The following is a 57,671-nucleotide window of genomic DNA, read 5'->3' on the forward strand; positions in this document are numbered from 1 at the left end:
CTGTGTTAAGAGAGAAAGTCAGCGAGCTTTAAGAAAAGTCCTTTTAAAGGATTTTTCTTTTTTTTTATTATTTTCTATAAAGAATAATTCTGAAAAGGGTGACAAGATCGATAATATTAGCTATAATTGTCCCTAATTATCTAGATTATAATTATTCATACAACAAACTTATTATGTAGGAGGATTTGTGATGAGCAACCAACAACTAGACGAGCTGCGTGGTCAGCTTGAAGAGGTAAACTTACAGCTTTTGAATTTAATCAATAAACGCGGTGAACTGGTAAAGGATATTGGCCAGATCAAAGAAAAGCAGGGCATGAACCGCTTTGATCCAGTGAGAGAACGTGTCATGTTTGACCAGATCACAGAAAAAAATGATGGACCATTTGAAGATTCAACGGTCGTACACCTTTTCAAAGAAATCTTTAAAGCTGGACTTGAGCTCCAGGAAGATGACCATAGAAAAGCCCTTCTAGTTTCACGTAAGAAAAAGCCTGAAGATACAATCATTGATATTAAAGGTGAAAAATTCGGTGACGGGAACCCTCACTTCGTGATGGGGCCATGTGCAGTAGAAAGTTATGAACAAGTTTCTACAGTTGCTGAAGCTGTTAAGAAGCAAGGGCTTAAATTATTACGTGGAGGAGCTTTCAAACCTCGTACATCTCCATATGATTTCCAGGGGCTGGGAATTGAAGGTTTGCAAATCCTTAAAGAAGCTGCAGATGAACATGATCTAGCGGTTGTAAGTGAAATTGTCAATCCTGCTGATATTGAAAAAGCAGTGGATTACCTCGACGTCATTCAAATTGGCGCACGAAATATGCAAAACTTCGAACTGTTGAAAGCGGCAGGTTCCGTTAATAAGCCAGTCCTTCTAAAACGCGGTCTTTCAGCTACAATTTCTGAATTCATTAATGCCGCAGAATACATTATTTCTCGCGGGAATGGAAACATAATTCTATGTGAGCGTGGGATTAGGACTTACGAAAAAGCAACGCGTAATACATTAGATATCTCAGCAGTACCAATCTTGAAACAAGAAACACACTTACCGGTTCTAGTGGATGTAACACACTCTACGGGCCGAAGAGACCTGCTGCTTCCTACAGCGAAAGCGGCATTGGCTGTAGGTGCAGATGGGGTAATGGCTGAAGTTCACCCTGACCCTGCGGTAGCTCTTTCTGACTCTGCACAGCAAATGGATATTCCAACCTTTGAAAATTTCATGAAAGAACTTACAAAATAAAGGGGAATAATAAGTCAGGCTGCTTTTTTTCAGCCTGACTTATTTTTTTGTTGAATGAAAATCCGTTATAATAGGGAAGGTATGTATAAGGATAAGAAAATAGTCGAACATTGCGGAACATAGGCAACTGTCGTATGATTATTTTATTAATAAGTCGTTGACGTGTTCGACGAAGGAGGATTCAGTATGAATGTAACTATTTATGATGTAGCAAGAGAGGCCAATGTATCAATGGCTACGGTTTCCCGTGTAGTTAACGGAAACCCAAACGTAAAGCCGGCCACCCGAAAGAAAGTGCATGAAGCTATTGAACGTCTCGGGTATCGTCCAAACGCCGTTGCCCGTGGACTTGCCAGTAAGAAAACAACTACGGTTGGAGTTATAATCCCTGATATCTCAAGTATATTTTTTGCGGAACTTGCAAGAGGAATTGAAGATATTGCGACAATGTATAATTATAATATTATTTTAAGCAACTCCGATCAAAATAAAGATAAAGAACTTCACTTAATTAATACCATGCTTGGAAAACAGGTAGACGGCCTTGTCTTCATGGGTGGTAAAATTACAGAAGATCACATCCGCGAATTTAAAAACTCCCCGGTGCCTGTAGCGCTCGCAGCAACAGTGGATGAATCAGGTGAGACTCCATCTGTGAATATTAATTATGAAGAGGCTGCTTTTGAGGCTACAGAACTTCTATTATCCCATAACAATAAGAAAGTAGCCTTTGTCTCAGGGCCTGAGAATACAGAAATCAATGAGCAGAAGCTTGTTGGGTATAAACGTGCATTGAAAGAAAACAATGTGGATATAAATGAAGATTTAATAACGGCAGGAGATTACTCTTATGATTCAGGACTGGAAGCTTTTACACAGCTTTGGAGTGCTTCGGAGAAGCCTGACGCTATCTTTGTTTCTTCTGATGAAATGGCTCTAGGAGTTATTCATGGAGCAATGGATAAAGGTTTATCTGTACCGGAGGATGTTGAAATATTTGGTTTTGATAATACACGACTCGCTACAATGGTTCGTCCAACACTTTCAACAGTCGTTCAGCCAATGTATGATATCGGGGCTGTAGCCATGAGACTACTGACGAAATTTATGAACAAAGAAGAGGTTGAAGAACAAAATGTAACTTTACCTCACAGAATTATCGAAAGAAACTCAACACAAAGAAAATAATGCCGATATAAATACCGATACAGTATTTTTATCGGGGAGAGAGATGAATGAGTAAACGGGATTTATTGACCCCTCTGGGCATTACTCTTGGTTTTTTTATGGTGGTATTTGGCATCATGACAAATGCAGGAGCAGGCGGGGCAGAAGCCTTTTTAGACGGTTCTTCGGTCATTATTGTGATAGGGGGGCTGTTTGCTGCTTTACTGGTGAACTTTAACTTTAGTGAAATGAAGCTGACCGTTAAAGTTGTGAAAGAGGCTTTTAAAAAAAGCGACACAGATCTAAAGCAGCTCATTCAATTATTTGTAGGTCTCTCTGAGAGAGCGCGTAGAGAAGGTCTGCTTGCACTTGAGGCGGAACTGGAGGAAGTAGAAGATCCTTTTATAAAGAAAGGAATCCTTCTATCCGTTGACGGCATAGAGCCGGAAGCGATTCAAGATATTATGAACGCTGAAATTACAGCTATTGAAGAACGTCATTACAGGGGGCGTGCCATCATTGAAAAAGCTGGGGAGTATGCCCCTGCGTGGGGAATGATAGGGACGCTTATTGGATTGGTCCTTATGTTGGAGTCTTTAACTGATCCTGAAACACTGGGACCTAAAATGGCGGTTGCTTTGCTCACCACTTTATACGGAACGCTGCTCGCCAACTTAGTATTTCTTCCAATGGCCGGCAAACTTGTGAATAAAACGGACAAGGAAATTTTTTCAAAGCAAATTATTATTGAAGGTGTAATCGGAGTACAATCCGGACAAAATCCTAAGGTTTTAGAAGAAAAGCTAAGTGCCTTTCTTTCAGAAGAAGACAAGCGAATTCCTGAAAAAGCACAAAAACCCGAAGCGATTGAGGATGCGGCAAATGAAGCGCAGGGATAAAACCTTAAAGAAGACTTCGGGAATCCCTAAATGGATGTCCACATACGCGGATATGGTTACATTGATTTTAGTTTTCTTTGTTTTGCTTTTTTCTATGTCTCAAATAAATATGGTTAAGTTTGATGCCGTAGCCGAATCCTTTAGGAATCGAATGATTTTCGATTTCTATCCATCTCCTTTAGAAGAAGCCAATCCTACCGAGAAAGCATCCATAGAAGAGAATGGGGAATCCAGCAACGAATTCGAAGAGCCTGTAGAAGCTCATAAACTAGAAAGTGAAAATGTGGTAAGCCAGCCTGATAATCTGGATGAAATTATTAAGGAAGTCGAAAGATTTCTTGAGACTAATGATTTACAGGATATTATTTCAGCAGAGAGAACAGATCGTGGAGTCGTACTTGTGCTCCAGGAACAGTTGTTATTTAAAACCGGAGAAGCCGATATACTTAAAAGTGGAGAACCTTTCTTGCAAAAAATCGGGGAACTGCTTGAGCAGATACCCAATTATGTAAAAGTAGAAGGACATACGGACAATCGGCCGATTTCGACTTATCAATACCCTTCAAATTGGGAACTTTCGGGCGCAAGAGCCGGAAGTGTCATACGGTTTGTAACCTCGAAAAATGAAAATATTAATCCTGCACGATTATCAGCTGTCGGCTACGCAGATACCAGGCCGAGCGCTCCTAATAATTCTGAAGAGAATTGGGAAAAAAACCGCCGGGTCGAGATTATCATTTTATCTTCCGATTATACTCCTTGACTGCGACCACTCAGTTGGGTTTATTTTCAGTAATTTGTAGTAAGCCAAAAAAACGAGGCACCTCTAACGGTGCCTCGTTTTTTTGATTATATGGAAGAATTGTATTTCTTTTGATTATGGATGAATTGCATGCAGCTGGTTAAAACTTTATTATTTTTTTCAGTAATCTCTGCTTTTCGTGGAATCGGCTTATAGGAGTGCTCTCCATCTTCCCATTGGGATGGAAGGTCGACTGGTGAGGACTTTTGCCAATGTGAAACCCAATCGGCAGGCAGCGGTCCTGAAAATGGCTCTCCAGTACTCATCACTTTCCAAAGTTGAGACCATGCTCTTGGTACGACTCTCCAAATATCATAGCCGCCTCCTCCAAGGGCAACCCACTTCCCATCACAATATTTATGAGCGAGTTCGTGAGCAATCATTGGAATTCTTTCATAGATTTTCATTGTTGAACATAAGTGAGTAAGCGGATCTAAATAATGGGCATCGGCACCGTTTTGGGTAATAATAATGTCAGGCTGGAAATATTCTACAATTTCATTGAAAGCGTATTCATATACCTCTAAAAAGGATTCATCTTCCGTAAAAGCGTCGATTGGCAAATTAAAAGAATAGCCGTAGCCTTTCTTTAAGCCCCGCTCATTGACATTCCCTGTGCCGGGAAAAAGGTATCTTCCTGTTTCATGGATGGAGAAGGTGCAAACATTTGGGTCATCATAAAAAGCCCATTGAACACCATCACCATGGTGGGCGTCTGTATCCACATAAAGTACTTTGTAGTCCGTATGTTTTCGTATATATTTAATCCCGACTGCTCCATCATTATAGACACAGAAGCCAGAGGCTTTTCTTTCAAATCCGTGGTGCAGCCCGCCGCCCAGGTTGAGAGCGTGCTTTGTTTTCCCTTGGATAACGGCATCAATGGCACTTAAAGTACTCCCAACTAGCAGGGATGAAGCATCGTGCATCCCTTCAAACATCGGTGTGTCTTCCGTTCCGATTCCATATTCAAATCCTTGTTCTTCACTTAACAGCCCTTCGCTTGCACGTTTAACTGCTTCCACATAAGCAGAGCTGTGAAAAAGCTTCAGGTCATCCTCAGAGGCCATTCGCGGAGCGATTATCTGATCTTCTCGCAATGCCTTTTCCTTTTCAAGCAAATCCTTTGTCATCGTTACTCTAAGCTGGTTAAATGGATGATCATCTTTAAATTTATAAGAGATAAATTCATCCGCAAATACAAATTGGGAGTCACATCTCATGAGGAAGCCCCCGGACTCTTTGGCCACAGCACTTCATAGTCGGCTGCTTTTAAATCTTCTATGGTCGGTAATGGATTCATCGTTTGAATCCGTACCACAATAATCTTGTAATGAGGATCAGCTTGATAAGGATAAATAAGAACAGAGCTAATATTTACTTTTCTTTTTCCAAAAATCTGCATGACCTGGGGAAGCATTCCAGGCTTGTTTGGTACTTTAATCTCTATTTGAGAACTCTGCACATGAGTACCAGTTAATTGAATAAGCGTGTAAAGCATGTCTTTTTCAGTAACTATACCTACTAGTTTTTCATTCATTACTACAGGAACACAGGCAATTTCCTGTTCATAAAAAATGGAAGCGATTTCTTCTACGAAATCAAGCGGGTGGACAGTTGTAACGGGTGTCGTCATGATGGATTCAAGAGGATTAGACAGCTGTTCAGCTTCTTCCTCAGTATTGTTATCCAAAATGGAGGGACTCGCATCCCGAACATCACGATCAGAAACGATACCTACGACGGAGTAATGCTGATCGACGATGGGGATATGGCGAATATGATGCTGGTTTAATAAGTTTATTGCTTTAGCAATAGAATCTGAAGGTGTTAACGTAATTACTTCTCGTTTCATCACTTCTTCAACAAGCATTTTAAACTTCTCCCCTTGCTTTTCTATATTTGTTTCTCGTTAGAAAGCGAAGCTGGTCAAATTGTTCAATTGATTCTTCAGGTACGTTTTTTCCTATGCGTACCATGAGACAGTTGGCAGGGTGGGAGATAATTTCTGGATCATCGGTAGGTGCGGGCTTTAATCCGCCTGCTCCCATCATTTTTTCCATGACCTTTCTGTAATCCCATATGCTTAAGCGTGTACCTTTTAAATCCCAGTGCCAGTAATACTCTGTGGAAATAATAATATAGTTTTCCATGTATTCATCCTGCATGGATAATTTCAAAAGTCTTGAGCCTACCCGGTAACCTCTGAACTCGGGAGCTACTTCTATAGCGCCGAGTTCAATCAAGTCTTCCATATTCCCTTCAGACCAGCGTTCCATAGGGTCAGGATGAAGGTAGGTAACATAACCAATAATCATGTTATCGTGAATCGCTGCATTAATTCGTCCTTCTTCAAAATCAGCAATACTTTTTAGGGCCTCAAATTGTTTGGCAGGCGGTCGAAAAGCGTTCAAATCTTCGTGAAAAGAATATTGACTTAGCTCTTCGGAAGTAAGGGGGCCCTGGATAGTCATAACTCCATCGTTTATTTCAAAAGTTTGCTCATAAAATGTTTTAACATGTTCCATAGCGTCACCACCTATCAAAAAGGATCTTTTTTACTACCTACATTATACATGAGTCGAGAGAAATTTAAATTATCAAACAAAAATAACTTCCAGCACTAGTAAATTGCTGGAAGTTATCTTGAGATTACTCATTTTCGTTTGATACTACTGAGGTATCTTCTTCTACAGAGGTTTCTTCCCCGGATTCAGAATTGTCTTCAGTTGCATCTTCTGATGTTTCTTCTGAGTCATTAGAGCTGTTGTTATCTTCAGTATCGGAACTGCTGCCTCTGTTATCTGAGCTGCTGTTAGCTTCTGAACTGGTATTGCTGGTAACGGGCTCAGGGTTTCCTACTTGCACAGTTGAAGAAAGGTCTGATGATTGACCGAAGTAATCGACTGCACGAACAGCATAAACTCCGTTTCCTTCAAGGCTGTAGCTTGTTCCACGTGTGCTCCCGATTTGGGAGAAGGAGCCGTTGTTGCTGGAGGCGCGATAAATACGGTATCCTACTACGTCACCACTTGATGATCGTGACCAGGAAAGCTCAGATGAACCAGCAGAGACATTTCCGGGTGCTGAAGGATTGGCATTATCGTTGTCAACTCTATCTCCTCCGTTCGAATCAGAGGAAGAAATACTTACATTTGTCCAGCTATCCGGAATTAAGTGTTTAAGAACTTCCGAAGAATCATAGTTATTCTCCTCAATAAATTCACGGGTGAGGGTCACTCCTCCGCCTTCATTAATAATAAATTCATTAGGGGTACTGTTTCCAGCAGGGTATATGTCTCCTTTGATTTTTACAAAATCTCCATCTCCGTCTCTTAAGCTGTCATCTTTCTTCGTCGGTGCATATTTAGAGATATAAAGATCACTTCGGGACAGTCCAGCTGATGAACATAGGTCTGTAGATAGTAATCCAGACGTTGCACAGTAGGATTTTGATTCGATTCCTCCGGGACGCTCAAAACCGCTGTCTGGTGCCATTAGCTCTGGCCTAATTTCAGTCACCGCATTAACCACCTGTGCCCAAAGTCCTGTATTTCTCTGGCTGTAGCCGTTGCGATTCAAATATTCCTTATAGTCGTAGCCCATCCACATACTCATCGTGACATTAGGATTTGTTGCTATGAACCATGCGTCTCTATAATCTTGTGAAGTACCTGTTTTACCTGCCCAGTCGACTCCAGAATGAGTCAGCTGATTTTTTAGGCCGGCTGCTGTACCGGAACTGAGTACATCTCTCATCATATCGATCATTAGATAGGTGGCCTGTGGACTGAATACATCTGTTTCTTCAGATTCATGTTCATAAATGACTTCGCCATCTTTTGTTTCAATTTTTTCTATCATATAAGAATCTACAAATTTACCCTGATTACCGAAGGTTGCGTAGGCATTTGTAATTTCTTCATTCCTTACGGCCACTGACCCTAATGCAAGAGAAGGGTACTGAGAGGCTCCTTCAGAGATTGTGGAGAAATTCATTTTCGCCAAATACTCTCCAGGATTTTTATCGAGAAATGAAACATACGATTTAACAGCAGGGATGTTTAGTGACCGCTTTAAAGCATCTCTGGCTGAAACCAATCCTCTATATCCTCCGCCATAATTCCCTACATCTGTGTTAGTCCCTGGATATTGGTACGGTACGTCAGCAAACACAGTTCCTGGGTGGATTTCACCCATATCGATTCCTGGACCGTAAGCAGTCAAAGGCTTCATCGTGCTTCCCGGTGATCGAGGACGAGTCATATGGTTAACTTGACTATTTGCATGATTACGACCACCGATAAATCCGAGAATCTTACCTGTTGAGTTCTCAATCAGCGTGCTGCCTACTTCGGCCTGAATTTCTATAGTTTCTGATTCACCGTCTTCTCCGTCAGTAGTCACCGTGCGATTCGAATCATAGTTCGTATAATTGTCTTTCACTTCCTGCATCACTTCGTAGATCTCTTTATCAATGGTTGTATGAATCTTATAACCGCCTGAACTTAATTCACGTTCAGCAAGTGATTTATATTCAGCTGCAAGCTCCTCATCTCCATTGATATCTTTCATGGAAACTCCGTCCTGCTCAGCTAGATATTCTGTCATTTTTTCAATAGATCTCTTGTTCGCTTCGTTAACGAGGAAAGGATACTTTTCCCGGGCTCTTGAAGAAGGCTCGCGAAGGTTTTCCTTTAAATCAAATTCTAATGCTTCATCATAATCTTCTTTTGAGATGTATCCTGTGTGATACATCCGGCTGAGAACTTCCTGCATCCTTCTGATTCCATGCTGAAGGTCTTCATCAGATTTCACTTCACCGTTGTTATAGAAGGGTGTATAGCTGAATGGATTTTGAGGGATCCCCGCTATAAATGCGGCTTGTGGTATGGATAATTCATCAGGAGCGACCCCAAATATACCCTCTGCCGCTGTTTTTACACCTGCTATGTTATCTCCATTTGCGTTTCTTCCAAATGGAACAATATTTAAGTATGCTTCCAGGATATCTTCTTTTTCAAAAAATTTCTCCATTCGCATAGCGATAAGTATTTCTTTTGCTTTACGTTCAAAAGATACTTCATTTGTTAAGATTTGATTTTTAACAACCTGCTGGGTGAGAGTACTACCGCCGGTTTGAACGGCAGCGTTTGTTGCCTCCTGAAACAAAGCTCTAAGTACGGCTTTAGGGACAACTCCTTCATGGTCTTCAAAATACTGATCTTCTGTAGCAATAATCGCATGTTTCAAGCTGTCCTCAACATCCTCTAAAGGAATTGCATCCCGGTAAAGATCTGTCCTGACATTCCCAAGTACTTCTTCTTTGGAAAAGTACATTTGCGAGGTTTCTTCATAGTTGTAAATATCTGCTTGGATTTCTTCTGGACTCTGGGCAGGCTGGTCTTTAACAAGGAAGGCAAAAAATCCCGCACCAACTCCTCCTGCAAAGAATAAACCTACAACGCCCAGTAAAATAAAGAAGAGGATGACATTCCAGACGACATCATATCCAATACTAAAATTCTTCTGGATTGTGCCGCGCTGCCATGAAGACTTCGTATTCCCCCATAGTGCTTTCATTCTTTCTCTTGGAGGCTGGGAATTGTTAAAAAAAGATTTTGTTCCTTTCATTGAACTACCCCAAAGGGATTTCGTTTTCTCTTTCAAGGACTTTACTTTCTGTAAAAAAGAGTCCCAGTTTATTTTATTTCGATTACTATTAGACATAAAAAGACCCCCTAAATTCCAAATAATATTATAACATATGAGGCAAATAACAGACATATATCGATAAAAAATGCAGTTGATTTTCGAAGTGATTTATGCTATAAATTGGATTACAGTTAAATGAGCGAGCTATGAACGATTGAAGTAGAGAATTATTCCCTGTATTCAGAGAGCTAACGGCAGGTGAAAGTTAGCACAAAATAATTTTCGAAGTACGATCGGGAGCATCTTCTGGTGTAAATCAGAAGACGGTGAAGAGCCGTTATTTTGAAAGAGTGGCACATATAATGTGCAATTAGGGTGGTACCGCGAAAAGACCTCGTCCCTTAACAGGGAGGAGGTCTTTTTTTTTGATCATAAAAAGGAGTGAACGAAGGATGGAAATACTACAGGATCTAGAAAAACGAGGACTTATTAACCAGATAACAGATGAAGAAGGACTAAGAAAGCATTTAGATGAGAATCAGGTAACACTTTACTGCGGGTTTGATCCGACAGGAAACAGTTTGCACATTGGACACCTCCTGCCAATTTTAATGCTTAAAAGGTTTCAATTAGCCGGACACCGTCCGATTGCTTTAGTTGGAGGCGGGACTGGAATGATCGGGGATCCGAGTGGACGATCTGCCGAAAGACAGCTTAATTCAGCTGAAGTCGTGTTAGGTTACAGTGACAGCATAAAAAAACAGCTGGCTAAGCTTCTGGATTTTGATCAAGGTGAAAATGCAGCAGTCGCTCGTAATAACCATGAATGGCTTTCAGAAATGACGATCATCGATTTTCTTCGTGACACCGGCAAGCACTTTGGAATAAACTATATGCTCGCTAAGGATTCCGTAGAGTCACGGATCGAAAGTGGTATAAGCTTTACTGAATTTTCCTACATGATTCTGCAGTCTCTGGACTTTAAAAAGCTAAACGATAAAGAAAAATGTACCTTACAAATTGGAGGAAGCGATCAGTGGGGGAATATTACAGCAGGGCTGGAATTAATCCGTCGTTCAGCTGCTGGTGATAAAGAAGTGGAAGCATACGGACTGACGATGCCTTTAATTACTAAGTCAGATGGTTCAAAATTCGGAAAAACAGCGGGCGGTGCTATCTGGCTTGATCCAGAACAGACCTCCCCTTATGAGTTTTACCAGTTCTGGATTAACACAGATGACCGTGATGTCATCAAGTTCTTAAGATATTTCACCTTCCTTTCCCATGAAGAAATTACCGGACTGGAGAAAGAAGTACAAGCCCAGCCGGAAAAAAGAGCGGCTCAAAAGCGTCTGGCTGAAGAAATGACAACGCTTGTTCATGATGAAGAGGCACTTCAACAGGCTCAGCGCATAACAAAGGCCCTGTTTAGCGGTGATATTAAAGATTTGACGGGTGAAGAGATCGAACAAGGTTTTAAAGATGTGCCCGCATATGAAACCGCAGAAAAAGAGGCAGCTCTAATTGAACTGCTCGTTCAGGCAGGGATCTCATCTTCCAAACGTCAGGCAAGAGAAGATGTAAAAAACGGAGCGGTTTACATTAATGGTGAGCGAAATCAAGACATTCAGCATACGATGACAGCTGAAGATCGAATAGAAGACAAGTTTACAATTATACGCAGAGGAAAGAAGAAATACTTCCTTATTCGCTACAAAGGCTAAGAAGAGAACCGTGGATTTCCACGGTTCTCTTTAATTTTTAAAAAATTGGGCTGGAATTACTTTTAGAGTCCGTAGGAGCAGTTGTTTTTTATGTGAGACTCCCTTAACGGGGGAAGAGCTCCGTGTAGTTTGGTATAGAATCTGGCCTGGGGAAAGACTCGCTTTCCATGGGCAAACGGTGAGCTTCTTCAAGCTAAAGCCTTCCGGGATCTCAATCTTGTTCTGTGCTCCCATAAGGCTTCTGTGATTCTCAAAAGATGAGAATTTTGTTCCGTATGCCTGAAATAAAAGGATCGGGCCAGGGGAAACAACTCGCTTTCCATGGGCGAACGCTGAGCTTCCTCAGGCTAAAGCCTTCCGGGATCTCACCCTGTCCTATCCTCCCATAGGAGTCTCGCCGTTTCCCCTGGCCCTTTGCGTTTATTAGGAGTAACGGAACCCTTACGTATGATTCCAAATGTAGAAGAGATTCCTACAAACATAGCGTTCCGTATTCACTATAAAAGTTAAAGAGGCTGGGAAATGGCGAGACTCCTGCAGGGAAATAGAGCCATGGTGAGATCCGCGAGTGCAACAAGCTAGCTCACCGGATCCCCGCGGAAAGCGAGTGATTTCCCAGCCTCGTTTCTCTAACTACAGTAAACGGAACCGTCTTTTTCCCCTTCTCAGAAAAGATCCGCGAGTGGAACGAGCTAGCTCTTTGGCTTTCCGTAGAAAATAAGTAATTTCTCACCCCTTCCTTCAGAAACGGACCAGCTTTATCTCTTCTTAAAAGGGATAAGAAACGTTTGGAAACGATTAACACTTATATTTGTGAGTAGAAATGCCAAAATATAAACGCTCCACTTAAAATTTGTGAGGAGGATTTTTCATGAGAAATAGAAATATTCAGTGGCTTCCCATTGTTGCTTCCATCGGAATTGGTGCAGCAACTTACAGTATGATGACAGGACAGGCGAATCAACTGCCGCAAATGCTTCAAAGCGCAGCTAGATTTGCCGGCGGGATGCAGCAAAACTCACAATAAGGAAGAGCAAAAGGAAAACCTTCGAAGAAAATCTTCGGAGGTTTTTTTAATTTCAGAAAATATGTTGATGAAAGCGTTTTTATATGCTACCGTACAGACATACAATTCACATATAAAATTTAAATTCACATATGTGAATAAAAAGGAGGTATATATGGCGATCGTTAAATCGGCTGATCGAGTGATGAGCATTTTTGAATTATTGAAGGATTATCCGACAGGTCTAACTCCAAAGGATATAGCAGAGAAGCTGTCAATGCCTCAAAGCAGTACGTTTCACTTAGTTCAGACACTGTGTGCGCGGCATTACCTTTCAGTAACAGAGAGAAAGACTTATAAGCTGGGACCAAAGCTCATCCAGGTAGGTACAAAAGCGCTGGAGATCATGGATGTAAATGTAGAGGCGCAGCCTTATTTGAGAACTCTGATGGAGAAGACGGAAGAGACAGTTTTTATGGCGGTTATGATCGAGCGGGAGATGGTCTATGCAGCCAAGGTGGACAACTATCGATCGGTTCGCACAGGTGCTCAGATTGGGATGAGAAAACCTCTGTATTGCACTGGACTTGGAAAAGCTTTTCTAGCATTTCTTCCTGAAGAAGTTTCAAATGAAGTGCTTAAAGACCTGGAATTGGTGGAGGTTACGAAAAATACAATTACTGATCCGGAGCTTCTTAAACAGCAGCTCGTTCAATTTAGGCGAAAGGGTTTTGCGATTGATGATGAAGAGAATGAAACTGGGCTGTACTGTCTGGCTGCTCCCATTTACAATGCGGCCGGAGAAATGATTGCTGCTGTAAGTGTTGCCGGTCCTAAAAGAAGAATGATGGTCCGTCGCGAAAAATTAATTGAAGAGCTTTTATTAACAGCACGGAAAATATCCGAACAAAATGGCTATTAACAAATTGGTTTAGAAAAGAAATAAAAGCGGGCATTTATGCCCGCTGCAGAGGAGAGAATAAGATGTCTAGTACTGCTGGATTAATATTACTTGCTGTATTTGGTGTAGGGCTGCTGCTATTTCTTGTGATTAGAACGAAGCTTCAGGCTTTTATTGCTCTGATCCTTGTCAGTTATATCGTAGGTCTTTTATCAGGTATGAGCCCTTCTGATGTACTTACTGCCGTGTCTGAAGGAATGGGAGGGACAGTAGCCGAAGTAGCGATCATTATCGGAATTGGGGCGATGTTTGGTGAAATTCTGAAGGCCTCCGGGGGAGCCGAACGTCTTGCACTCACTCTTATGAACAAGTTTGGAGAAGAACGAGTAAACTGGGCACTCGTGTTAACTGGTTTTATTATTTCAATTCCAGTTTTTCTGGATGTTGCTTTTGTCATCCTCGTTCCGATTCTATACAGCCTGGCACAAAAAACAGGGAAATCCTTACTCTATTATGGAATTCCTTTGCTAGCAGGTCTTGCGGTCACTCATAGTTTTATACCGCCTACGCCAGGACCAATTGCGGTGGCTTCACTGCTAAACGCTAATATCGGCTGGGTGATTTTATTTGGATTTATTGCTGGTACTCCTGCTGCTATTCTTGCAGGGCCTGTATTTGGTACATATATTGCTAAAAAAATTCATGTGAATGTGCCAAAAGAGATGCTGGAAAATATGGCGGAGGATGCCAGAGGGAAAACATACGACAAGGATCTGCCAAGCTTTGGATTGATTGGATCTCTTATATTGTTACCTTTAGTTCTTATCCTTTTAAATACGTTTGGAAGTCTGTTGCTGGATGAAGGAAGTCTAGGTCTTTCTGTTGTCACATTTATTGGAGATCCAGGAGTAGCATTAACTATTACAGCGCTGCTCACTTTTTATTTACTGGGAATTCGACGTGGTCATACTAAGGAAGAAATTCAACAGATCGCAACGAAAGCATTGGAGCCTGCAGGTATCATTATTTTAATTACAGGAGCAGGTGGTGTATTTGGACAAGTACTTGTTGAAACTGGTATAGGAGATATTCTTGCTAATACGATGAGTGACCTTAATATGCCCGTAATTGTATTTGCCTTTCTCGTGGCTTCTGCTGTCCGGATAGCCCAAGGTTCAGCAACAGTGGCTATGGTAACGGCAGCAAGCTTAATCACCCCAATTATAGATACACTAGGTATCGAGGGGCCAATGCTTGCATTACTCGTAATTACAATTGCATCAGGTGCGACAATTGCTTCACACGTTAACGATTCCGGTTTCTGGATGGTTAACAGGTTCTTTGGTTTAACGGAAAAGGATACGCTTAAGTCCTGGACAGTTATGGAAACAATTATAGCTTTTGTAGGTTTTGGAATGACCCTTATTGTCAGTCTTTTTATTTAGAAGGACAGAAGCCCTTTTAATGTACCGGTCATATAGTTGTATTCCCCAAAAAGAAAAACCTCGCTGTTTTTATAAACAGCGAGGTTTTTAATGAAAGACTACTATTAACGAGAGTAGAATTCTACGATAAGAGCTTCGTTAATTTCAGCTGGAAGCTCGGAACGCTCAGGAAGACGGGAAAATGTTCCCTGACGTTTTTCTTCATCAAAAGTAACATATTCAGGAACAAAGTTGTTTACTTCAACTGCTTCCTGTACAATGTCTAAGTTTTGAGATTTTTCACGAAGGGCGATAACCTGACCAGGCTTCACACGGTAAGACGGGATGTCTACGCGTCCGCCATCTACAGTTACGTGGCCGTGGTTTACTAGCTGACGTGCTTGAGCACGAGTGCGAGCAAGACCTAAGCGGTAAACAAGGTTGTCCAAGCGGGACTCAAGAAGAATCATGAAGTTCTCACCATGGATACCTCTCATATTACCTGCTTCTTCGAATAGGCGACGGAATTGACGCTCTGTCAATCCGTACATGAAACGAAGCTTCTGCTTCTCCTGAAGCTGAAGACCGTACTCAGAAAGTTTTCTACGTTGGTTTGGACCGTGTTGTCCGGGAGCGTAAGGGCGCTTGTCAAGCTCCTTACCAGTTCCGCTTAAAGAAATGCCATAACGACGTGATTTTTTCCAGGTTGGACCTGTATAACGTGCCATAGGTATTTCCTCCTTTTATTTTATTTTGCATAAAATAAAAACAGTGTGTTCCAAATAACGCTGCACATTTTATTTTCATGCACCATCGCTCCAGCAGCAGAGAGTTACACGATGCACCTCTTAAATGAGGAATAAAATGAAACAGTCGCCGGATTCACATAGGCTGCCGTTTATTTTACACAAAGGCTATTATATATGTTTTATCAGTTGAAAGTCAACCTTTATTCGTATTTGCATGAGAAGAAATTTTAAAAGTGCAGGTTTAAAATTTCTTCAGAAAAGAAGGTTTAATAGAAAAAAGCTTTCAGAAAAAATTCTGAAAGCTTTTTCCTATTCTATAAATGTTTTTCTAAAGTTTTTACAAACTCTGTTAAATATTTTTCGTCTGTTTCGTCAAAACGGCCGACTGAAGGACTGTCGATATCGAGGACTCCAAATATCTCCCCATCTTTTAAAATGGGTACAACTACTTCTGACTGACTGGCCGCATCACAAGCGATGTGGCCGGGGAATTGATTTACATCATCCACACGCTGTGTTTTCTGTTCAGAGACCGCCGTGCCGCATACTCCCTTGCCTGAAGGGATTCTTACACAAGCTGGTAATCCTTGAAATGGTCCGAGGACTAGTTCATTTTCTCTCCAAATGTAAAAGCCTACCCAGTTTGTGTCTTCGAGAAATTGATTTAATAGGGCGGAAGCATTTGATAGATTAGCGATGGCATCTGGCTCATCTGTTAATAGGGCATCCAGTTGTTTAATGAGCAGCTGATACTGTTCTTCTTTTGTACCTTTATATTGAGTAGCTTGAAACATAATATTTCCTCCTCTTATGGTTGTTTCGACATGCGTCTGCTGAACATGTCGGTTATTGATGTACGATTCCTAAAGGATTATGAGCGAAAACCTCGAAAACTCTATAGTAGGGAGGAATCCAATATGAACCGCGAAATGAATACAAGACAAAAAGTGTTAGATGTTTCCTGTCGCTTGTTTTACAGCAATGGTTTTAATGGGACTTCTGTTCGGGACATCGCTAAAATGGCGAATGTTAATGTCTCCTTGATTCATTATTACTTCAAAAGTAAGCAAGGCTTATTCGAGTCACTGGCTATCCATTATTTTGAACCTTACCTTGAAATGATTGAGCAGGAAGCAGACAAGGGCCATGTAACCGATCTGCTGCCATTAATTAAAGGAATTTTACATTATAAACAGATCAATTATCAACTGTCTTGTTTAGTTTATCGTGAACTTTCTTTAAATACGGTGTTTGCCAAAGAGATGCTGGTAACCTATCTTGCAAAAGAAAACCATCTTCTTGCACAACTGCTTTTTCAGAAAAACCATAAAAGAGACCTTACCTATAGAGAAAATCTTTACCTGCTTCAATTTAAAGGATTAATCAATGTCCCATACATGATGCCTCAGGAACTTGAGGCACATATGACGGAAGAATCGATACAGCATTTCGTGAACATGTATGCTGAATTAATGATCAAAAAACAACCGAAAAGCAGAGAAAAAGCTATCCTTTCATGATCGATTGCTTCAGTTTATCATATCCCTGTTTGATACCATTTGGATGATGGGCATCAGAACCGTAAATTAGGCTGATGCCTTTTTCGTATGCCTCTAAAGCGAGGTTTTCAGGAGGATATGATTCCCGGCAATGTTCTTTTACAAGGCCGGCTCCATTGTAATCCAGCTGAAGCTTCTCTTCATAAACAGTATTGAGAAATGATTTGGCATACTGGTTCCATTTATCCGGTGAAGGAAACAGGTAATGAAATTTTCTAATCAGAGTCATGTGACCTATTCTCTGAGGTTTATAACGGCCTAAATCTGCTCGGACAGAGTCTGTTAAAAGGGAATAGTAAAGTCTATATAACTGATCGATCGATCCTGCCGCCTTACAAGCGTCTGAGAAAACCTCTGGGCTGTAATCAATACAAAACCACTGCTTTCCTAATGGAAGGAAATGGACGGACAATATGCTGTCATCCAGTCGGCTGCCATACTCATTTAAAAAGTTTTCCGTTTCTTTTTCGTATCCTTTAATGAAATCAACCTCAAAACCAAGTTTGATTTCAATCTGGGAGGAATATGATTTTTTCAGGGCTTCGATTTCTTTAATATAACTCTCTACCAATTGACGGTCCATGGCGCTGTCTTTAGCCGGCACAGGATCAGTAAAGTTTTCGGGAAGAGGTGCATGCTCGGCAAATGTTAAAGACTCATAATCGGCTTTAATGGCTTCTTCAATATATTTTTCAAACGGAGCTTTTGAACCATGGGGACAATAGGGCGTATGGACATGTCCATCCAGCATGCTAAATCCTCCTTCTTCGATTGAAATTATTGTAAATCTATTAATTAATTTGAAATAATTTAGCAAAATTAACTCTTCTCATGGTATCATAATAGACAACAAAAATTAATTTTTTAACGACAGAGAATCGTTGCTGAGGATTTGTAAGGAGGCTATCTATGAGGTACGTTATCGGGGGAATATTAGTGCTGATAGCGCTAATAATTGCAGGATTAATTTGGCGCAAGAGAGTGTATGATGAAGTTGATCGTTTAGAAGGCTGGAAAATGGACATCATGCATAGGAATGTTTCGGACGAGCTGTCCAGGGTCAAAGCCCTTAACCTCTCCGGCGAAACTCAGGAAAGGTTTGAAGCCTGGAGGGAGCGCTGGGACAAAATTCTTACAAAGGAACTTCCTAATTTGGAAGAGGACTTATTTGAAGCAGAAGAAGCAGCGGACCGTTATAAACTGAATAAAGTGAAAAAAGTGCTAAACCTCTCTGAACAAAAGCTGCAGGCGATAGAAGAAGATATTGCAGCCATGTTTAAAGAGTTGGAAGATCTTCTGGATTCAGAGAAGAACAGCCGACTTGAAATCGAGGTTTTACAGCCGGAAATAAAGGAATTAAAAAAATCGCTTATACATAGCCGTCACCAATTTGGAAAAGCTGCCAAAGTTTTTGAAGACAGAGCGGAAGAGCTTGAATTAGGGCTCAAGCATTATGAGGAGCTTGTGGTCCAAGGTAATTATATGGAAGCGAACAATCTCGTGCAGTTGATAAGGGAGCAGCTTGAAGCTCTTTCAGTAGAGCTTGCGGTTTTTCCAGACCTTTTAAGGAAAACCCAAAAGGAGCTGCCTGAACAGTTAAGAGAGCTTTCTAACGGCATTGAAGAGATGGAAGAGGACGGTTATCGTGTGAGGCATTTAGGACTGGAGCCGGAAATTGATAACTATCGTGAGCTCCTTAAGGGGCATACTGCTCGTCTTGAGAAAGGGCAGAGCGAGGATGTTCAGTCACTGATTGATGAAGTAGAACCCAGGATCCAAGAAATATACCAGGAACTGGAAAAAGAAGCGTTGGCTCACAGCTATGTTGACCAGCATCATCCATCTCTTCAGCTTCAGCTGGAGGAGCTTGAAGAACTTGTTCTTGAGACAAAGTACGATATCGAGGAATTGCGTATTGCTTATCAGATGGAAGAGGAAGATATGGAATCCTATCATGGCATTGAACAGCTTATGTCTCAATTAAAGAAAAAGTATCTCACCTTTGATAAAAAGCGTTCAGATGAAGAAACTGCTTATTCGGAGATCAGAGGTGAATTAGATGTTATTAAAGAGCAAGTAGAAGAGCTTAAGGAGAAACATCAGATCTTCAGTGAGAGAGTTCAAGCCCTGCGCAGGGATGAACTTGATGCAAAACAACAGCTTTCCGAAATGGAACAACTGGTGAATGACACGGACCGTCGCTTGAAGAGAAGCAACCTTCCAGGAATTCCAGCACAGTTTTTTGAAGGGATGCAGCGGGCTAGTGAGCATATTGATGAAGTTTTTCTAACCCTGGAGAAGCAGCCGCTTAACATGGTGAATGTTCATCAAAAGCTTGAAGAAGCAATGAAGCATGCTGAATTAGTGAACAGCCAGGCTAAAGCATTACTTCATCAGGCTTATATGTCAGAGAAAGTGATTCAGTACACAAACCGTTACCGCAGCCAGTACCCTTTAATAGCGGCAAAGCTGCTTGAAGCGGAGAATGATTTTAGAGCATATCGTTATGAAGAAGCACTTGAGAAAGCTGCTGCGGCTCTTGAAGAAGTGGAACCAGGCGGTTTATCGAAGCTTGAAGAAAAAGAAGAAGTTCCTATTTAATGAGTATGAAACATTTCTTTACTCCTTGTTGATCACTTTCCGCAGGACGTCAGTATTGACGAAAAAGTGGGAGAATGATATAAGAAAGTGTAGATTAGTTCGGATTAAGTAGAAGTTAAGAATTCGTTAATTATAAAGCTAGCCTCGATTAGGGGCTAGCTATTTTCATGTTCCTATGGTTTATTTTTATAGTAAGGAACAGGATAAAAGCAGACGGCATTTTTAAAAAGGGGAAAGTAATATGATTTATTTTGACAATAGTGCAACTACACAGCCACATCCTGAAGTCCTGCAGTCTTACCAGCAGGCGGCCACACGTTACTTTGCCAATCCATCTTCCGTGCACCAGCTTGGCCTTGAAGCTGAAAAGCTGATGGAAAAAACGAGAGAGTCTATTTCTGACAGGCTGGATGTTCTTCCGGAAGAAGTGGTTTATACTTCAGGTGGCACAGAAGCCAATAATATAGCTGTTAAAGGCACGGCTTTTCAATATAGAAATCGAGGAAAACATTTAATTACGACAAAAGTCGAACATCCTTCCGTAATGGAAGCATTCAAAGCACTTGAACAAATGGGGTTTGAGGTAACTTATGTGAAGGTGGATCACACAGGACGGGTAAATCCTGAGGAAATTAAGAAGGTGATTCGGAAAGACACTATATTAATTAGTGTAATGTCTGTTAACAATGAAATCGGCACAGTTCAGCCGATAGAAGAGATCGGAGAGATCGCCAGCCATTATCCGAAACTGCTATTTCATGTCGATCATGTCCAGGGAGTAGCTAAAATTCCTTTTTCCATCAGGGATTTTAAGGTAGACTTATGTACAATGTCCGGGCACAAAATCCATGGGCTTAAAGGGACAGGTCTTCTTTATGTAAGAAAAGGGATTCGTTTGTTTCCACTTTTTCACGGAGGAGGACATGAAGGTAATCTTCGCTCAGGTACAGAAAATTTACCTGGAATGGTGGCTTTTGCAAAGGCGTTGAGGCTCGTTCAGGAAGAGAAAAAAGATTCTCATCATCATCTGATGGGGATTCGAAATTATTTAAGGAAAGAGTTAAGCCATTTTGTAAAGGTTAATTCACCTGAAAATGGCAGTCCTCACATTTTAAATATTTCCATTCCCGGTTTAAAACCCGAGGTCGTCGTTCATGCTTTGGCAGAGCGAGACATTTATATTTCTACTAAATCCGCCTGCTCATCAAAAGAGCCTGATGTAAGTACAGTCCTTGCAGCATGCGGCCTCGATCCTGAAATCACAACTTCCGCACTCAGAATCAGTCTGTCTTATCGTAATTCAATGGGGGAAGCTGAAGTTTTTATAAAACAATTAGAAGAGGTAATTCGTTACTTGAAAAGATAGAAAGGAAGTATAATATGGAGTTTGATCATATTTTGATACGTTATGGGGAAATGGCTATAAAGGGGAAAAACCGAAAGTATTTCGAGAGAAAGCTTCAAAACCAGCTTATCAAAAAGTTAAGTAAATTTGACCGGACGAGAGTAAAGAAAAGAAAAGACCGCATGTATGTTCTTCTGAATGGAGAAGATCCACATACGGTTATGGAGGAGTGTAAGAAAGTCTTTGGTATCCACTCCTTAAGTTTTGCGGTCAAAACGGACAAAGAAGAACAATTAATTAAAGATGCTGCTTTATTTGCTCTTCTTGAGGATCCAACTGTAAAAACATTCAAAGTTTCTTCAAGGAGAGCGGATAAAAGTTTTCCCATCCCGTCACAGGATTTAAATTATAAAGTAGGCGGCCATATTTTAGCTAACACAGAGGGTGTTACGGTAGATGTTCATAACCCGGATGTAGAATTGAAAATAGAAGTAAGAAATGATGCCGCTTATATTACTTCACGCGATATACCAGGGGCAGGCGGTCTTCCAGTAGGAACATCCGGCAAATCGCTGCTTATGCTTTCTGGAGGTATCGATAGTCCGGTTGCCGGATATTTAACAATGAAACGCGGCGTTCAGATTGAGGCTGTTCACTTTCATTCCCCTCCTTACACGAGTGAAAGAGCTAAGCAGAAAGTGCTCGATTTGGCAAAAGGGCTTTCCAGCTATGGTCATAATATTGTGGTCCATGTCGTTCCTTTTACTGAGCTGCAACAGAAAATTCATAGAGAAATGCCAGAGGGATATGGCATGACAATTATGAGACGCATGATGATGAGAATTAGTGAAAGAATCGCCCAAAAAAGAGAAATCCTGTCATTGACTACTGGAGAAAGCCTTGGTCAAGTTGCAAGCCAGACGATGGAAAGTATGAATGCCATTAATGAGGTAACCAATTATCCAATCATTCGTCCGTTAGTTGCCATGGATAAGCTGGATATCATTGAAATCTCACGCAAAATCGAAACATACAAAATTTCTACACTTCCTTATGAGGACTGCTGTACAATTTTTGTACCGAAAGCTCCTAAGACGAAGCCGACAAGGGAAAATGCAAGTTACTACGAGTCAAGTGTCTCTTTTGAAGAAGACATTGAAAAAGCTGTGGCACTAACAGAAATGATCGAAGTGTCTGCTGAGCAAAAAGCAGAAGATCTATTTGAAGATCTGTTATAATAAAGAAACAAAAAAGCTCACTATGAATCATAGTGGGCTTATATTTTACGAATAAAAGGAGTTTCCATTATGAAACTATGGTATGGAGGCAAAATTTACACGATGATTGAGGAAGGGGACTGGGTAGAAGCCGTAGTTACTGACAACGGACGTATTGTAGCAACAGGCGATACCCAGGATTTATATTCCGCGTACAAGGATAGAATTTTAGAAGAACACAATTTAAAAGGTTCTGTCATGTACCCAGGCTTTACTGACAGCCACCTGCACATTATGGGGCATGGGGAGAGGCTTATGCGACTGGATTTAATGTTTATGAAGTCTGCAGAAGAAGTCAAACAGGCGCTGAGCCAGTATGCTGAACAAGTGGAGCCTGGTGATTGGATTGTAGGAGACGGATGGAATGAGAATCAATGGGTAGATAAGCGAATCATACATAAAAATGAGCTAGATGAAATATCAACTGATCATCCCATTATGCTTACCCGTGTTTGTCGTCATGCCTTATTAGCCAATTCAAAAGCGATTGAGCTAGCTGGGGTTTCTGCTAATACACACGATCCTCAGGGCGGTGTAATTGTAAAAGATGAATTCGGTGAACCCACAGGATATTTTCATGATCAGGCTCAGGATTTGATTAAAGAAGCAATGCCTGAAGTGACTCCGCAATATTTGGAAAAAGCAGCTGAACTGGCTGTCAAGGATATGCATGCTTATGGACTTGTTGGAGGACATAGTGAGGATTTGAATTATTATGGTGGTTTTAAAAAGACACTTGATGCCTTCCAAAATACAATTGATGGAGAAAAGGTAAAATTCCGTGCCCATCTGCTCGTACATCATGGAGTCATAGAGGACGTTGACCGGGAAGGAATGGGTTTTAAAAAAGGAAGTGAATATGTAGAATTAGGGGCTTTGAAAATCTTTTCTGATGGAGCTCTTGGCGGAAGGACAGCATGGCTGAAGGAAGAATATGCGGATGATTCTGGTAATTACGGGGTTGCCATTCATACGAAAGAAGAATTAACAGAGCTTGTCTTAAAAGCAAGGAAACGAAATATGCCGGTAGCCGTTCATGCAATTGGAGACGGGGCAGCTGAAGCTGTTATAAATGTTTTAAGTGAACATCCTTTAAAGACAGGAGAACGGGACAGACTGATTCATGCTCAAATCCTTAACCCGTCTTTAATTGAAAGAATGAAAAATTTGAACATTATATTAGACATACAGCCTACGTTTGTCGCTTCTGATTTTCCCTGGGTAATAGATCGTCTTGGACATATGAGACTGAAAACCGCATATTCCTGGAAGACGCTGATCGATTCCGGAATTATTTGTGCAGGAGGATCAGATGCTCCTATTGAAGAGATAAATCCTCTTCTAGGGATACGTGCTGCAGTAGAGCGACGCGCCAGCTATGATCACCAAGTATACCAGGCGGAAGAAAGACTATCGGTTTTTGAAGCCATTTCTTTATATACGAAAGGAAGCGCACACGCGATTGGCCGGGAACACACTCAGGGTGTTATCGCTCCCGGCTACACCGCTGACTTTACTGTTCTTGACCGCGATCTTTTTACTGTTAAATCTCACGAACTGGCCGAAGCTACCGTAGTACTCACTGTGGTAGACGAGGATATCATGTATCAGAGGTTTTAATGGAGATGATTAGAAGGTATTTTCTCAATCGGCCGTAATCAAAGGGAGAGAAAGTATTTGAGTATTAAAAAATCCGAACTATCAAGCAGTTCACTTTAAGAACTTGCAATAGTTCGGATTTTTCTAATGAATTTTAAGGGTCTTTTAAATATAATTTATTCGATTGTAAAACTGTAGATTTATTGTCGCTTTTTTATAGGAACGTGCGCTGAACACGTTCCCAATATGAATTATTTTTAAGCTTAACCGTCTTAATAATTTTATCGCTCAATTGAATTTTAAGCTCGCGAATATTACGTATAGAGTGTGCTTCATTATCCATACCGATGACCGGAAAGTCATTGCCATCCTGAATCACTTTCAGTCTCAATGTACGCTCCGAACCTAGAATAAAAGAAGAATCCAGTGTACGGTAACGGTTGTTGTTTAAGGAAGCAAGCTCGCTCACCTGAAAACAAGGGATCTTCGGATCAACGACTGCTCCTTTCGTGGACTTGTTATAGCCTGTGCTTCCTGTAGGTGTAGCAACAATCAGCCCATCTCCACGAAATGTTTCAAAGTGGATATCATCGATATATACATCAATCACAATTGATTTAATCAAGGTGGAGCGGACACTGCATTCATTCAGGCAGCAGAAGGTAGATTCATCATTGACGGTAGTTTCAATCATGGGAAAGCGTCGGACTTCCAGTTCCTCATACATCATGGAATTTACCATTTCATCATAGTTATCAAGGTTAAAATCACAATAAAGACCGGCTTCATCATCGCGCCTTATGCCTACATAAAGGCAGTCCTGTCGAAAACCCGTTTGTCTGACAGCCTGAAGGAAAGTCCCGTCACCTCCAACAGAAATAATAATGTTGGCATTCTTAGCATTCTCAACAATTGAGAAATTATTTTCTTTTGCTAACTTAAATAAAGGTTCTAATTTTTCATCAAGTTGTTTGTCCGGCGGGTAGTAAAAGTAAAGATTTCTGCGTTGGTTGGACATCGAATAACCTCCTTAATACTATATCTTTCTGTATTTTATCATTTAGCTTCATGAATAGATAGCTGACATACGGAGAGATATCGAATTCTTGAAGTCAACCGTAAAATCATTTATGATCAACTATAGACTATAAGAGCGCTTAGAAGGGACGCCCCGTTGTTGGAAGAAGCAAGGGCGTCTTTTTATGTGATACTAGGGGGTTTATATGGATGCGACAAGAGCATGTAGAACAGTTGTTTAAGTGGTTTGATGAAACTTCAGAGGGATTAGAGAAAGATTTGGAGATTACGTATTTAGAAGCAGTAACCGAATCAATGGATACTTTATCAAATGGAAAGCCGTTTGAGGATATTCCAGATAATGTACAGAGTTTTCTTCTGAATCAGCTGACCCAAATAAAAAAAGATAAATTTTCAAAGGAAGAACTGCGAAAGGCTGTTCAGCTTGCGATTTTAAAAGGAATGAAAGGCGGCGTTCAGCAGCAGCACTTAGTGACACCGGATGCTGTAGCGATGTTCATGGGATATCTAAGCTCTAAATTGCTTGAAGATAAGCAAAGTTTTAAGATCTTTGATCCTGCATCTGGAACAGCTAACCTGTTGACTTCAGTTCTAAACCAGCTCGAAGATAAAGAGATACAGTCATATGCAAGTGAAGTAGACCAGACACTCATTCAGCTGGCAGTCGCTAATGCGAATCTGCAAAAACATAAGATTGAATTCTTCCATCAGGATAGTCTCCGCCCTTTCCTGCTGGAGCCGGTGGATTTCGTAGTTTCAGATCTGCCTGTCGGCTATTATCCAGATGATGTCCAGGCAGCTAAATACCAGCTGAAAGCAGAGGAAGATCATTCTTATGCTCATCACCTGTTTATTGAACAGAGTTTAACCTATACTAAGCCAGACGGTTACTTAATGTATATTGTGCCGAATTTTCTTTTCGATAGTGATCAGTCTCATCAGCTTAATTCTTTCTTGAGAGAAGAGGCCCATATTGTAGGAATGCTTCAGCTTTCGGATTCCTTGTTTAAAGATGAAAAACATGGAAAAAGTATATTAATTCTCCAGAAAAAAGGAGGAGAGGCAAAACCTCCGAAGCAGGCATTATTAGCTAAGCTTCCATCCTTCAAGAGCCCGCAGGCTATGGCTGATATTATTGGACAGATTAACCAGTGGTTTAAAGACTATAAAACGGCAAAATAGTGAGAAAATAAAGAATATATAAAGTAAACGTTATCACTAGTTTCATGTCTTGAAATCGGCAGTTTCGGGTGGTTAAATGGTTATGGTAGAAAGAAGCGAGCCTATTATTAAGGGGATGAACAACGTTGAACAATATATTAGCAATTAATGCAGGAAGTTCTTCCTTGAAATTTCAATTAATTGAAATGCCGGAAGAAACTGTTATTACTAAAGGATTAGTTGAAAGAATCGGTTTAAATAATTCAATTTTTACGATCGAATTTGATGATAAAGAAGATGAAACAGTTACAGAAATCGAAGATCATGAAGTAGCTGTTAAAATGCTGCTTGAAAAGTTGACAGCTCATGGCATTATTCAGTCACTCGATGAAATTGACGGGGTTGGGCACCGTGTCGTACACGGAGGTGAACGCTTCAGTGAGTCTGTGCTAATTACAGAGGAAGTAATTAAAGAGATTCAGGAAGTGTCAGATTTAGCGCCGCTGCATAACCCAGCAAACTTAACAGGCATTAATGCCTTTCGTGAAGTTCTGCCTAATGTCCCTCATGTGGCAGTTTTTGACACGGCTTTCCATCAGTCTATGCCGGAACAGTCTTATCTTTACAGCCTGCCATATGAATATTACGAAAAGTACGGTATTCGTAAGTACGGTTTCCACGGAACTTCCCACAAGTATGTATCCGAGCGTGCCGCAGAAATGCTTGGGCGTCCGCTTGATCAGCTTCGTCTGCTTTCCTGCCATTTAGGTAACGGAGCAAGTATTGCAGCGATTGAAGGCGGAAAATCTATTGATACTTCCATGGGATTTACACCGTTGGCAGGTGTCACAATGGGAACACGCTCTGGAAATATTGACCCTGCTTTAATTCCTTTTATTATGGAGAAAACAGGGAAGACGGCTGCTGAAGTTATGAATGTATTAAATAAAGAAAGTGGAATGCTTGCACTGTCAGGGTTCTCCAGCGATCTTCGTGATATCGAGAAAAAAGCGAATGATGGAGACGAGCGTGCTGAACTTGCCCTTGAAGTATTCGCAGCGAGAATTCACAAATATATCGGTTCCTATGCAGCACGTATGCACGGAATTGATGGGATTATCTTTACTGCAGGTGTAGGTGAAAACAGTGTCACTATGCGTGAGCGGGTTCTTAAAGGACTTGAATTTATGGGAGTTTATTGGGATCCTTCCTTAAACCAGGTTCGAGGAAAAGAAGCGTTTGTTAACTACCCTCACTCTCCGGTTAAAGTTATGATAATTCCAACCAATGAAGAAGTTATGATCGCAAGAGATACAGTTGAAAAAGGACTATAAAGCAAACAGGCTGGTTTTATTCCAGCCTGTTTTTTTTGATAAATTTTAAGGACTATTTCTCAAATGAAGATAATCAGGATACAATAAGAATAGCAGCTGATTCCAGAGGAGTGATAAGTTTGTCAAAGCAGCGGGTAGCAGAGAATATAGAGCTGTGGGAGAAACGTCAGGCTAATTATGAAGCGAATGATTTTGAAATGATTTGCTCCAATTGGATCAATCAGTCGATATCACAGATTAATCCGGATATAAAAAGCAAGTTCTTCTCCAAGCTTGATAATTGGCTTTTTCACACTCATGCCTTTTTGCAGGGTTCAAGTTTTCAGGAAGATGCAAGGGCCAGAATCCTTTCCGTCGGCAGAGTTTTTTCAGGAGATATTAAAGAAATTTGGGAAATGAAGCAGCTTACAATTGACCAGCTAACCTATATTGCCAATCAACAGACAGCTAAAAGCAGGCTTTACGCTTTCGCCCAAGGAGGCGTAACGGGAACAGGGGGCTGGCTGCTGCTAAGCATTGATTTTCCGCTTATGGTTACCATTAATTTACGAACAGTCCAGCTGATTGGACTTACGTTCGGTCATGAAATGAACCATCCTTACGAAATGATGCTTTCTTTAAAGCTTTTTCATGCTGCAACTCTTCCTAAGAGGCTTCAGGCCGAAGCGTGGAAGGAACTCGTGGAAGAAATTAAAAACAAAGAGAGTGCGTATGTTTATTTAGGAGATGACCGGTTAACTGATCAAACATGGCTGGAGCAGCCTCTTAAGCAGGTGTTTAAGTCCTTATTTATTATGATGTTTAGGAAAAAACTATTTCAGGGAATTCCGTTAATTAGTGTGGCAATCGGAGCACAGGCAAATTACAGCTTAACAAAACAGGTAGCTGAATTTGCCACGAAGTTTTATCAATACCGATACTTATTGGAGGAGGAAGGAAATTGAGTGTATCAGAGCATAAAAAAAAACAATCAGCGGTTAAATGTATGGTAATCACAGTCAGTGATACAAGAACGGAAGAAACCGATAAGAGCGGAACTACTATTAAAAAACTTTTATTAGAAAGAAATCATCAAATTAGTGATTATAAAATTGTAAGAGATGAAAAGGAAGCAATCAGACAGGCTGTAGAGAGTGGAATTGCAAAGAAGGATGTTGAAGCTGTCATAATAAACGGCGGAACAGGTATGGCTAAAAGAGATGTGACAATTGAAACAGTCTCCCCGCTTTTTGAAAAGGACATGCCAGGATTCGGAGAAATATTTCGGACTCTCAGTTATAAGGAGGATATCGGATCAGCTGCAATCCTTTCAAGAGCAACAGCTGGAGTCGCAAACAATACTATGGTTTTTTCCATTCCTGGATCTACCGGCGCTGTCCGCCTCGCTTTACATAAGTTAATTTTACCTGAATTGAGCCATATTATTAAAGAAATAAAAAAGGATCTGTAAGTTCAAATAACAAGGTCAGCCTTCCAGCGGTCGGCGTTGGCTGCTGGAAGGCTCTTTTAACGGTCAGGCTTTTGATATATTTTCTCTGACGACAAGGACATCACATTTCGCATACCTGGTTATATGCTCGGAAACGCTTCCAATAAAGAACCTTTCCATCAGATTTAAGCCCGTGGCGCCACAGATAATCAAGTCTGCGTTATACTTGGGAGCCACATCTTTGGCGATCTTTACTTTAGGAGAACCATATTCTATGTCAACTTTTACATTAAGGACTCCTGCCTTTTCAGCCTTTTCTTGATACTCACTGAGAAGTTCCTTGGCGTATTTCTCTGCCCGAATGGCTAAGGAACGATCATATGCTTCCACTGTAGAAAAAGCCCGTGTATCCACAACGTGAGATAAGACAAGCTCGGCATCGTTTCTATTAGCAATATCAATTGCTTTTTTAAAGGCGACCTCTGCTGTTTCAGAACCGTCAACTGCTACAACTATATGTTTGTATTCATGTGGCATAAAAGACACTCCCTTCCGTTTATTACCTTTATTATATCATGATTATCCAGCAGTCATGCCAGAGGAATAAGAGAGAATTGTGAACAAAAGAGCCATCAGCCAAGCGTTTAAAATGATGTTTATCGGTTAGTTGTTGTAAAGTATAAATATCAGAGGAATACTGATAGAGAGTTTGTAGTAAGGAGGTTGCCGTGTTGCGCCACGCTATTATCACTGCAGGTACTAAAGGATTGGGCCGGAAGGTAACGGAGGGTTTTTTAAAAGCAGGTCATAGTGTAACGGTTACATACCTGACTGATTCTGCGCGAGCAGAACAGCTGGTTAAGGATTTTCCTGAGCAGAAAGATAGAATTCAATTAGTCAGAGTTGATGTACGAGAAGAAAGAGACCTTAAACAATTAGTGGATAAGGCCATTAAACGGTTCGGCCGTGTAGATTTTTTAATCAATAATGCGGGTCCCTACATTTTCGAAAGAAAAAAATTAATGGATTATTCGAAGGATGAATGGAATTCGATGATTCGTGGAAACCTAGATTCAGCCTTCGATCTTCTTAAGTTAACGATTCCACATATGAGGAAACAAAAGTTTGGACGAATTATTAATTACGGATTTCAAGGAGCAGACAGTGCCTCTGGCTGGATTTACCGTTCCGCCTTTGCAGCAGCAAAAGTGGGACTGGTATCACTGACGAAAAGTGTAGCCTTTGAAGAAGCTGAACATGGGATTACTTCAAATATGATTTGTCCAGGAAATATAACAGGAGAAATGAAAGAAGCCTCCATTGAAGATGGACGAAAACTCAAAGACCCTGATACGCCTATTGGAAGGCCGGGAACCGGAGAGGATATTGCACGGACAATTTTGTTCTTGTGTGAAGAAGACTCTGATATGATTACGGGTACAATTTACGAAGTAACCGGCGGGCTGGACGTAATTCACCGTCATCGTTAAACAAGAGCTAGGGTAATCTTTGGAATCTTGTACGATGAAAAGATTACATAAAGCGTAAGAAAGCTCGAAGAAATAGTTTTTCTAATAAATGCTTAGGAGGCTGGTTTCAATGAAAATAGGTGTACCGACAGAGATTAAAAATAATGAAAATCGCGTAGCTATGACTCCGGCAGGGGTTATGACTTTAATAGAAGCTGGTCATGATGTATTTATACAAAAAGGTGCCGGGTTAGGCTCCGGGTTTTCAGATGATCATTACGTAGGTGCGGGGGCAAGGTTAGTAGATACTGCCCAGGAGGCATGGGCTCAGGAAATGGTAATGAAGGTTAAAGAGCCGCTTCCTGAGGAGTACGGATACTTTTATGAAGGTCTTATTTTATTTACTTACTTGCATCTGGCAGCTGAACCTGATTTAACAAAAGCATTAATCGAGAGAAAAGTAGTAGGTATCGCTTATGAAACTGTTCAATTGAATAACGGCTCCCTGCCGCTGTTAACTCCTATGAGTGAAGTAGCCGGGCGGATGGCTTCCCAGATTGGAGCTCAATTCTTAGAGAAAAACCAAGGAGGAAGAGGTGTCCTGCTTGGAGGAATCCCAGGTGTTAAACGAGGGAAAGTTACCGTCCTCGGCGGGGGCGTCGTAGGTACAAATGCTGCAAAAATTGCTGCTGGGCTTGGGGCTGACGTCACCATTATTGACTTGAATCCTGAACGTCTCCGTCAGCTTGATGATATTTTTGGGAGAGAGATCAATACGATAATGTCTAACCCTTTAAATATACAAGAAGCCTTGCAAGAATCTGACTTAGTAATCGGAGCTGTACTGATTCCAGGAGCGAAAGCACCTAAAATTGTTACAGAGCAAATGGTTCAGAATATGCCTGAAGGGTCAGTGATTGTAGATGTAGCGATTGACCAGGGCGGGATCTTTGAAACAACAGACAGAATTACTACTCATGACAACCCGACATATACAAAGTTTGGTGTGTTACATTATTCCGTTGCCAATATGCCGGGTGCCGTTCCGAGGACATCAACGATTGGGCTTACCAATGTTACGGTTCCATATGCTTTGCAGATCGCCAATAAAGGCTATTTAAAAGCTTCTCTTGATAACTCCGCTCTTTATAAGGGTATCAACACACTAAATGGTTATGTAACTTACCAAGCGGTAGCGGAAGCTCACGGTTTATCCTACTCTGATGCAATCGAACTTTTAACAGAATAGACACTGTAAACAGCAGAATCTTAAACGTCTGCTGTTTTTATTTAGAAGGAAAATGGCCGTTCCGTTTACTGTACCAAGAGAAAAGCGGCTGGGAAATGACTCGCTTTTAAGCGGAGAACCGGTGAGCTAGCTCGTTGCACTCGCGGATCTCACCTTGGCTCTATCTCCCTGCAGGAGTCACGCCATTTCCCAGCCTCTTAACCATTGGTGGTTTAAACGGAACTTTCTAGTTTCATTCTCTAAAGGAATTATATCAATGGTTCCGTTACTCCAAAAACATAAAGGGCCAGGGGAAACGGCGAGACTCCTATGGGAGGATAGAACAGGGTGAGATCCCGGAGGGCTAAAAGCCCGAGGAAGCTCACCGTTCGCCCATGGAAAGCGAGTCTTTCCCCAGGCCCGGTTCTCAATATTCAAGCAAACGGAACTCTCTTCCCGTTTTGTGAGAATCAAAAAAGCCTGATCGGAAGCTCACCGTTCGCCCATGGAAAGCGAGTCTTCCCCAGGCCCGGTTCTAATATCAAGTGAAACGAAACTTATTTATTCCAGGGAAAGTGAAAGAAAATCTTTCAGCAGGGACTTCTATTAAAACCTTCCCCCCAATATACAATAATCGCTTAGTTGATAAAAAACAGCAGAACCAAAATTTCTGTTGTTTTCTGATACAATTAAAAAAAGTGAAACTTATATGGACTTGAGTCCGTACATATAGGTACAGCAGGTCAAGGTAGAAGGAGAGGTGCAGAATTTGAGTTTATTTTCAAGGCTGTTTTCTAAAAAGAAAACAAATACCCCGGAAATAAAAGAAAGAACTCCATTAAATATTCAGGTAGGGGATATCGTGACATATGACTTGGTGGATTATGAAGTAGTGGGGAAAATTATTTATCGTGATGGATCCTACGAATGGTATTCTTATCAGCTGCTTGAAGGAAGAAATGTAAGGTGGCTGGCTGCTGAAATGGATGAAGTATTGGAACTTGGCATATATGAAACGATTAAACTGCCGGTAAATTCATTCCCAGCGCATTTGGAGTATGAAGGGGTGACTTATCATAAAGATGAGGAAGGTGAGGCATATGTGACAGGTGAGGGGCGCAGTCAAAATATTAATGGCCGCCGAACCCGGTACGCTGAATATGTTTCAAAAGATGAAGAAACTTCTCTTTCATTAGAATCATGGGGGAGCGAAATTGAGGCAAGCCTTGGATATGAGATAGAGGAATATGAAATTCAAATTCTGGCAGGTTCAAAATAGAAGGAGGACAACAAAATGTTTAAATTTTTTAATCGAGTAAAAACTGTCGTTGGTGCTGAACTGAACGCTATGCTTGATAAAGCGGAAGATCCGGTAAAAATGCTGGAACAATTCATGCGAGACATGGAGAACGATATTCGTGAGGCCGAGAGTGCAGTAGCTAAACAGATCGCTAATGAAAAGATGATGAAAAGAAAATACGATGATGCTCAAGCACTGGCAGATAAACGTATGCAGCAGGCAGAAAAAGCGATCGAATCAGGGAATGATGATTTAGCTCGACGAGCACTAGAAGATAAAAAGAATCATCAGGAACAGGCGGATCAATTAAAAGCTTCCTTTGAAAGAGCACAGGAGGATTCTACAACTCTTCGTCAAAAACTAGATGAAATGAAAAAAGAATATCAGGAAATGAAGTTGAAGAAGGATTCTTTAAAAGCTAGAGCCGAATCGGCAAAAACGCGTACGAAGATTAACCGCACGATGTCCAGTATCGGCAATGATGAATCACGTCAAGGCTTTGAGCGTATGGAAGAAAAAGTGATGCAATATGAGGCAGAAGCTGAAACAAGCGAGGATTTATCAAAACAAAATCGTTCACTGGATGATGAGTTTGCTGAGCTGGATAAGGAAGACAGTATTGATGATGAGCTGGCAGCCCTGAAGAGAAAAATGAACAAAGAATAAATATATTGTGCCTGGCTTTGTCAGGCACAATTCATTTTTTTGAAAGGAGGGGCGCAAGCGAATGAAGGATTATATCGGCCTGTTTGTTGTTATATTTATAGCTATAGTTGTGGGATATCAGGCCTTTGGGGACAGTAATACACCAAAAGGGATGTCTGGAGTGAATGAAGCGGCTACATATGATGAACTGCCTGAAGAACCAGCAAGAAATGAAGTGCTAGAGAGAATCAGAGAATCAGAAGCTTCATCCATTAGAGAACTTATTGATGTCGGTTTTCCGCTGTTAGACACCGTACAGTCAGACCGCGGAATTGCAGAAATTTACATGACACAGGAATTAACGGTAAAAGAAGCGGCAGATGAGATTGCGAATAAAATTGAACCGGACGAACAAAGCGAAGAGCAAGGCGGGAAACAAGTACTTGTCTACCCGAATGATTTCGTGATTTTGCAGGAAAGCTCTGAGGAGCCAGGTCTCGTCTTGATAGAACTTGCCAGCGATGAGTTTGTTCGCAACAATTATTCGCCAGGTTTTTTCCAGGGTTTGTTAGCTTATTCCTTGTTAAACCGTGCTCTCGGTTCTAATGATTGGGCACAAAGAAGGGCTGACAGATGTGAAGGTGGCGGTTGTTATGGGGGCTATACAATGTACGGAGGAGGTTACAATTCAAATCCGTCTGGTTCACTCAGAGGTTCTTCCAATCGTGGTGGAGGACCGGGCACAGGAAAATAAGGAGGTACTAAAAAATGGAACCATTTTTAGCAACAGTGGGCTATTTTGCAATTGGAATAGTCGTAGTATTAATTGGATTAGTTATTTTTGAATTTATCACAAGGCAGTATAAAGATTGGGAAGAGGTAAAGGCCGGAAATCAAGCGGTAGCCATGTCAATTTCCGGTAAAATTATGGGGATCTGTATTATCCTGGCTTTTGCTATCTATCATAGTCTCTCAATTTGGGATACATTAATCTGGGGTGTGTTCGGTATTGTCCTGCAGATGTTGAGCTATCTTTTGTTTGAATTCTTTACTAGAAAATTCTCTGTAGAGTCAGAACTGAAAAAGAATAATACAGCTGTAGGAATAATTTCAATTGGTGTTTCAATCGGATTAGCGATTGTTATAGGATCTTCTATTACATAAACAAACTGAGTCAGCAGGATAACGGAGTGAATAGAATGGATATTTTGGCTGAGAAGAAGAGCCGGCTGATTTATTGGGCATCAGGTATAGTATCGATCTGCGGGATTATCTTTGAAGTTCTGTTTGGTGCTCTCGGCTCCTACATATTAGGTGATGGAGTAAAGCAATATACAATTACAATCAGCTTATTCCTTACGGGTATGGGAGTAGGAGCAAGTCTCAGCGAAAAGGTTATGGGTCGTTTAATTATAACGTTTGTGTGGATTGAGTTTTTAGTTGCTTTGATTGGCGGATTTTCAAGCTTTATGATGTTTGGAATGACCGCATTTGCTCCTAGCGGCACAGATGCTTTATTTCTATATATTATTACTTTTACCATCGGTGCACTTACCGGTGTTGAGCTTCCTATACTTATTCGAAAAGCAAACGATATTGGTGTGGAACTCAGCCGCAGTACGGCAAGAGTTTTGTTTTCAGATTATGCAGGCGGATTAATTGGTGGTCTATTGTTCGCATTTTACTTACGACCGCAAATGGGTATGGTCAAAACAGCATTTTTTGTGGCCTGCATTAATCTGGCTGTGGCTGTTTGGATCTTATATTTATTTCGGTCTGAAATTAGAAATCTTGTGTTTCATTNAATATTCAAGCAAACGGAACTCTCTTCCCGTTTTGTGAGAATCAAAAAAGCCTGATCGGAAGCTCACCGTTCGCCCATGGAAAGCGAGTCTTCCCCAGGCCCGGTTCTAATATCAAGTGAAACGAAACTTATTTATTCCAGGGAAAGTGAAAGAAAATCTTTCAGCAGGGACTTCTATTAAAACCTTCCCCCCAATATACAATAATCGCTTAGTTGATAAAAAACAGCAGAACCAAAATTTCTGTTGTTTTCTGATACAATTAAAAAAAGTGAAACTTATATGGACTTGAGTCCGTACATATAGGTACAGCAGGTCAAGGTAGAAGGAGAGGTGCAGAATTTGAGTTTATTTTCAAGGCTGTTTTCTAAAAAGAAAACAAATACCCCGGAAATAAAAGAAAGAACTCCATTAAATATTCAGGTAGGGGATATCGTGACATATGACTTGGTGGATTATGAAGTAGTGGGGAAAATTATTTATCGTGATGGATCCTACGAATGGTATTCTTATCAGCTGCTTGAAGGAAGAAATGTAAGGTGGCTGGCTGCTGAAATGGATGAAGTATTGGAACTTGGCATATATGAAACGATTAAACTGCCGGTAAATTCATTCCCAGCGCATTTGGAGTATGAAGGGGTGACTTATCATAAAGATGAGGAAGGTGAGGCATATGTGACAGGTGAGGGGCGCAGTCAAAATATTAATGGCCGCCGAACCCGGTACGCTGAATATGTTTCAAAAGATGAAGAAACTTCTCTTTCATTAGAATCATGGGGGAGCGAAATTGAGGCAAGCCTTGGATATGAGATAGAGGAATATGAAATTCAAATTCTGGCAGGTTCAAAATAGAAGGAGGACAACAAAATGTTTAAATTTTTTAATCGAGTAAAAACTGTCGTTGGTGCTGAACTGAACGCTATGCTTGATAAAGCGGAAGATCCGGTAAAAATGCTGGAACAATTCATGCGAGACATGGAGAACGATATTCGTGAGGCCGAGAGTGCAGTAGCTAAACAGATCGCTAATGAAAAGATGATGAAAAGAAAATACGATGATGCTCAAGCACTGGCAGATAAACGTATGCAGCAGGCAGAAAAAGCGATCGAATCAGGGAATGATGATTTAGCTCGACGAGCACTAGAAGATAAAAAGAATCATCAGGAACAGGCGGATCAATTAAAAGCTTCCTTTGAAAGAGCACAGGAGGATTCTACAACTCTTCGTCAAAAACTAGATGAAATGAAAAAAGAATATCAGGAAATGAAGTTGAAGAAGGATTCTTTAAAAGCTAGAGCCGAATCGGCAAAAACGCGTACGAAGATTAACCGCACGATGTCCAGTATCGGCAATGATGAATCACGTCAAGGCTTTGAGCGTATGGAAGAAAAAGTGATGCAATATGAGGCAGAAGCTGAAACAAGCGAGGATTTATCAAAACAAAATCGTTCACTGGATGATGAGTTTGCTGAGCTGGATAAGGAAGACAGTATTGATGATGAGCTGGCAGCCCTGAAGAGAAAAATGAACAAAGAATAAATATATTGTGCCTGGCTTTGTCAGGCACAATTCATTTTTTTGAAAGGAGGGGCGCAAGCGAATGAAGGATTATATCGGCCTGTTTGTTGTTATATTTATAGCTATAGTTGTGGGATATCAGGCCTTTGGGGACAGTAATACACCAAAAGGGATGTCTGGAGTGAATGAAGCGGCTACATATGATGAACTGCCTGAAGAACCAGCAAGAAATGAAGTGCTAGAGAGAATCAGAGAATCAGAAGCTTCATCCATTAGAGAACTTATTGATGTCGGTTTTCCGCTGTTAGACACCGTACAGTCAGACCGCGGAATTGCAGAAATTTACATGACACAGGAATTAACGGTAAAAGAAGCGGCAGATGAGATTGCGAATAAAATTGAACCGGACGAACAAAGCGAAGAGCAAGGCGGGAAACAAGTACTTGTCTACCCGAATGATTTCGTGATTTTGCAGGAAAGCTCTGAGGAGCCAGGTCTCGTCTTGATAGAACTTGCCAGCGATGAGTTTGTTCGCAACAATTATTCGCCAGGTTTTTTCCAGGGTTTGTTAGCTTATTCCTTGTTAAACCGTGCTCTCGGTTCTAATGATTGGGCACAAAGAAGGGCTGACAGATGTGAAGGTGGCGGTTGTTATGGGGGCTATACAATGTACGGAGGAGGTTACAATTCAAATCCGTCTGGTTCACTCAGAGGTTCTTCCAATCGTGGTGGAGGACCGGGCACAGGAAAATAAGGAGGTACTAAAAAATGGAACCATTTTTAGCAACAGTGGGCTATTTTGCAATTGGAATAGTCGTAGTATTAATTGGATTAGTTATTTTTGAATTTATCACAAGGCAGTATAAAGATTGGGAAGAGGTAAAGGCCGGAAATCAAGCGGTAGCCATGTCAATTTCCGGTAAAATTATGGGGATCTGTATTATCCTGGCTTTTGCTATCTATCATAGTCTCTCAATTTGGGATACATTAATCTGGGGTGTGTTCGGTATTGTCCTGCAGATGTTGAGCTATCTTTTGTTTGAATTCTTTACTAGAAAATTCTCTGTAGAGTCAGAACTGAAAAAGAATAATACAGCTGTAGGAATAATTTCAATTGGTGTTTCAATCGGATTAGCGATTGTTATAGGATCTTCTATTACATAAACAAACTGAGTCAGCAGGATAACGGAGTGAATAGAATGGATATTTTGGCTGAGAAGAAGAGCCGGCTGATTTATTGGGCATCAGGTATAGTATCGATCTGCGGGATTATCTTTGAAGTTCTGTTTGGTGCTCTCGGCTCCTACATATTAGGTGATGGAGTAAAGCAATATACAATTACAATCAGCTTATTCCTTACGGGTATGGGAGTAGGAGCAAGTCTCAGCGAAAAGGTTATGGGTCGTTTAATTATAACGTTTGTGTGGATTGAGTTTTTAGTTGCTTTGATTGGCGGATTTTCAAGCTTTATGATGTTTGGAATGACCGCATTTGCTCCTAGCGGCACAGATGCTTTATTTCTATATATTATTACTTTTACCATCGGTGCACTTACCGGTGTTGAGCTTCCTATACTTATTCGAAAAGCAAACGATATTGGTGTGGAACTCAGCCGCAGTACGGCAAGAGTTTTGTTTTCAGATTATGCAGGCGGATTAATTGGTGGTCTATTGTTCGCATTTTACTTACGACCGCAAATGGGTATGGTCAAAACAGCATTTTTTGTGGCCTGCATTAATCTGGCTGTGGCTGTTTGGATCTTATATTTATTTCGGTCTGAAATTAGAAATCTTGTGTTTCATTCTACAGCTGCCGCTGGCATAGGAGTGCTGCTTATAGTTGGACTATTTTTCGGGGAAGAAATGGCTTTTTCCTTTGAACAAAAGCTGTATAAGGATCCCATTCTCCATAGTGAGCAAAGTGCTTATCAAAAAATTATTTTAACGAAAGAGCAGGGGGATATAAGACTCTTTTTAGATGGTTCTCTGCAATTCAGCTCTTCAGATGAGCATAGATATCACGAGACGCTCGTGTATCCACCAATGGGGACGGCAGACAAGATCGATAAAGTTCTTATTCTCGGCGGTGGCGACGGGTTAGCTGCAAAAGAAGTATTGAAATATGAAGAAGTTAAAGAGGTGGATTTAGTGGATTTAGATCCAGCCGTAACTGAACTTGGTGCCACCAACTATCATCTGAGACAGTTGAATGAAAATGTATTTCAAAACCCTCGTCTTCAAGTCATTAATAAGGACGCATTTAAGTACTTAGAAGGATATGATGGTTTCTATGATGTGATTATTATAGATTTGCCCGATCCTAATAATGAAAGCTTAAATAAACTATATACCCAGGAATTTTATTCGCTTGTACGAAACCACCTTATACCTGGCGGTGCTGCCATGATACAGGCGACAAGCCCTGTTTTTGCTACTGAAGTTTATTGGACGATTGATGAAACGATTCAATCTGCTGGTTTGAAAACAGAGAACCTCCATGTCGATATACCAAGCTTTGGGAACTGGGGTTTTATTATGGCAAGCCGTGAATCTATTCATCTCAGTGACGTTGAATTGCCAGAAGATGCCCGCTTTCTAACAGCTGAAATGCTTGAAGCTATGACAGTGTTTGGAAAAGATGAAGATAGGGAAATCGTAAATCGTGAAGGCGAGTCTGTCTCATTAACTCCTAATACATTGATCGATCCTAATTTAATTCAAAAATATGAACAGGCTTGGCAGAATTATTAATATTCTTTTTAAGGAGTGGTAGTGTGAAAGTATCATTTCATGGACATTCGGTTGTACGAGTTGAGGTTAATGGAAAAACAATTTTAATTGATCCGTTTATTTCTAATAATGGGAACACGGATTTAAATGCTGAAGAAGTACATGCAGACGTTATTCTTTTAACACATGGACACAATGACCATGTAGGAGATACTGTGGATATTGCAAAACGCTGTGATTCCCTTGTTGTCGCGCCTTTTGAATTAGCTGACTATCTTGGAAATAAAGGTCTAAATACTCACCCTATTTATATTGGCGGCAGCCACTCATTTGATTTTGGCACAGTGAAACTGACGCAGGCTTTCCACGGTTCATCATTTACTGAAGATGATGGAACAGTTGTCTATACAGGAATGCCGACAGGAATTCTGCTAAAGGCAGATGGCAAAACGATCTATCACGCTGGAGACACAGGCTTGTTCAGTGATTTAAAAATGATCGGGGAAATGAATGAAATTGACTTAGCCTTCCTGCCTATTGGAGACAACTTCACAATGGGACCTGACGATGCTCTTATCGCTGCCAAATGGATAAATGCGAAACAGGTGGTTCCGATTCACTACAACACCTTTGATTTGATCGCACAGGATGGACAAGCTTTTGCGGAGAAAGTTAAACCTGGTAAAGGTAAAGTGTTGGAGCCGGGAGACTCTATAGAACTGTAACTGTAGGTTAAAACCCACAATTTTTTGTGGGTTTTTTTCAGCTTTTGGAAGCAAAATCAGGCAGCCATTGCAGGAAAACTGTATCACTTGTATAATAACAATAATGCTGGGTTATATTAGTACAGTTAGAAAGAATGGTGATCGAAGTGGCTACCAAACATGAACAGATCCTTGAACATATTGATTCCTTGCCTGTAGGGAGTAAGATTTCTGTCAGGGGAATTGCTAAGGCGTTAAATGTAAGCGAAGGAACTGCTTATCGGGCGATAAAAGAAGCGGAAAATCAAAATTTGGTGAGTACGATCGAACGCGTGGGAACGATAAGAATTGAAAAGAAGAAAAAAGAGAATATAGAAAAGCTGACTTTTGCTGAAATAACAAAGGTTGTCGATGGCCAGGTGCTGGGCGGCCGTGAAGGACTGCATAAAACCCTGAATAAATTCGTTGTTGGGGCAATGAAACTTGAAGCTATGATGCGGTACACAGAAGCAGGATCTCTCCTCATTGTCGGTAACCGTACAAATGCTCATGAGCTGGCTGTTAAAGAAGGGGCCGCTGTACTTGTAACAGGTGGATTTGACACAACAGAAACAGTCAAGAAATTAGCGGATGAAAAGAAACTTCCTGTTATCTCTACTAGTTATGATACGTTTACAGTAGCAACGATGATAAACAGGGCCATTTATGATCAGCTGATTAAGAAGGAAATAGTGGTCGTGGATGACATTTATACTTCTTTTGAAAAGTCTATTTACTTAAATGTCGAAGATCAAATCACAAGATGGTACCAGCTGAATGAACAGACTCAACATAGCCGGTTTCCTGTCGTAGATAATAAAAACAGGGTCGTTGGAATCGTAACCTCAAAAGATGTTATTAATAAAGATTCTTCTCTTGCGATAGAGAAGGTTATGACGAAAAATCCTATGACTGTTCAAGTGACGACGTCTTTGACGAATGCAGCTCATGTTATGGTATGGGAAGGAATAGAGCTGATGCCGGTGGTGGATCAGTCCCACAAACTTCAAGGGATAGTTTCCAGACAGGACGTTCTTAAAGCGCTGCAAAATTTACAAAGGCAGCCTCAGATTGGGGAGACGATCGAAGATTTAGTGTCCAGCCAGCTCGAAGTAAATGAGGATGAGGGAGTTTTTACTCTTAAAACAACCGTCACACCACAAATGACAAATCAATTAGGAACCCTTTCATATGGTGTATTTACTACGTTAATTACGGAGGCTTCAAGCCGGCTGCTGAGCAGACATAAAAAGGGAAACCTAGTTGTTGAAAATATCTCTGTACTGTTTATTAAACCAGTGCAACTGGAAAGCTACATCGAGATTAAGCCAGAGCTGCTTGAGATCGGTCGTAAATTTGCTAAAGTAGAAGTAGGGGTTTATCACAATAAGTCGATTGTTGGTAAGGCACTCCTCATGGCCCAGCTTATTGACCGATAAAAAAAGTCGCTGCAGGGAAGCGACTTTTTTCGTACGTACATATTAACTTTTCGACAGGCGTTTTTGATATTCATTCCGATAGTGGTTAGTGGCTTTAATGCCATAACGAAACTGCAATACACCTAAAATAAGAAAAAGGATGCCGATAAATAGAGACAGGCGTGTTTCATAAAAAAGATATTGGTTAATGCCGAAGAAAAATATGAAAACACCCATAAATATTTTAGATCGGCTGTTTAAATACTCCTGTTCAAGCGGATCCTTCGTTTTCCATACCATCACTTTATAATAAAGATAAAGCACGAATGAAATGAGAATAATTATAGGGAAGATAACCAACAACATCGACTCCTGATTTTAAATTTATTCCGATGTTAATTGTAGCTTGTTTTATTCTCTATGGCTACCAGTAAATCAAAAGATATGGGATAATGAGCAAAGGAAAATTGGAAAGAGGGATTATATGGAAGTTAAAAAACAAATTATGGAAGCCTTTCAAACATTCAATACAATTATCGTACACCGTCATGTAAGACCTGATCCCGATGCGTACGGATCGCAGGGTGGTCTTGCTGAACTATTGAAAGAGAGCTTTCCAAATAAAAAAATTTACGTTACCGGTGAAGAAGAGCCTTCTTTAAATTTCATGGCCAGAATGGATGAAGTTTCTGATGAAGATTATAATGAAGCGCTGGTAGTAGTTTGTGATACAGCCAATCAGGCCCGGATAGATGATCAAAGATACAATTACGGGAAAATGCTTGTTAAAATCGATCATCATCCTAACGTAGACGAGTATGGGGATATCAACTGGGTTGATACTTCCGCAAGTTCGACTAGTGAAATGATTTTTCAGTTGTTTAAATACAGTGAGAACCTGAAAATAAATGATGAAGCTGCCCGGCTGATTTACGCAGGAATTGTCGGAGATACTGGCCGTTTCTTATTCCCTAGTACGACAACAGAGACATTTGAAGCTGCTGCTGAGCTAGTAAAATATAATTTTGACCGCTCAAAAATGTATAACAATATGTACAGCACCCCTATAAATGTAGCTAAATTAAAGGGGTACGTGCTCCAGAACTTTACGGTTCATCCCGAAGGATACAGTACAGTAAGGCTAACTAAAGAGATTCTTAAAGAGTTCCGGGTTACAGCTTCTGAAACGAGTGCCCTTGTCGGGTTGTTGGGGGACATGGACGGAATACTGGCTTGGGCGTACTTTATTGAAGAAGAAGACCAGATTCGGGTTCGGCTGCGTTCTAAAGGACCTGTTATTAATGGGATTGCTGCTGAGCATAACGGTGGCGGCCATCCAATGGCTGCAGGAGCCTCTGCTGAATCCTGGGAGGAAACAGAGATGGTTGAGCAGAAGCTGAAAAACGTCTGCCTCGAATTTAAGAAAGAATAACAAAAAGAGAGTTTTCGGTTTATCCGAATAACTCTCTTAGTTTTCTATAGATATTTTTAGTTTTAAATCAACACGGTTGGCTATGATCAGCTGAGTAACTTCCAACTTATAGGTGAAGCCTTCTATGACAAATGGTTTTCCTTCAATGGCTGAAAGAATGAGCTCGCTATGATCCGCTATTTCTTCTATACTTTCGCCATTTATGGATTCAAGCTGTTTTCTAACCATGAAAGATAATTCGTGCTGTGTCAGCTTGTCTATCTGTAAAGCTTTTGTATTAGTGAAAGATGGGGAGATCTCTTGGATGGTGAGGGCTTCACTTCTTTGTTCATCTGCTTCCTTTTCTGCATTCATAAGATTGTCATACTTTGTCTCAAGCTCATTAAGCTCTGTTGACAGCTCAATGTTCTCTTCTTCAAGGTGTTCATGAAGCTGGTCATTAATGAACATAAAAAATATATAGCCTGTAATCACCCCAAGAGCGCAGCCGGCAAAAAAGCGCCGCCACTCTTTATTGCGTAATTGTGGAGGGAGATACAATTAAACAACCTCCTCACCCACCAGCAGCTCGAAAATAAACAGTGCTGTCTGCACACCGCCCATTGCTGCTACTATAATCATAATTTGTTTAAAAAGGTCAAAGGTAGAGCCTTCAAATATTCCTTTTTCAAAATTGCTGATGGCGTCAAAAGTTCCTCCAATGGCGGCTACGATCGCCCATATCCTTAACCCTTTTGCAATTCTGTGCATAGAAGTAAACGGAGCCTCACCAGTTAGAAAGCTGCCGATACTTCCTATCAACGTCCCTCCCATAATGACTCCAAAGGCAATGAAAAAGCATTGAATCATTGAAATGACGAGTCTCTCTTCCATAATAACAACCTCTTTCATGTATGACGTCCCCTATTGGTACAAGCTATTCTTTAAGATAAATATATATGCAAGACACTTTCTTAAGAGACTGAAAATCCATATAATTAATATAGAAAAGAGGTGTTCGGATTGTCCTTAACTCACTTACAGTTACACAGCGGCTATAGTCTCATGAATAGTACCATTCAAATACCTGCTCTTATACAGCAGGCAAAAAAGCTTGGCTTTTCATCTCTTGCTTTAACGGATCACCACGTGTTAAGCGGTGCTGTCCTTTTTTATAAAGCATGTAAGGAAGCTGGAATAAAGCCATTGATCGGAATGACAGCAGACATTAACTATAGAAGTGAATCTTTTCCGGTTGTTCTTCTTGCTAAGAACAATAAGGGATATCAGTCTCTTCTTGACAACAGTACTGAAATCCAAACTCATAAGGACGGCTTAAGTCTTGAGAACATAAGGACAGAAGGACTGGCTGCCGTAATTCCAGTTGGTGATACTTCCTGGGGATCTTCTATTTTAAATGAAAACTTTGAGAGGGTGGAAGATGAGGTTGAAGACTGGCTCCGTACTTTTGAAGATTTCTATATTGGAGTTAAAGATTACGGAATGCGTGTAGAACGGCCAATGCATAAATCTTTAAAGCAGTGGACAAAGAAAAAGGGGATTTCTGCTGTTTATATAAATGATGTCCGTTACCTGGAGAAAGAAGATGCGGAAAGCTATCACTGTCTCCGAGCTATGGATGAAGGACGCGTCTTTCACGAGAAAGCCGTACAGGATAATCATCAATTCTTAAAATCTCCAGAATCAATGAAAGAATATTTTCAAGAAGTGTGGCCGGAAGTTTTGCAGACGAATGAGCAGCTTGCTGATTCTTGTCATGTAACCATACCTCTAGGCAGACAGTTATTGCCGGCATACCCCCTTCCTAACGATGTCAATGCAGATCAATACTTAGAAAAACTGTGCAGAAGGAAGATTGACAGTAAATACGGTTCTGAACTTTTAAAGGTAGCAGAGAAACGTCTGGAGCATGAGCTTCAAGTGATTTCAAAAATGGGTTTTAGTGATTATTTCTTAATCGTTTGGGATTTTATAGACTATGCGAGAAAACAGGGGATAGAAGCAGGTCCGGGAAGAGGGTCTGCTGCAGGATCACTGGTCAGTTATTTGCTGGGGATTACCCAGGTAGACCCGCTTAAGTATGATTTATTATTTGAAAGATTTCTAAACCCTGAACGGATATCAATGCCGGATATTGATATCGACTTTCCTGACGACCGCCGGGATGAAGTTATTGAATATGTAGCGCGAAAGTATGGGGAAAACCATGTGGCGCAAATATGTACATTTGGCACATTTGCTACGAGAAGTGTACTGAGAGAGGTATTTAAAGCAATGGACATAGATTCTGATGATGTGACATTCATTTTAAAACAAATACCGACTGCTGGTTCGCGTTCTTTGAAAAGAGCATTACAGGATTCGGAAATCTTAAATGATTATGTCCGCTCCTCAGAAAAGCTGAAAAAAGCGTTTCAGATTGCCCATAAACTTGAAGGGCTTCCAAGACATGTTTCAACACATGCGGCTGGCGTGGTGATTAGTGATAAGGCATTAACAAATTATACACCGCTCATGGAAGGGCAGGAAAATGTCAGACTGACCCAAATGGCGATGGGAGATCTAGAAGCCATTGGCTTGCTGAAAATGGATTTCTTAGGGCTGAGGAATTTAACCCTGCTTAGAAAGCTGAAAGAAAAGATCAATAAATACAAAAACAGTGATTTTAAATATGAAGCCTTGAATCTGGATGACCCTGTCACTCTTCAGCTGTTAAGACGTGGCCAGACGAACGGAATCTTTCAACTGGAGTCCCAGGGGATGAGAAATGTCCTGAAAAATTTAAAACCGACACATTTTGAAGATATCGTAGCTGTTAATGCCCTTTATCGCCCAGGTCCTATGGAATATATTCCGAATTATATTAACAGAAAACATAATCACGAAGAAGTCGAATATCCACACCCGGATCTTGAACCTATTTTAAATAAAACCTATGGTGTCCTTATTTATCAAGAACAGATCATGCAGGTTGCGCAGAAAATCAGTGGTTACTCCTTAGGTGAAGCCGACCTTTTAAGAAGAGCTGTCAGTAAAAAGCAGCAAAGTGTTTTAGAAAAACAAAAAGAGCACTTTATTGAAGGGGCAAGGAAAAATGGGTATGAAATGTATGTGGCTGAAACCGTATTTGAGTGGATTGTGCGTTTTGCGAACTATGGATTTAACCGGAGCCATGCTGTGGCTTACAGCGTGATATCCTATCATTTGGCTTATGTGAAGGCTCATTATCCTGCCCTTTTTATTGCAGAATTAATTAATTCCACAATGGGAGATCATGATAAGCTCGCCGCTTATATAAGGGAAGCGAGAGAATTTAATGTTAGAGTGAAAGGACCTTCGGTTAATAAGAGTTTTGCTTATGCCATTGATGAGCAGGGAGCAATCAGAATTGGCCTTCTATCTATTAAGGGAGTAGGTTTTCAAGCGGTTCATGAAATTATAGAGGAACGGAAGAAAGGGCGGTTTAAGCATTTAAACGATTTCTGCCTCCGCCTTCCTACCCAGCACATTTCTCGAGGGGTGATTGAATCTTTAATTATGGCGGGAGCATTTGATGAGCTTCAGCAGAATCGGGCCGGTCTCTTAGCAAGTGTGGATCAGGCACTGGAACAAGGGGAGCTTTTTAAAGAGTTTCAGGACCAACCGGGATTATTCGAGCATGATTTCAGTATGGAAGAGCCTGCAGCGCAGATGGAACCGTTTCCTGTTTTGAAGAAGCTTGCAATGGAAAAGGACATTCTCGGTACCTATCTCTCTGAGCACCCCCTTGAGAACCAGCGCAGTCTTCTGGCAGAAAAAGGGTTTGTCGACCTTCTTCACAGCAAAGAGCCGAGCAGAGAAAAAGCAGTAAAAACGGCAGCCGTTATAGAAAAGATAAAAGAAATTCGAACGAAACGCGGAGACCCAATGTCCTTCTTAACGATTAGTGATGAAACAGAAGAAATGGAAGCCGTCCTATTCCCAGATGTTCATCGGGAAGCCAGAAAGTGGCTTGATGAGAAAACACTTGTCCTTATTCATGGAAAGGTAGAGAAAAGAAACGGGAAGGTGCAATGGATAATTAACCGAATCTCTCCATATGAGGAGATTGAAGGTGAGATAGAGAATAAAAGAAGACTTTTTATAAAAGTAGCGCGTAATCAAGAGGAGGACTCCATTGCAAGACTAAGAAAGATTTCAGCCTATTTCCCGGGTAATATACCTGTAATCATTTTTATTTCTGAAGAGAGGAAAACCTATCAGCTTGACTCTTCCTATTCTTTATCAGCAAACGGCCACTGTTTAAAAAAACTGTATGAATTCTTTGGTGAGTCTTCCGTTGTTCTAAAGTCTTTTAAAGATTAGAATATTGTAATTAAAAAAACTAAGTCCAGTCTTTTGATCGCCTTTACACATAGAATTCATCTGTTATAATTAAGAAGTTAAATGGTGGTCAGACCACTGAAAACGGCCTATTTTTATAGTTTTAAAGGAGCGTGTACTTGTGTCAAATTTGCGTGATGAAGCCCTTCATATCCACCGTGCCAATAAAGGTAAACTAGAAACTGTATCTAAAGTTCCTGTAAGAAACGCCAGGGATTTAAGTTTAGCTTATTCCCCGGGAGTAGCAGAGCCCTGCAAGGAAATTTATGATCATAAAGAAACGGTTTATGATTATACGATGAAAGGGAATATGGTAGCTGTTGTAAGTAATGGTTCTGCTGTTTTGGGACTCGGTAATATTGGAGCAGAAGCCTCACTTCCAGTAATGGAAGGAAAAGCTGCCTTATTTAAAAGTTTTGCAGGAGTAGATGCATTTCCAATCTGCTTAAACACAAGCAGCAACGATGAAATCGTCCAGACAGTTAAGCTGATGGAACCTACTTTCGGCGGTGTGAATTTAGAAGATATTGCCGCACCAAACTGCTTCATCATCGAAGAACGGCTTAAGAAAGAAACAAACATACCTATATTCCATGACGATCAGCACGGAACTGCCATCGTTACTCTAGCTGGATTAGTAAACGCTCTCAAAATTACCGGAAAGTCTTTCTCAGAAATAAAAGTGGTAGCCAATGGGGCAGGCGCAGCCGGTATCGCCATTATCAAACTGCTTTATCATTTTGGAGTCCGCGACATTATTATGTGTGATTCTAAAGGAGCCATTTATGAAGGTCGTCCGGCGGGAATGAATGATGTTAAAGATGAAGTTGCAAAAATCACCAATAAGGACAAGCAGGCAGGAAATCTGGAAGAAGTAATGGAAGGCGCTGATGTATTTATCGGTGTATCTGTTGGCGGAGCACTTTCTAAAGAAATGGTTGCAAGAATGAACGAAGATGCGATTATCTTTGCTATGGCGAACCCAGAACCGGAAATTATGCCAGAAGATGCAAAGGAAGCCGGTGCCCGGGTAATCGGAACCGGACGTTCGGACTTTCCTAACCAGGTTAATAATGTTCTAGCCTTTCCTGGTATCTTCCGTGGAGCCCTGGATGTCCGCGCGACCCGAATTAATGAAAAAATGAAAATTGCGGCTGTTGAGGCTATTGCAGAGCTTGTCAGTGAAGAAGAGTTAACAGAGGACTACGTAATTCCAGCTCCTTTTGACCCAAGAGTGGCCCCTGCCGTAGCAGCGAGTGTAGCGAAGGCTGCTATGGAATCTGGCGTGGCCAGACACCATGTCGATCCTGAAGAGATTGCAGAAAAAACGAGACAGCTTACATTAATCGATGAATGAGTAAACTTGGAGAAAAGCCGATTTTAGGCTTTTCTCTTTCGTGTTCGAAAAAGGAGGTTCCTTTATTTGACCAATCCTTTTAAAGAAAAAGTTTTCGAAGGGGTTTTAGAGCAGATTAAAGCTTTTATAGATAGTGAACAGCTAAAAGCTGGAGATAAGCTGCCATCTGAGAGGATGTTAAGTGAGCAGCTGCAGGTTGGCCGCTCTTCAATCAGGGAAGCTCTTCGTGCTTTGGAACTCCTTGGATTAATTGAAACGAGACGTGGCGAAGGAACTTATATGAGTGCTTACCGTCCGTATCATATGGTTGAACTTTTATCAAAATTTATATTAAATGATACAAGAACGAGGGAAGAATTAATAGCTGCTAAAGAAATGCTGGAAAAAGAAGCTTTATTTTTAACAGCAGGTGAACTTACAAAGAATCAATTAGAAGAATTAAGACAACTTATAAGTGTAGACAAGCCTGGACAGAATCATGAAAAACTGTTTACTTATTTGTTTAACCGATGCAATCATCCCTTATTATTATCTATGTGGCAATTAGTCTGCGGTTTCGCATCAACCGTTCATGAACTGGCTTATCCTGATGATTGGTACAGGAAAATATATCAAGCTGTACAGCAGAAAAACAAAAATAAAATTATTGATGTTTACGAAGATCTGGCATCTCTAGACTAATTATGAAAGCTACGACATATTTCAACATAAAATGTTGTTCATTATATATATGATAATCTAGTAGAAAGCCTTGTTTAAAGGAGGAATCACCTTGCTTAGAGACTTTTTCAGCAAGAAAAAACGTTATACTTCGATACCTAGAAAAGAAGCAAAGCAAGATGTACCAGAAGGGCTCATGCAAAAATGCCCAAGCTGTCAAAAAATCTTTTACCGTAAAGAACTTTATCGTAATATGAACGTCTGTCCACATTGCGATCATCACCATAAATTAACTGCCTATGAGCGCATCGATTATCTATTTGACGAAAACTCTTTTGAAGAATGGGATGTGCAGATGGTTTCAGCGAACCCGCTTGATTTTCCTGATTATGAGGAAAAACTGGAAAAGGACCGTCATAAATCAGGATTAAATGAAGCTGTAGTAACAGGGAAAGCTTCAATTAATGGGATGCAAACAGCGGTGGCTGTAATGGACGCCCGCTTTAGAATGGGAAGCATGGGCTCTGTTGTGGGAGAGAAGATTACGAATGCCATAGAAAACGCCAGAAAAGAAAACATACCTTTTATTATATTTACTGCTTCAGGTGGAGCAAGGATGCAGGAAGGTGTACTCAGCTTAATGCAGATGGGGAAAACATCCATTGCATTAAAACGTCTTAGTGACAGCGGCGGGTTGTTCATCTCTGTAATGACTCACCCAACGACTGGAGGAGTTTCTGCCAGTTTTGCCTCTGTTGGTGATTACAATTTTGCCGAACCTGGTGCGCTGATCGGCTTTGCCGGGCGCCGTATTATTGAGCAGACCATCCGGGAGAAGCTGCCGGATGACTTCCAGACAGCAGAATTTCTTCTTCATCATGGACAAATTGATCGTGTTGTCCACCGACATGAAATGAAAGAAACTCTCTCTACCGTGTTAGATATACACCAAGGAAAGGAGGCAGCAAAGTGAAGCACATATTGGACTTTGAAAAGCCGGTAATTGAGCTTAGAGAGAAAATCACTGAATTGAAGCGGTTAACGGCTGAAAGTGAAATGGACTTGACTGAAGAAATATCTACGCTCGAAAAACGACTGGAAAAGCTGGAAGCCGATGTATATGACCGAATGAAGCCGTGGGATCGAGTGCAAATGGCTCGCCACCCAGAAAGGCCGACAACTCTCGATTATATTGAGCAGTTGTTTACTGATTTTTTAGAGCTTCATGGAGATCGCCTTTATGGTGACGATGAAGCAATCGTATCGGGAATTGCCAAATTTAACGGGACACCCGTGACGGTTATTGGCCATCAGAGGGGAAAAGATACGAAAGAAAATATTAAGCGGAACTTTGGAATGCCTCACCCTGAAGGATATCGTAAAGCTCTTCGTTTGATGAAGCAGGCCGATAAGTTTAACCGTCCTATCATTACTTTTATCGATACAAAGGGTGCCTATCCGGGTAAAGCAGCTGAAGAACGTGGTCAAAGTGAAGCAATTGCCCGAAACCTTGTGGAAATGAGCGGATTTTCCGTACCTATTATTTGTATTGTAATTGGTGAAGGCGGCAGCGGCGGGGCGCTGGGTCTTGGCATTGGTGACCGTATCTTCATGCTGGAAAATTCCACTTATTCTGTGATATCTCCCGAGGGGGCTGCCGCTCTGCTGTGGAAGGATTCCAACTTAGCGCAAAGAGCTGCAGAAACGATGAAAATTACTGCTAATGATCTAAAAGAGCTGAATGTCATAGATGAGGTCATCTCGGAAATTCGGGGCGGGGCTCACCGCAATATTGAAGAACAGGCCAAGCGAATAGGAAAATATATTGACTCTTCTTTACAAGAACTTTTACAAAAACCGAAAAACCAATTAATGGATGAACGCTTTGAAAAGTATAAAATGATTGGCGATTATCAACAACTTGATATATAATAGGACACGGATTTTAGAATCGTCCAAGATTGCAAATGTCGCACTGGCTTGTGCGGCTTTTGTCATTTTATCACGCTGTTTCCGCTTTCATGAAAGGGTTAAAGTTTGATTTAACCTGCAATTGGGCACACAGTTAAAAAGTATAACTTTTGAGGTGAAGGTAATGAAGAAGATTGGAGTTTTAACTAGTGGAGGAGATGCGCCTGGTATGAATGCAGCTATTCGTGCTGTCGTTCGTAAGGCTATTTATCATAATCTTGAAGTTTATGGGATTAAGCATGGCTATCAGGGGCTTATGGAAGGATCTATTGAGAAATTGGAACTGGGTTCTGTCGGTGATATCATTCAACGCGGCGGCACAATGCTCTATTCTGCGCGTTCTGAAGAATTTAAAACAGAAGAAGGCCAGCGTAAAGGGATTGAACAGTTGAAGAAGCATGGCATTGAAGGGCTGATCGTTATCGGAGGAGATGGAACTTTCCGAGGCGCTAAGAAACTGACGGAGCAGGGTTATCCATGTATCGGAGTACCGGGTACGATCGATAACGATATTCCTGGGACAGATTTTACAATTGGATTTGATACAGCGTTAAATACGATCATTGATGCGATTGATAAAATTCGTGACACTGCTACTTCCCACGAAAGAACTTACGTAATTGAAGTAATGGGAAGAGACGCAGGAGACCTGGCGCTGTGGTCAGGACTTGCGGATGGCGCTGAAAGTATTATTATTCCTGAAATGGATGACGAATTTGATGAAGTCATCGAGCGGCTGAAACGTGGTCACGAACGCGGGAAAAAGCACAGCATTATTGTGGTAGCTGAAGGTGTGACGTCTGGCCATAAGCTCAGCCGCAGAGTTGAAGAAGCCACTGAACTTGAAACTAGGGTTACTGTATTGGGACATACTCAGCGCGGCGGTTCTCCAACCGCAAGCGATCGCGTACTTGCAAGCCGTCTAGGCGCATATGCAGTAGACTTAATCATGAGTGGCAAAGCTGGCATTATGGTCGGTATAGAAAATAACCAGCTAGTCAATCATGATATTTTAGAAGTATTAAACCGCGAACACAAAGTTGATCTTGAGATGTATCAGCTTTCTAAAGAATTATCTATTTAATAGAGGATTGGCTTTTGAGGAGGAAATATAATGATTAGAAAAACTAAAATTGTGAGCACGATTGGACCAGCTTCAGAATCTACTGAAATGCTGAAAAAGCTTATTGATGCAGGTATGAACGTAGCTCGTTTAAACTTTTCCCATGGCGATTTTGAGGAGCACGGAGCACGTATTAAAAATATCCGTGAAGCAGCTTCTGCAGCAGGGAAAACAGTAGCTATTCTACTGGATACAAAAGGCCCTGAAATTAGAACAGGTCAACTTAAAAACGGAGAAGCTTATTTAGAAAAAGGTAAGTATGTTTATGTCACAATGGATCAGATTCAAGGAGACGAAGAAAGATTTTCTGTAACTTATCCTGGTCTTATCAATGATGTACACCCTGGCTCTAAAATCCTTTTAGATGATGGACTTGTTGAGCTTCAAGTAGAAGAAATTATTAAAGAACAGAACGAAATTAAGGCACAGATTTTAAACAACGGCCTTTTGAAAAACAAAAAAGGTGTTAATGTTCCAAATGTAAGTGTAAACCTTCCTGGTATCACCGAAAAAGATGCAAAGGATATCGAATTTGGAATTGAGCAGGACGTTGACTTTATTGCAGCTTCCTTTGTACGTCGTGCTTCTGATGTTCTCGAAATTAAAGAACTTCTTGAAAAGCATAATGCCGGTCACATCCAGATCATTCCTAAGATTGAAAATCAGGAAGGTGTCGACAATATTGATGAGATCCTGGAAATCAGTGACGGACTTATGGTCGCGCGTGGTGACTTAGGTGTAGAAATTCCTCCTGAAGATGTACCACTTGTACAAAAAGCGCTGATTAAAAAGTGTAACCGTGCAGGTAAACCTGTTATTACGGCAACTCAAATGCTGGATTCTATGCAGCGCAACCCTAGACCCACACGTGCGGAAGCCTCAGACGTTGCCAATGCGATTTTTGATGGTACTGACGCCATTATGTTATCCGGGGAAACAGCAGCAGGAGACTATCCTTTAGAAGCTGTAGAAACGATGAGCAATATTGCAACTAAGACAGAAACAGGACTGAACTATCAGGCGATCTTAAGTGAGCGCTCTAAACATAGTGATATGACGATAACTGATGCAATTAGTCAGTCTGTAACTCATACAGCGATCAACCTGCAAGTGAATGCCGTAATTACACCAACAGAAAGCGGCCATACAGCACGAATGATTTCGAAATATCGTCCACAGGCTCCAATTGTTGCGATTACTTCTAACGAGCGGGTAAACCGTCTGCTGTCTCTCGTATGGGGCGTATATGCAGTAATGGGGCCCAAATCCCAATCTACTGATGATATGCTTGATGTAGCGGTAGACCAGGGGATTGCTTCTGGAGTAGTAGAACGTGGAGACCGCGTGATCATTACGGGCGGAGTTCCTGTTGGAGAAAGTGGAAATACAAACCTAATGAAAGTACACGTTATCGGAGATGTACTTTTAAAAGGACAGGGCGTTGGAAGAAAAACAGCCTACGGACGCGCTGTAGTAGCTAAAGATGCAGAAGATGCAATTAATCGAGTTGAAGATGGGAACATTCTGATTACCTATGGTACAGATCGTGATATGATACCGGCCATAGAGAAAGCCGGCGGTATCATTACACAGGAAGGCGGCTTGACTTCCCATGCGGCAGTCGTAGGTCTAAGTTTGGGCATCCCTGTAATCGTCGGTGTGGAAGAAGCTCTTACGACGATTAAAGATGGAATGGATATCACTCTTGATAGTACACGAGGAGATATTTATGAAGGACATGCGAGCGTCCTGTAACCATAGTTAATCTAAAATCCTTCAGAGAAATTAAAGCTCTGAAGGATTTTTTAACTTGAAAAGCCTCTTTTTTGGAGATTAGCACTTGTTTCTTTTATAATAGAAGAAACAAGAGTGAAAGGAAGTTATCTTATGTTCCGCTGGTTATTTCTTTTAATCTTAATTGTACCAGCTATAGAAATAGGCATTCTATTATGGGCAGGAAGTCAAATTGGCCCATTGTGGGTTGTTTTAATAATTATTTCCACTGGTGTTATCGGTGCCTGGCTGGCGAAACAGCAGGGAATCGAAACGATACGAAAAATTCAGGAAGCTACGGCCAGAGGAGAAGTGCCGGGTGAAGCTTTACTTGATGGTGCGTGTGTATTAGTAGGAGGAGTTGTTCTGCTGGCTCCCGGTTTTGTGACAGATACGGTTGGTTTTCTTCTGCTTATACCTTCTACAAGACGTCCTTTAAAAGAAGGCATTCGTAAACTGATTACAAGGTTATCCAACAAGAACACAATTACTATCTATCGCAGATAGCAAAAAAGCTGCCGATTTCCCGGCAGCTTTTTTCTGTGGAATAAACCTCATCTCGTTTCTCTTCTTACCTCTGGCTCTATCTCCGGGGGATTTATCCATTTTCCTTGTTCTCACTTATTAGGAATAAGCGGTTACGTTTACAACAGTAGGAGAAAAGCGGCTGGGAAATAGCTCGCTTTCCGCGGGGAGCCGGTGCTTGTTGCACTCGCGGATCTCACCCTGACTCTTTTCCCGACAGGAGTCTCGTCAGTTCCCAGCCTCTTTACCATTAGTCGTATAAACGGAAAGCTGTAATTTCAATAAGGAAATAGTCTTTTCTTACTCAGTGTTCCGTTACTATAAAAACTTAAAGGGCCTGGGGAAACAGCGAGACTCCTATGGGAGGATAGAACAGGATGAGATCCCTGAAGGCTAACGTGGAAGCTTACCGTTCGCCCATGGAAAGCGAGCTGTTTCCCCGGCCCGGTTTTCTATATTATGGTTAACGGAACTCTCTTCGCGTTTAAGTGAGAATCAAAGAAGCCTCCTTAGAAGAGAAGAACAGGTGAGATCCCTGAAGGTTAAAAGCCCGAAGAAGCTCACCGATCGCCCATGGAAATGAGTCGTTTCCCCAGGCTCGGTTCTCTATATCATAGTAAACGGTGCCTCTTCCCGAATTTCTGTAAATTTCAAGGCAGTATTTATCTGTAAAATGTACCCTTCGATTTTAACCATTTTCTTCAGCTTTTTATAATATAAGCCCAAACGTGCTGACACAGCCCAGAAGAAATCACGGCCTTAGAAAAAGAGATGATCAGGGGCGAGATGATTAAGGCGTAACCTCCCCAAATTTGAAATCCTAAAAAAAGACCTGCCAGCAAGATAAGAGGATGTACCCCAAATTGGGAAGATAAAACCTTAGGTTCCACCAGCTGCCGGATAATCAGAATAATCATATATAAAAAAGCTAAAGGAATCGTTAATGTATAGTTTTCTGTAAAAAATAAATAGATAATCCAGGGAATGAAAATTACTCCTGTCCCCACATATGGTATTAAATCAAGCAGTCCGGCCGTGAGTGCAATAAGTAGTGGATGAGGGGCGCTTATTAAAGTCAAGCCGGTAAATACGAGAAAAATTGTAATCATCATAAGTATTATGTGTGCCTTTATCATCTGTAAAATGTTATGCTTAAAACTGTTGGATAATTGACTTATTCTTTCCATTGTCTGAACAGGCAGCTTAGCTGCCGTAAATCCTTTTATTTTATCCCAGTCCTTGCTAAGGAAGAAAGTTGCCATCAGACAGATACCAAAAGACATGAAAAAGTAAGGAAGATGGGTAAGCCCTTCGGTAAACAATTCAAGCAGCTGACGAAGCTGCTTCATTCCGGTATTAACCGCAGCCTGTTTAGTATTATCCATCGACTCATAAAATGTCTGCTTACCTTCAAGGCTTAAAGAACCTGCCCATGTATGAATATATCCGAAAATCCTGTCCAGCCATTCAATAATTTTGCTATAAATATTTTCAACAATTAATACATAAGAAGAGAAATCTTCATTTGAAAGGTTCTTGAAAAAATATATAGCTCTAGTTAGAAGAAGAGTAGTAAGACTAATTAGTAATAAGCTTATTGAACAAAGCAGAAGGATTATAGCCAGCGCTTTTGGCAGTTTGAAATGTGTATGAAGCCAGCGGATAGAAGGCTGCATGAGCCAGGCCATGATTACAGCCGCGACAAATGGGAAAAGGTAATTCCAGACGCTGAAAAGGATAGCAATGGATATGAAAAGAACACCAATTATTACAGCAAATCTCAGGATAATGTTCCTAGTAACCATGTTGAAATTTATGGCTCCTTTCTATGAAATATAGGAAAAATTGCTATAAATTGCTGGAAATTAACCGGTTTCAATTCACTTTCTAGTCAGAATACTTTATAATTGTCCGTGGGGAAAAAAATCCTAGTTAATAAATGAACATTAAGTAAAGCGTTTTCTCATTACTCAGGAGGGAATGTAGCATTATTTCAAAAGGAGAGATCTTATGGCGTCAACGAAAGGTTTAGAAGGTATTACAGCGACAGAATCTAAGATTAGTTCAATCATTGATGATAAGCTTACATATGTAGGTTATGACATTGATGATTTAGCCAACAACTCCAGTTTTGAAGAAGTAGTATATCTGCTTTGGAATCAAAAGCTTCCGACACAAACTGAACTGGATGGTCTTAAAGAAGAACTAAACAATAACATGGAACTGCCAAAAGAAGTTATTGATCATCTCAAATCTTATGATCTTTCAACTGTACACCCGATGGCTGCTTTAAGAACGACTATTTCTATGCTTGGACTATTCGACAGTGAAGCGGATGAAATGGATGAAGAAGCTAATAAACGTAAAGCTGTACGACTACAGGCGAAGATTTCAACAATAGTTACGGCTTTCTCCAGAATTAGAAAAGGTGAAGAACCTATTTCTCCAAAGAGCGGACTAAGCTTTGCCGCTAATTTCTTATATATGCTTAATGGCAAAGAGCCAGAAGACGTTGAAATTGAGGCTATTAATAAAGCGCTTGTCCTGCACGCAGACCATGAGCTGAATGCTTCAACTTTCACTGCACGCGTATGTGTAGCAACATTATCTGATGTATACTCAGGGGTTACAGCTGCTATCGGTGCCCTTAAAGGTCCTCTGCACGGCGGTGCAAACGAGCAGGTAATGGCGATGCTT

General features: G+C 40.9%; 54 protein-coding genes, 1 pseudogene and 1 other annotated feature (2 of these 56 only partly in view). Of the genes and pseudogenes, 42 read left to right on the top strand and 13 right to left on the bottom strand.

Features of this window, described 5'->3' with window-relative positions:
• The 5 genes from ytxJ to motS form a co-directional block, all read left to right on the top strand.
• A protein-coding gene (ytxJ, locus tag B7E06_RS08510; RefSeq protein WP_082233567.1) for a bacillithiol system redox-active protein YtxJ crosses the window boundary here: on the top strand, positions 1–32 show its 3' portion. 295 nt of this gene lie to the left of the window's left edge; only the last 32 of its 327 coding nucleotides appear in the window; its start codon lies off the left edge, out of view; it ends in the stop codon at positions 30–32.
• A 158-nt stretch (positions 33–190) separates the two neighbouring features.
• The gene (locus tag B7E06_RS08515) at positions 191–1,249 is read left to right on the top strand and encodes a bifunctional 3-deoxy-7-phosphoheptulonate synthase/chorismate mutase (RefSeq protein WP_082233568.1); all 1,059 of its coding nucleotides are present in this window, start codon (positions 191–193) and stop codon (positions 1,247–1,249) included.
• Between the two features lie 186 nt (positions 1,250–1,435).
• Complete coding sequence (gene ccpA / locus B7E06_RS08520; RefSeq protein WP_082233569.1) at positions 1,436–2,437, top strand: catabolite control protein A; 1,002 nt, start codon at positions 1,436–1,438, stop codon at positions 2,435–2,437.
• Positions 2,438–2,484: 47 nt separating this feature from the next.
• Entirely contained in the window at positions 2,485–3,315 is an 831-nt protein-coding gene (gene motP, locus B7E06_RS08525; RefSeq protein WP_082233570.1) for a flagellar motor protein MotP, read from the top strand.
• On the top strand, positions 3,299–4,078 hold the full coding sequence (gene motS, locus B7E06_RS08530) for a flagellar motor protein MotS (protein ID WP_082233571.1): 780 nt from the start codon (positions 3,299–3,301) through the stop codon (positions 4,076–4,078). The genes motP and motS overlap by 17 nt, the downstream gene beginning before the upstream one ends.
• A gap of 86 nt (positions 4,079–4,164) precedes the next feature.
• Here the strand turns inward: motS and B7E06_RS08535 are convergent, their stop codons facing one another.
• From B7E06_RS08535 to B7E06_RS08550, 4 genes are all read right to left on the bottom strand, one after another.
• Entirely contained in the window at positions 4,165–5,340 is a 1,176-nt protein-coding gene (locus tag B7E06_RS08535; protein WP_082233572.1) for an acetoin utilization protein AcuC, read from the bottom strand.
• Positions 5,337–5,990 (bottom strand): acetoin utilization AcuB family protein, encoded by a 654-nt coding sequence (locus B7E06_RS08540; RefSeq protein ID WP_082233573.1) that lies wholly within the window; start codon positions 5,988–5,990, stop codon positions 5,337–5,339. Before B7E06_RS08540 ends, B7E06_RS08535 begins: the two co-directional genes overlap by 4 nt.
• A 1-nt stretch (position 5,991) precedes the next feature.
• Positions 5,992–6,645 (bottom strand): GNAT family N-acetyltransferase, encoded by a 654-nt coding sequence (locus B7E06_RS08545; RefSeq protein ID WP_082233574.1) that lies wholly within the window; start codon positions 6,643–6,645, stop codon positions 5,992–5,994.
• A 124-nt stretch (positions 6,646–6,769) separates the two neighbouring features.
• A complete protein-coding gene (locus B7E06_RS08550) occupies positions 6,770–9,847 on the bottom strand; it encodes a transglycosylase domain-containing protein (RefSeq protein WP_245807709.1) in 3,078 nt (1,025 codons plus the stop codon).
• 122 nt (positions 9,848–9,969) lie between these two features.
• Positions 9,970–10,177 (top strand) — a binding site (T-box leader).
• Positions 10,178–10,224: 47 nt separating this feature from the next.
• Here B7E06_RS08550 and tyrS point away from each other — a divergent pair.
• From tyrS to B7E06_RS08565, 4 genes are all read left to right on the top strand, one after another.
• A complete protein-coding gene (gene tyrS, locus B7E06_RS08555) occupies positions 10,225–11,496 on the top strand; it encodes a tyrosine--tRNA ligase (protein ID WP_082233575.1) in 1,272 nt (423 codons plus the stop codon).
• A gap of 871 nt (positions 11,497–12,367) precedes the next feature.
• A complete protein-coding gene (locus B7E06_RS21840) occupies positions 12,368–12,523 on the top strand; it encodes a hypothetical protein (protein WP_179134015.1) in 156 nt (51 codons plus the stop codon).
• 154 nt (positions 12,524–12,677) lie between these two features.
• Positions 12,678–13,424, top strand: coding sequence for an IclR family transcriptional regulator (locus B7E06_RS08560; protein WP_082233576.1), 747 nt, complete (start codon positions 12,678–12,680; stop codon positions 13,422–13,424).
• 62 nt (positions 13,425–13,486) lie between these two features.
• Positions 13,487–14,848 carry a GntP family permease gene (locus B7E06_RS08565; RefSeq protein ID WP_082233577.1) on the top strand — a complete coding sequence of 454 codons (1,362 nt, stop codon included), beginning with the start codon at positions 13,487–13,489 and terminating at the stop codon, positions 14,846–14,848.
• 104 nt (positions 14,849–14,952) lie between these two features.
• Here the strand turns inward: B7E06_RS08565 and rpsD are convergent, their stop codons facing one another.
• Together rpsD and B7E06_RS08575 are read right to left on the bottom strand one after the other, a co-directional pair.
• The gene (rpsD, locus tag B7E06_RS08570) at positions 14,953–15,555 is read right to left on the bottom strand and encodes a 30S ribosomal protein S4 (protein WP_082233578.1); all 603 of its coding nucleotides are present in this window, start codon (positions 15,553–15,555) and stop codon (positions 14,953–14,955) included.
• 335 nt (positions 15,556–15,890) lie between these two features.
• Entirely contained in the window at positions 15,891–16,370 is a 480-nt protein-coding gene (locus B7E06_RS08575) for a GAF domain-containing protein (protein WP_082233579.1), read from the bottom strand.
• 123 nt (positions 16,371–16,493) lie between these two features.
• Between B7E06_RS08575 and refZ the strand changes: the two genes are divergently transcribed.
• Positions 16,494–17,096 (top strand): forespore capture DNA-binding protein RefZ, encoded by a 603-nt coding sequence (gene refZ, locus B7E06_RS08580; RefSeq protein WP_082233580.1) that lies wholly within the window; start codon positions 16,494–16,496, stop codon positions 17,094–17,096.
• Here the strand turns inward: refZ and hisJ are convergent.
• Positions 17,083–17,886, bottom strand: coding sequence for a histidinol-phosphatase HisJ (gene hisJ, locus B7E06_RS08585; RefSeq protein ID WP_082233581.1), 804 nt, complete (start codon positions 17,884–17,886; stop codon positions 17,083–17,085). The two genes, refZ and hisJ, sit on opposite strands and share 14 nt — an antisense overlap.
• A gap of 158 nt (positions 17,887–18,044) precedes the next feature.
• On the opposite strand from hisJ, the gene ezrA reads away from it, so the two are divergent.
• From ezrA to B7E06_RS08605, 4 genes are all read left to right on the top strand, one after another.
• Positions 18,045–19,736, top strand: coding sequence for a septation ring formation regulator EzrA (ezrA, locus tag B7E06_RS08590; protein WP_082233582.1), 1,692 nt, complete (start codon positions 18,045–18,047; stop codon positions 19,734–19,736).
• Between the two features lie 241 nt (positions 19,737–19,977).
• Positions 19,978–21,102, top strand: coding sequence for a cysteine desulfurase family protein (locus tag B7E06_RS08595; protein ID WP_082233583.1), 1,125 nt, complete (start codon positions 19,978–19,980; stop codon positions 21,100–21,102).
• A gap of 14 nt (positions 21,103–21,116) precedes the next feature.
• Positions 21,117–22,319, top strand: a complete 1,203-nt coding sequence (gene thiI / locus B7E06_RS08600) for a tRNA uracil 4-sulfurtransferase ThiI (protein WP_082233584.1) — start codon at positions 21,117–21,119, stop codon at positions 22,317–22,319.
• Positions 22,320–22,388: 69 nt separating this feature from the next.
• A complete protein-coding gene (locus tag B7E06_RS08605; protein ID WP_082233585.1) occupies positions 22,389–23,978 on the top strand; it encodes an amidohydrolase in 1,590 nt (529 codons plus the stop codon).
• Between the two features lie 193 nt (positions 23,979–24,171).
• Here B7E06_RS08605 and B7E06_RS08610 read toward each other — a convergent pair whose 3' ends face one another.
• The gene (locus B7E06_RS08610; RefSeq protein ID WP_082233586.1) at positions 24,172–24,975 is read right to left on the bottom strand and encodes an NAD kinase; all 804 of its coding nucleotides are present in this window, start codon (positions 24,973–24,975) and stop codon (positions 24,172–24,174) included.
• Between the two features lie 209 nt (positions 24,976–25,184).
• On the opposite strand from B7E06_RS08610, the gene B7E06_RS08615 reads away from it, so the two are divergent.
• The 4 genes from B7E06_RS08615 (at position 25,185) to B7E06_RS08630 (ending at position 28,940) form a co-directional block, all read left to right on the top strand.
• Positions 25,185–26,177 (top strand): class I SAM-dependent methyltransferase, encoded by a 993-nt coding sequence (locus B7E06_RS08615; RefSeq protein WP_082233587.1) that lies wholly within the window; start codon positions 25,185–25,187, stop codon positions 26,175–26,177.
• Positions 26,178–26,302: 125 nt separating this feature from the next.
• Entirely contained in the window at positions 26,303–27,490 is a 1,188-nt protein-coding gene (locus tag B7E06_RS08620; protein ID WP_082233588.1) for an acetate kinase, read from the top strand.
• A gap of 110 nt (positions 27,491–27,600) precedes the next feature.
• Positions 27,601–28,434 (top strand): EcsC family protein, encoded by an 834-nt coding sequence (locus B7E06_RS08625; protein WP_342743654.1) that lies wholly within the window; start codon positions 27,601–27,603, stop codon positions 28,432–28,434.
• Complete coding sequence (locus B7E06_RS08630) at positions 28,431–28,940, top strand: MogA/MoaB family molybdenum cofactor biosynthesis protein (protein WP_082233590.1); 510 nt, start codon at positions 28,431–28,433, stop codon at positions 28,938–28,940. The genes B7E06_RS08625 and B7E06_RS08630 overlap by 4 nt, the downstream gene beginning before the upstream one ends.
• A 63-nt stretch (positions 28,941–29,003) precedes the next feature.
• Here B7E06_RS08630 and B7E06_RS08635 read toward each other — a convergent pair whose 3' ends face one another.
• Positions 29,004–29,456 carry a universal stress protein gene (locus B7E06_RS08635; RefSeq protein WP_082233591.1) on the bottom strand — a complete coding sequence of 151 codons (453 nt, stop codon included), beginning with the start codon at positions 29,454–29,456 and terminating at the stop codon, positions 29,004–29,006.
• A 194-nt stretch (positions 29,457–29,650) separates the two neighbouring features.
• Here B7E06_RS08635 and B7E06_RS08640 point away from each other — a divergent pair, with 194 nt between their 5' ends.
• From B7E06_RS08640 to B7E06_RS08705, 14 genes and pseudogenes are all read left to right on the top strand, one after another.
• Complete coding sequence (locus B7E06_RS08640) at positions 29,651–30,409, top strand: SDR family oxidoreductase (protein WP_082233592.1); 759 nt, start codon at positions 29,651–29,653, stop codon at positions 30,407–30,409.
• A 109-nt stretch (positions 30,410–30,518) separates the two neighbouring features.
• Entirely contained in the window at positions 30,519–31,637 is a 1,119-nt protein-coding gene (ald, locus tag B7E06_RS08645) for an alanine dehydrogenase (RefSeq protein ID WP_082233593.1), read from the top strand.
• Positions 31,638–32,385: 748 nt separating this feature from the next.
• Positions 32,386–32,895 (top strand): DUF4178 domain-containing protein, encoded by a 510-nt coding sequence (locus tag B7E06_RS08650; protein ID WP_082233594.1) that lies wholly within the window; start codon positions 32,386–32,388, stop codon positions 32,893–32,895.
• A 15-nt stretch (positions 32,896–32,910) separates the two neighbouring features.
• Positions 32,911–33,582, top strand: a complete 672-nt coding sequence (locus B7E06_RS08655; protein ID WP_082233595.1) for a PspA/IM30 family protein — start codon at positions 32,911–32,913, stop codon at positions 33,580–33,582.
• A gap of 61 nt (positions 33,583–33,643) precedes the next feature.
• Positions 33,644–34,315 carry a DUF4247 domain-containing protein gene (locus B7E06_RS08660; protein ID WP_082233596.1) on the top strand — a complete coding sequence of 224 codons (672 nt, stop codon included), beginning with the start codon at positions 33,644–33,646 and terminating at the stop codon, positions 34,313–34,315.
• Between the two features lie 14 nt (positions 34,316–34,329).
• Positions 34,330–34,725, top strand: coding sequence for a DUF350 domain-containing protein (locus B7E06_RS08665; protein WP_082233597.1), 396 nt, complete (start codon positions 34,330–34,332; stop codon positions 34,723–34,725).
• Between the two features lie 35 nt (positions 34,726–34,760).
• Positions 34,761–35,369: pseudogene (locus tag B7E06_RS08670) on the top strand (spermidine synthase); the annotation flags it as partial.
• A 336-nt stretch (positions 35,370–35,705) separates the two neighbouring features.
• The gene (locus tag B7E06_RS08675) at positions 35,706–36,215 is read left to right on the top strand and encodes a DUF4178 domain-containing protein (protein WP_082233594.1); all 510 of its coding nucleotides are present in this window, start codon (positions 35,706–35,708) and stop codon (positions 36,213–36,215) included.
• Between the two features lie 15 nt (positions 36,216–36,230).
• Positions 36,231–36,902, top strand: coding sequence for a PspA/IM30 family protein (locus B7E06_RS08680; protein WP_082233595.1), 672 nt, complete (start codon positions 36,231–36,233; stop codon positions 36,900–36,902).
• Between the two features lie 61 nt (positions 36,903–36,963).
• A complete protein-coding gene (locus tag B7E06_RS08685) occupies positions 36,964–37,635 on the top strand; it encodes a DUF4247 domain-containing protein (RefSeq protein WP_082233596.1) in 672 nt (223 codons plus the stop codon).
• A gap of 14 nt (positions 37,636–37,649) precedes the next feature.
• Positions 37,650–38,045, top strand: a complete 396-nt coding sequence (locus tag B7E06_RS08690; protein WP_082233597.1) for a DUF350 domain-containing protein — start codon at positions 37,650–37,652, stop codon at positions 38,043–38,045.
• A gap of 35 nt (positions 38,046–38,080) precedes the next feature.
• Positions 38,081–39,631, top strand: coding sequence for a polyamine aminopropyltransferase (locus B7E06_RS08695; RefSeq protein ID WP_082233598.1), 1,551 nt, complete (start codon positions 38,081–38,083; stop codon positions 39,629–39,631).
• A gap of 23 nt (positions 39,632–39,654) precedes the next feature.
• Positions 39,655–40,335, top strand: a complete 681-nt coding sequence (locus tag B7E06_RS08700) for a metal-dependent hydrolase (RefSeq protein ID WP_082233599.1) — start codon at positions 39,655–39,657, stop codon at positions 40,333–40,335.
• Between the two features lie 146 nt (positions 40,336–40,481).
• Entirely contained in the window at positions 40,482–41,792 is a 1,311-nt protein-coding gene (locus B7E06_RS08705) for a DRTGG domain-containing protein (RefSeq protein WP_179134023.1), read from the top strand.
• 42 nt (positions 41,793–41,834) lie between these two features.
• Here B7E06_RS08705 and B7E06_RS08710 read toward each other — a convergent pair whose 3' ends face one another.
• Entirely contained in the window at positions 41,835–42,137 is a 303-nt protein-coding gene (locus B7E06_RS08710) for a YtpI family protein (protein ID WP_425432191.1), read from the bottom strand.
• Between the two features lie 118 nt (positions 42,138–42,255).
• Between B7E06_RS08710 and B7E06_RS08715 the strand changes: the two genes are divergently transcribed.
• Positions 42,256–43,203 (top strand): DHH family phosphoesterase, encoded by a 948-nt coding sequence (locus B7E06_RS08715; protein WP_082233602.1) that lies wholly within the window; start codon positions 42,256–42,258, stop codon positions 43,201–43,203.
• A gap of 36 nt (positions 43,204–43,239) precedes the next feature.
• On the opposite strand, the gene ytrI is transcribed toward B7E06_RS08715, so the two are convergent.
• Together ytrI and ytrH are read right to left on the bottom strand one after the other, a co-directional pair.
• Positions 43,240–43,743, bottom strand: a complete 504-nt coding sequence (gene ytrI, locus B7E06_RS08720; protein WP_082233603.1) for a sporulation membrane protein YtrI — start codon at positions 43,741–43,743, stop codon at positions 43,240–43,242.
• Positions 43,744–44,076, bottom strand: a complete 333-nt coding sequence (gene ytrH / locus B7E06_RS08725; RefSeq protein ID WP_082235965.1) for a sporulation membrane protein YtrH — start codon at positions 44,074–44,076, stop codon at positions 43,744–43,746. It lies immediately after the preceding gene.
• 129 nt (positions 44,077–44,205) lie between these two features.
• On the opposite strand from ytrH, the gene dnaE reads away from it, so the two are divergent.
• From dnaE to B7E06_RS08765, 8 genes are all read left to right on the top strand, one after another.
• Positions 44,206–47,547 carry a DNA polymerase III subunit alpha gene (dnaE, locus tag B7E06_RS08730; RefSeq protein WP_082233604.1) on the top strand — a complete coding sequence of 1,114 codons (3,342 nt, stop codon included), beginning with the start codon at positions 44,206–44,208 and terminating at the stop codon, positions 47,545–47,547.
• Between the two features lie 139 nt (positions 47,548–47,686).
• Positions 47,687–48,922, top strand: a complete 1,236-nt coding sequence (gene ystJ / locus B7E06_RS08735; protein WP_082233605.1) for an NADP-dependent malic enzyme — start codon at positions 47,687–47,689, stop codon at positions 48,920–48,922.
• A gap of 66 nt (positions 48,923–48,988) precedes the next feature.
• Positions 48,989–49,603, top strand: coding sequence for a FadR/GntR family transcriptional regulator (locus B7E06_RS08740; protein WP_082233606.1), 615 nt, complete (start codon positions 48,989–48,991; stop codon positions 49,601–49,603).
• Positions 49,604–49,694: 91 nt separating this feature from the next.
• Complete coding sequence (gene accD, locus B7E06_RS08745) at positions 49,695–50,555, top strand: acetyl-CoA carboxylase, carboxyltransferase subunit beta (protein WP_082233607.1); 861 nt, start codon at positions 49,695–49,697, stop codon at positions 50,553–50,555.
• Positions 50,552–51,514 (top strand): acetyl-CoA carboxylase carboxyl transferase subunit alpha, encoded by a 963-nt coding sequence (accA, locus tag B7E06_RS08750; protein WP_082233608.1) that lies wholly within the window; start codon positions 50,552–50,554, stop codon positions 51,512–51,514. The genes accD and accA overlap by 4 nt, the downstream gene beginning before the upstream one ends.
• Positions 51,515–51,677: 163 nt before the next feature.
• Entirely contained in the window at positions 51,678–52,637 is a 960-nt protein-coding gene (gene pfkA / locus B7E06_RS08755; protein WP_082233609.1) for a 6-phosphofructokinase, read from the top strand.
• Positions 52,638–52,670: 33 nt separating this feature from the next.
• A complete protein-coding gene (gene pyk / locus B7E06_RS08760) occupies positions 52,671–54,431 on the top strand; it encodes a pyruvate kinase (protein WP_179134125.1) in 1,761 nt (586 codons plus the stop codon).
• A 132-nt stretch (positions 54,432–54,563) separates the two neighbouring features.
• A complete protein-coding gene (locus tag B7E06_RS08765; protein WP_082233611.1) occupies positions 54,564–54,956 on the top strand; it encodes an FxsA family protein in 393 nt (130 codons plus the stop codon).
• A 719-nt stretch (positions 54,957–55,675) separates the two neighbouring features.
• Here the strand turns inward: B7E06_RS08765 and ytvI are convergent.
• On the bottom strand, positions 55,676–56,779 hold the full coding sequence (gene ytvI, locus B7E06_RS08770; RefSeq protein WP_082233612.1) for a sporulation integral membrane protein YtvI: 1,104 nt from the start codon (positions 56,777–56,779) through the stop codon (positions 55,676–55,678).
• A 205-nt stretch (positions 56,780–56,984) separates the two neighbouring features.
• On the opposite strand from ytvI, the gene citZ reads away from it, so the two are divergent.
• Positions 56,985–57,671, top strand: partial view of a citrate synthase gene (gene citZ / locus B7E06_RS08775; RefSeq protein ID WP_082233613.1) — the 5' portion only. Its footprint extends 429 nt past the window's final position; 687 of the gene's 1,116 nt are visible here — the first part of the coding sequence; the start codon lies at positions 56,985–56,987; the stop codon falls past the right edge of the window.

The sequence above is a fragment of the Halobacillus massiliensis genome, from assembly GCF_900166625.1.
Taxonomy (GTDB): domain Bacteria; phylum Bacillota; class Bacilli; order Bacillales; family Halobacillaceae; genus Halobacillus_A; species Halobacillus_A massiliensis.

Bases quoted from the DNA above. Each gene is read 5' to 3' on its own strand.
- B7E06_RS08515 (WP_082233568.1), top strand. From the start codon at position 191: ATGAGCAACCAACAACTAGACGAGCTGCGTGGTCAGCTTGAAGAGGTA.
- ccpA (WP_082233569.1), top strand. From the start codon at position 1,436: ATGAATGTAACTATTTATGATGTAGCAAGAGAGGCCAATGTATCAATG.
- motP (WP_082233570.1), top strand. From the start codon at position 2,485: ATGAGTAAACGGGATTTATTGACCCCTCTGGGCATTACTCTTGGTTTT.
- motS (WP_082233571.1), top strand. From the start codon at position 3,299: ATGAAGCGCAGGGATAAAACCTTAAAGAAGACTTCGGGAATCCCTAAA.
- B7E06_RS08535 (WP_082233572.1), bottom strand. From the start codon at position 5,340: ATGAGATGTGACTCCCAATTTGTATTTGCGGATGAATTTATCTCTTAT.
- B7E06_RS08540 (WP_082233573.1), bottom strand. From the start codon at position 5,990: ATGCTTGTTGAAGAAGTGATGAAACGAGAAGTAATTACGTTAACACCT.
- B7E06_RS08545 (WP_082233574.1), bottom strand. From the start codon at position 6,645: ATGGAACATGTTAAAACATTTTATGAGCAAACTTTTGAAATAAACGAT.
- B7E06_RS08550 (WP_245807709.1), bottom strand. From the start codon at position 9,847: ATGTCTAATAGTAATCGAAATAAAATAAACTGGGACTCTTTTTTACAG.
- tyrS (WP_082233575.1), top strand. From the start codon at position 10,225: ATGGAAATACTACAGGATCTAGAAAAACGAGGACTTATTAACCAGATA.
- B7E06_RS21840 (WP_179134015.1), top strand. From the start codon at position 12,368: ATGAGAAATAGAAATATTCAGTGGCTTCCCATTGTTGCTTCCATCGGA.
- B7E06_RS08560 (WP_082233576.1), top strand. From the start codon at position 12,678: ATGGCGATCGTTAAATCGGCTGATCGAGTGATGAGCATTTTTGAATTA.
- B7E06_RS08565 (WP_082233577.1), top strand. From the start codon at position 13,487: ATGTCTAGTACTGCTGGATTAATATTACTTGCTGTATTTGGTGTAGGG.
- rpsD (WP_082233578.1), bottom strand. From the start codon at position 15,555: ATGGCACGTTATACAGGTCCAACCTGGAAAAAATCACGTCGTTATGGC.
- B7E06_RS08575 (WP_082233579.1), bottom strand. From the start codon at position 16,370: ATGTTTCAAGCTACTCAATATAAAGGTACAAAAGAAGAACAGTATCAG.
- refZ (WP_082233580.1), top strand. From the start codon at position 16,494: ATGAACCGCGAAATGAATACAAGACAAAAAGTGTTAGATGTTTCCTGT.
- hisJ (WP_082233581.1), bottom strand. From the start codon at position 17,886: ATGCTGGATGGACATGTCCATACGCCCTATTGTCCCCATGGTTCAAAA.
- ezrA (WP_082233582.1), top strand. From the start codon at position 18,045: ATGAGGTACGTTATCGGGGGAATATTAGTGCTGATAGCGCTAATAATT.
- B7E06_RS08595 (WP_082233583.1), top strand. From the start codon at position 19,978: ATGATTTATTTTGACAATAGTGCAACTACACAGCCACATCCTGAAGTC.
- thiI (WP_082233584.1), top strand. From the start codon at position 21,117: ATGGAGTTTGATCATATTTTGATACGTTATGGGGAAATGGCTATAAAG.
- B7E06_RS08605 (WP_082233585.1), top strand. From the start codon at position 22,389: ATGAAACTATGGTATGGAGGCAAAATTTACACGATGATTGAGGAAGGG.
- B7E06_RS08610 (WP_082233586.1), bottom strand. From the start codon at position 24,975: ATGTCCAACCAACGCAGAAATCTTTACTTTTACTACCCGCCGGACAAA.
- B7E06_RS08615 (WP_082233587.1), top strand. From the start codon at position 25,185: ATGCGACAAGAGCATGTAGAACAGTTGTTTAAGTGGTTTGATGAAACT.
- B7E06_RS08635 (WP_082233591.1), bottom strand. From the start codon at position 29,456: ATGCCACATGAATACAAACATATAGTTGTAGCAGTTGACGGTTCTGAA.
- ald (WP_082233593.1), top strand. From the start codon at position 30,519: ATGAAAATAGGTGTACCGACAGAGATTAAAAATAATGAAAATCGCGTA.
- B7E06_RS08655 (WP_082233595.1), top strand. From the start codon at position 32,911: ATGTTTAAATTTTTTAATCGAGTAAAAACTGTCGTTGGTGCTGAACTG.
- B7E06_RS08660 (WP_082233596.1), top strand. From the start codon at position 33,644: ATGAAGGATTATATCGGCCTGTTTGTTGTTATATTTATAGCTATAGTT.
- B7E06_RS08665 (WP_082233597.1), top strand. From the start codon at position 34,330: ATGGAACCATTTTTAGCAACAGTGGGCTATTTTGCAATTGGAATAGTC.
- B7E06_RS08680 (WP_082233595.1), top strand. From the start codon at position 36,231: ATGTTTAAATTTTTTAATCGAGTAAAAACTGTCGTTGGTGCTGAACTG.
- B7E06_RS08685 (WP_082233596.1), top strand. From the start codon at position 36,964: ATGAAGGATTATATCGGCCTGTTTGTTGTTATATTTATAGCTATAGTT.
- B7E06_RS08690 (WP_082233597.1), top strand. From the start codon at position 37,650: ATGGAACCATTTTTAGCAACAGTGGGCTATTTTGCAATTGGAATAGTC.
- B7E06_RS08695 (WP_082233598.1), top strand. From the start codon at position 38,081: ATGGATATTTTGGCTGAGAAGAAGAGCCGGCTGATTTATTGGGCATCA.
- B7E06_RS08710 (WP_425432191.1), bottom strand. From the start codon at position 42,137: ATGTTGTTGGTTATCTTCCCTATAATTATTCTCATTTCATTCGTGCTT.
- B7E06_RS08715 (WP_082233602.1), top strand. From the start codon at position 42,256: ATGGAAGTTAAAAAACAAATTATGGAAGCCTTTCAAACATTCAATACA.
- ytrH (WP_082235965.1), bottom strand. From the start codon at position 44,076: ATGGAAGAGAGACTCGTCATTTCAATGATTCAATGCTTTTTCATTGCC.
- pfkA (WP_082233609.1), top strand. From the start codon at position 51,678: ATGAAGAAGATTGGAGTTTTAACTAGTGGAGGAGATGCGCCTGGTATG.
- B7E06_RS08765 (WP_082233611.1), top strand. From the start codon at position 54,564: ATGTTCCGCTGGTTATTTCTTTTAATCTTAATTGTACCAGCTATAGAA.
- ytvI (WP_082233612.1), bottom strand. From the start codon at position 56,779: ATGGTTACTAGGAACATTATCCTGAGATTTGCTGTAATAATTGGTGTT.